Source organism: Mycobacterium sp. 852014-52144_SCH5372336, from assembly GCF_001665615.1.
GTDB classification, from domain to species: Bacteria; Actinomycetota; Actinomycetes; order Mycobacteriales; family Mycobacteriaceae; genus Mycobacterium; species Mycobacterium neumannii_A.
On record NZ_LZSW01000033.1, the window covers coordinates 1 to 56762 of the forward strand.

Sequence of the window (56762 nt, forward strand, 5' to 3'; positions counted from 1 at the left end):
CGTTGGTTGCCGAGGCGTTGTGCATGGCGGTCGGGTTGGGGGTGTAGGTGAACCCGCCGCCTGGGTTGACGGTGACGTTGCCTTTGGTGGTGGTCGTGGACCCGCTGCAGGTCAAGCCGTCGTTGTTGGGGTCGGTGGCGGTGACTGTGCCGGTGACGATGCCGCTGGACTGATTCGGTTGTCCCACACTGACATCGACACCCGTCGGCACATCGTTACGGGGCAGGATCGATACCGTGATCTCGGTGTCGCGTTGACCCCCTTGCCCGTCGGAGATTACGACGGTGAAGGTGTCTCTGTCCGCGCCGGTGGCGGCGGCATTGCTTGCCGACGCGTTGTGCATCGCCTGCGCAGTCGGCGTGTAAACGAAACTTCCGCCCGGGTTGACGACGACGCTGCCCTTGGTGGTGGTCGTGGACCCGCTGTAGGTCAGGGGATCGCGCTCGGGATCGGTGGTGGCCGCCGAGCCGGTCACCACACCATCGCCGTCGGGCTCGCCGACCACCGGATCGGCGACGTTGGGAGGCTCATTGACGTGCCCGGTCGGGGCGATCGCCACCGTCAACCTGGCGGTGGTCCTCTTACCCGCCGCATCGGTCACCGTGATGGTGAAAGTGTCGGTCTTGAGATACGCGCTGGCCCGCGGCTGAGATGCCGCAGCACGCGCCGCCGCGGTCGGGGTATAAGTGAAGCTGCCATCGGCAGCCACCGACAACGTGCCCTTCCTCGACGTGGTGGTCTTGTAGGTGTACACCCCCGCGTTAGCGGTGGTGACTGCGCCGGTCGCCAACCCCGTGTTGGGATTCGTATGGTTGACCGTCGCAGCAACTTTGAGCGGGCTGACCTTCACGGTCACCGCCTGCTCCACGGTGTGGCCCTGACCGTCATCGACTGTGACAGTGAAGGTGTCAACCTTGTCCGCGGCCGTGGCGCCCGTGCGGGCGGCACCGTGACGCGCCGCCAAGGTGGGGGTGTAGGTGAACTTGCCTTTGGCATCGACAACCACGGTGCCGCCCTTGGCGCTCGCCCCGCCCGCGGGACCGGTGAACGTCAACGGATCGCGGTCCTTATCGGTGGCGGTCACGCTGCCCGTGACGACTCCGGTCGTCGCGTTCGGATAACCGGCGAAGTATCTCGTCGTAGGCGGCTGGTTGACCGCCGCAAGAGTGAACGATTCGCTCGTGCTCAACGGCGCGCCGGCGGGCACCGAAGCGACCCGCTGACCGGACGCGGGTTGGCCGAAGCGGCTGCGCGCGACCGCCAACAGCGCCCACATCGCCGGGGAATCCACCGGAGACTGCGGCCCCCCGCCCAACAGAGCCGTCGACACCACGTCCAACACATTCGATACCAAGGTGGTCGAGGACGTCACCGGTGCCGGAGCCGGCTGCGTTACGCGGGTCTTCAACGGTGCCGAGTCCGCGGCCACGGTGGGCGCCCCAGTCACTTGCACTGTTGCCGCGACCGGGGCTGCAGCCGGCCGTTGGGTTCGCACCTGCGAGACCTCAGTGCCGGCGGCACCGCGGGACACGGCCACCGGGCTGGCCGCGCTGGCGGGTGCCGACACCAGACTCGGATTGCGCTTCGGCTTCTCCGTCTGCCTCGACGGCCGCGATGGCGAGCGATTTTCCACGGTCGCGGTCGGTTTCGCCTTCGCGGTCGGCAGCGTCGCTTCATCGTCTGTGGTATCGATCGTGGTGCCGCTGATCGTCACCTTGGGAGCTCCGTCGCCGCCCACCGTGGTGGTGGTATGCCCGTCGGTCACCGTGGTCGTGCTCGCTTGGCTCGGCGCAGTGCTGCCCGTGTCCGCAGCAGCGGTGTCCCTCGAGCCGGTCGTGGGCTCGCTCGAAGCGGTGTCGACACCCTCGGCGGTCTGCGCCTCTGCGGAATCTGCAGTGGTCGTGTCCTCCGCCCACGCCATCCCCGTGGGCTGGGCGATAGCCACACCAACCCCGAGCGTCACAGCAAGCACACCCACCCGGCCGATATACCGTCCAGAACCCATCACTGCCTCCCCTTTCGGCACCGCACGACCCACGGGGCGCGTTAACAGGCAAATTACAGCGACTTTGCGCTGAAGGAATCGGGAGAAACCCTACGATTGGCAAAGCGAGGGTCCGGGGAAGTGCCGACGCCCCGGTGCGGACGCGAACTCTCGGTGCCAGCCTGCGCGCGAGGCAACGACCCCGACCTCTTTGTGGCTGCGGCGAAGGAACGGTGCTGAATTTGCTGTGGGGAACCGCTCTCGGATCCGGGACTGTACAAATTTCTTCGCTGCCGGGGCATCTGAAGTCGCCTTTGGCTGACACACCGCTTCGCCAAGATCAATTCTTCGCGAGGGAAACAAGTTGAAGACGCTCGTTGCTCTAGACGTGTGGCCGCGCCTAGAGTTACTTTTCGGCCAGCAGCTAAGCGCAACGCGTGGGGTGTGCGTCCGCTGGGGATGATGGGGATTTTAGGGTGCAGCACTTCGCGAACCGTTCAGCAGCACGACCAAGGGTGTCGCTGGGACGGTCGGCTGGGTCCGCGAGGTATATCGGACGCGTCGGTGCGTTGGCAGTCGCGTTGGGCATCGGCGCCGCGATGGCGAGCGGGACCGGAATCGCCGCTGCCGATGACTCGACGTCGGACGCTCCGGGAAGCACCAGCGGGGAAGCCCATTCGCCGGCCGGGACGAGTCGCGCCACCGACTCGACCACCGCCGATGCCACCGCCCGCGGCGCCGAGGCGTCCGAATCCGCGACGCAAGGCCGACGCGGGTCGCCGCGGCCACCGCGGATGCGGCAGAGCAATAGTGGCGGTGCCGTCACCAGCGGCTCGCGCACCGGCGTGTCACGCGACGAGACGAAGCCGGGTCCTGCGGCGGCTGCCCCGTCTCGCGCCGTCGACGCTCCTGAAGAAGCAGACGCTGCTGAAGAAGTAGAGAACGGGCATTCTGTCGTGGCGGACAACCTCGCGCGGCTTCGTGAGCGACTGGCTGCATCGACGCGCCTCTCGACCTTCGACAGCACGGGCGGCCATAGGGGCCCCTCGCCCGGCAACCGCCGAACTTCGCCTGCACAGGACACAGTGAGCCGTGCGCCAAACCCACCCGCCAGCGCCGCCACGGTGTCCACCGCGCGGCCCCGCATCGTCGTCGAGGACAAGATCGATGTCGTGCGCCAGGCGGACGGAGTCTCGACCGAAAAGCCGGTCGCGATCGGTGAAGTCACTTCGAATCGGCGCGCTATCCGCCCGGTGAGTGTTGAAACTGCGACCAAACCAGCTGTCGTCACGGCCGCGCCGCCGGTGGTGAGGACGGTCTCGAGATTCCTCGCCGCGGTTGGCGCCATCACGCCCTTCGATGCGCGCACCGACGATATTCCGGCGGCGCCAAACCTGTTGGTGGCGGGCCTGCTGCATGTGATCCGCCGCGAGATCGACAGCAACAACAGGACCCTGTCATCTAGTGGAACTGCCGCCACCGTGGCTCCGCGCAGTCTCGTCGTTGCCCAGGCGTCGGCGGTGTCGGCGCCCGAGGCCATCGCCGCCTCGGCAGCTGAGCCCCAGCCGGGCGACACAACCGCCACCCCCTACGGCAACATCGGCAAGTGGATGTTGAAATCCAATGGCAGCATTGCGAATTGGGGCGGTCAGACATACCAGGGCAAATCGCTACTGGAGCCGGTCAACGTCGTCATCGTCGATCCGACGTCGACCACCCGTGAGGAGTCCATCCAAAAGCTCAACGCGGCCATGCGGGCCTCCGGCTTTCCTGCCCGGTCGCCCCACAGCACCGGCTATTACGGAGTCATCGACGACATCACGTACGGTCAGCAGCCCAGCGGCTTCCTCCAGGCTTACGCCGACAACGTATCTCTGACCGACCACGGTCGGATGTTCGGACCGGCACCCGCGGCGAACGGGCAAGGATATGTGTGGACAGGCGCTTTCAGCACGCAGGGCGCCACCCACGGTTATGTCTCGTTCAACTCGGCCAGCGAAGAACTCGCGCAGCAACTCGTAAACAGCGGTGCGGCAACACGACTCGACAATGTCTATCTGGGCAACGCGGAGAACTCCGCAACCCAGACCACCGGTGACCACACCGGGTACGCCGTGGTTCTCCAGCTCAACGCTTCGGTGCCGAACCAGCCACCAACCGCGGCCCTCACACAGAGTGCGCCGAATTCGGCGACCGGACGTGTCACTGGCAGGGTGACAGCGGTCGACCCCGAAAGGGACAAGCTCACCTATTCCGGGATGTCGACCGACAAAGGCACTGTCACGGTGACATCGACGGGTGCATTCACCTACACCCCGACACCGACCGCGCGTCACGCCGCTGCGGCGGTGAATGCCACAGAAGACATGAAGACGGACACCTTCGTCATCACTGTGAGCGACGATTTCGGCAACACGACCACCGTTCCGGTGACCGTGACGGTGCTCGGGAAGAACGCCGCTCCGACGGCCAGGGCCACCGTCGGTAAGGCCGATCCCCTCAGCGGCACCGTCACCGGCACGATCGCGGTGACCGACGTCGACGGCGACGGCATCACCTACACCCCGATCAACCCGGAATCGGGCGAGGTCACGATCAACCCTGACGGAACGTTCACCTATAACCCCTACGGTGCTGCTCGTGATCTTGCGCGAGCCAAGAACGCTATCGGTACCGACACGTTCAAAGTCACCATCGACGACGGCCACGGAGGAGTCAGGACGATCACCGTGAGAACCACGATCGCGCCGACGGACCAAGCCCCGGTCGCGGGCGCCCTCGACGTCGGCGTGCCCGCCGCGGGAAACGGTTCCGTCAAAGGGTCGTTGACCGCTTCGGATCCGGACGGTGACAGCTTCTCGTTCTCTGGTTCAACCAGGACTGCGAAGGGTTACGTAACCGTGTCGAGCAGGGGCACATTCACCTATGTGCCTACCGCTGCCGCCCGACGCGCGGCGGCTTCTGCCACAGCCACCGACGACGACAAGTTCGATACCTTCACGATCACGGTGAAAGACCGGTTCGGTGCCACCGTCACCGAATCCGTCACGGTCCCTATTCTCGGTTTCTGACGCGCTGGGGGACCGCGGACGTGGCTTCTTAGGAGGATTTCGTGCCGCGGGGGGCGCGACTACTACGGTCGGAAACTTAGGGATTTCCCCGATATCTATCCTGCGGATCCGCGATTAGTTTTTTTCTCGACGCCACCGTCGCAGTCACACGGTGGTGGAACCGGGAGGCGGTCATGGAATCAGCATGGAATTTCGACCGAATACATGCGTGTGGCGTTGTCCCAAGTACGGGAGCGGCGATCCGCCCTCACCGGGTTGCCCAGGTCGCGAGACACCGCAAAGACGCCGCCTCTTCGCGGTTGCTGGAGACGAAACATTCGGCATTCGACAGCCCGGCTCGCGCCTCGGTTCTTCGTACGCGTCTGGTTAGCGGCTCTTTCTTTTGACTGATCAAAGGTAATCAACGTGGCCGATAGCTGACTTCAGATATTCCACGGCACTCTTGAATTATTGTTCAGACAACTTTGCTGCAAAGTCCACACGCCATCATGGAGGGGTCACCATGGGATATGCGCAACACGTAGGTCGGGTCGGTGCTCTCGCATTCGCTTTGGGGGTGGGCGCCGCCGTTGCTGCGGCGCCGGTGGGGGCGACGCCGTCCGGATCGGGCGACTCGGGGTCGTCCTCGTCCTCGTCATCGTCGTCGAGTTCGTCTTCATCCGGCGCCTCCTCAACCTCGCAGTCCGGAGGGGCAGGATCGTCGAATTCGACTACTTCCAGCCAGGATTCGCCGTCATCGAGCAGTAATTCTGCGTCATCGGACAGCGGCTCGACGTCGTCGGGTGGCTCGTCAAGCAGCGGCTCGACGTCGTCGGGTGGCTCGTCCTCCAGCGACTCCGGGGCGACTTCGCGTGTCAAGCCCACCACGAAGCGATCCAACAACCGCTCCAGCAAGCGAGCTTCCGTGACAGCGGACACATCGACAGGCAAGAAGCCATCCACGACGGCGGTGGGCGACTCCGACACCACTTCGGCGACAACGCGATCGACCGCCAGGACAACGAATACGGTCAGAGACACGAAACCTGCTACGAGCGAGCCGAAGACGACCGTCAGTTCGTCACAGGACTCAGTATCTTCGACCGCGGCGCCTGTCACCTCCCCACTGACATCGCAAACCGTTTCGATTTCTCCAGTCCTGTCTCCTTCGCTGGTTGCGCCGGCACCCGAGGCGAGAGCAGCCGCCGAGCCGGCGACCGTCGCAGTCGCAGCGCCCACGGCGGTTACCAAGGTCGCCTTCGGAGTTTTCTCGGCCCTGACGCTCCAAGTGGGTGCGACCGGAATACCCGGTGCACCAATTGAATCGCCGGTGAACTGGATGGCACTCGCGGTCGCCCGCCGTGAACTGGGCACCCTCGAGGCCGCCAAGATCGCCAATCCCCCCGAGTACATGCAAACGACCGAACAACTCGTGCCCGCAGCAGCTATCTCAGCGGCCGCCAATGCCCAGCCGACTGTCGTCAGGACAACTGTGGGGACTCCGGCGTTCTCGACGGGTGTCGTCAAGGGCTCCGTCACGGTGAAAGACCCGGATAATGATCCTCTGACTTACACGGTCGACTCGCTTAGCGCCAAAGGCGGGCAAGTCACGATCGACCAGAAGGGCAAGTTCGTCTACACACCCACCTCTGAAATGCGGCATGCGGCCGCGGTCGTCGGCGCAGACAAAACCGACAGCTTCACCATCACGGTCGACGATGGCCAGGGGAATGACGTCCTCGTGCCCATCACGGTTCAAATCAGGCCTCAGAACGCTAAACCCACTGCCCCCGGCGCTGCGGTCGGCATCGCGAACCCGAACACGGGCGTCATCACCGGCACCGTGTTCGCCTCGGACGCCGATTTCGACAACCTCACGCTGACTGGACCCCTCACCACCAAGAAGGGCACGATCACCTACGACGACCAGACCGACAGCTTCGTCTACACACCGACAGCCGCGGCCTTTGCGGCCGCGAATGCACCGAAGGCAAGCGCTGCTGCCAAGACAGACAAATTCACCGTCATCCTCAACGACGGACATGGCGGCACCGTCACAAAGGTGGTTACCGTCAACCTCGCGAGCGTCAATCAGACGGAGTTCTCCGGCGTCACCATCGGCCCGATGATCACGGACTCCACCGGGACCAAGTATCAGACGATGCTCGCCACGGACAGGTTCGGTCGGAATATCGGCACGAAGGTCGTAATCATCAATGCCGACGGTACATCGACCAGTACAGCGACGATAGCCGGAGTTCCGCAAGGGGAAGAGGCTCTTCTCAGCGTGGCGCCGGACGGCGGGGTGTACCTCGCGACGAGGAGGGGCAACAACGTTCAGGTCTCGGTGATCGGCCCCACCGGCGCTGTCACGAGTTCGAAAGCGGTGGTCGGCGCGATGGGCGGGCCTATCACCGTAGCTGCGGACGGGACGGGGTACGTCACCGTCGGGAAAATGGGGGCGGCACCAGCAGCGCGCCGCTATCCATCATCTCCATGAAGCCCAACGGGGCCATCACCATTCGGCAAGCGAGGGGAACGGCTTTCGGCAATCTGTCGGTCGGCGCTGACGGTAGCGCCTATCAAGCCTTCCAAGAAAGGAAGGTCGCGAAAGTTCTTGTGGTTGCGCCCAATGGATCCGTCCGGACCCTTTCGGCGACCGGAACCGGAGTAGCGGTGGGTGTGACAGCGGGCGCCGGTGGCAGCGCCTACTTGACAACCGCCGACGACGCTGCAGCCACAACCAGCGTTCATGTGATCACATCCGCCGGAATCTCCGATCCATTCGTCATACCGGGTTACGCGAGGGGCGGGGTCGTTGTGGCTCCGAACGGAACCGCTTATCAGCTCAGCGAATATTCAAGCGGGCTCGACGAGAAATCGTACATTTCGACCATCACGCCCACCGGCGTGGTCACTAAGGACTTCGACGGCGAATTCGGATACTTCGGAAGTGGCGACTCACTCCAGGTGGCCGCTGACGGGACGGGTTACGTTGTCATCTTCGATTATCCCTCCGGGCCCGTTCGCTGGGCCGTCGCTCACCCAGACGGTGAGGTCACCCTGGTACCGCAGCCTGCCGGCACCGATGTCTTGGATTACACATTCGAAATAGGGCCTGACAACAAGCTCTACGCCTACAGTTTCTTCGATCCGGCGTACACCGTCTCGCCCGCCGGGGCGACCACGATCTTGCCGAATTCATCTGGCGCGCTGGAACTCGAGTTCGGTCCGACGGGCACACCGTTCATCGCGCAGCTGTCGGGGTCGAGTACGCAGTTCGTGAACATCAGCACCGGTGCTGAGAGTGCGACCATCCCAGGCGGTAATCAGGGTGACTTCGATCGGCTCACGATCGGGTCCGACGGCACGGTGTTCGTCAAGGCTTACGCCGGCACCAATCCGGGTGATACGGCAGAGGTTTCGGTACTCGCAGGCACCGCGGCCGGCGCAACGATCGCTTCATTCACCGACCTCGGAAATACCGCGTACGTGACACCCGCGGGTGGCGGCGTCGGTTACGTCACGGTATACGACATAGCTTCTGATACGACCAAGGTGTGGAAGCTGAGCTCGAATGGAGCAGAACAGCTGGATACGTTCAGTGGCATGGCCGTGGGCGGTGTCGCCTTTGGCGGTAACGGCAAGCTGTACCTGACTACGTCAGCGGACGCCCAGACACAGCTTCACATCCTCGATGCTTGAGCGATCCGGGCCGCGCGCATTCGACGGTATGACCCGCTGACTCTACTCATCTGGTGGTGGCCGCTGGGCCCATTCGATCCCGGCCGCGACGCAGATCAAGCTGTCGCGCCTAGAAGACCGGTTTCGGTAGCGCGCGTACGGTGCTGACGTATTGGCCGGTAGCTTCGTCGATCTCGCTTACGGTTACATACGCCGTGCTGTCGCTCTGCTGTACGGTCACCGCCGTGACCAGGGCGGTGTCGAAATCCATGACTTTCGTCTTCGACTTTCCCTTAATAGCCCAAATCTCGGCCCCGCCAGACGGATTGTCGAGACCAGCCGAAATCGTGACGTAGGCCGTCCCATCCAGAGTCAACACCACGGGCCTGGCTCCGAATGGTCCTGCCAAGTTGTCGACCGCCAGAACTATTTCGCCGGGCGCGGTGATTTTGGCGATCGTCTTGGCGGCCGACGTAAAGGCCAGTACCGTCGTCTCCCGTTCACCGGCAGCGTTCTCAGCGCTGGTGACGAGATACCCGTTGCCCTTGAAGTCGATGGCCCCTGCGACGAGTTCGCCTGGAATCTCCTCGGTGCGCGCACCGGATGACAAGACGATCGCTGAGGTGGAAATGGCACCGGTAGCTTGGTCGATGGTCTGAACCGGCTGGGCTGCAACGCCTCTGATCGTGAAGTAGACGCTGTGTTTGACCGTGGTTCCGACTGGCATGTCTTTGATCGTCGTACCGCCCGTGGGTGTGACGATAGCGACGTGATAGCGGCCGTCGCTGTCGACGTAAGCGACGTATGCCTTCTTGTCGAACCCGACGGTCAGCGCCGCGCCACCGAGATTGTCGATCGCTTGCGCGAAGTTACCGTTGATCGGCACGGTCTTTGTCTTGCCCGCCGCGCTTACGATTCCGAGGTAACTCTGTGGTCCCGGCCAGTTGAGGAGCACGTAGGTGGTGCCATCGCTCGCCACCGCCGGTTGTCCCACGGGGAAACCACCGTTGATGACACTGGTTCGAAGCGTGGTGGCCGTCAGTTTCGTCACGAATGCATGCGGGTTCCCGTCGGCGGTGACCAGGTAAACCGCACCTTTGGCCCCCACGACGGCGGAACCGACCTGCTGCCCGGTGACTTCGCGTTCCGTGTATGCGGTGCCCGTGAACGTCAGGATCTTGGTCGCGGTTACCGAAGATACCGTCACATACGCTTTACCATCGGATGAGATTGTGACGGGAGCAAGGGAACCCGTAGGGAGGCCCGTCCCCACCGGCGTGGTCGTCGAATCACCATTCGGATCGATCGCCAGGACCGAAACCATTCCCGCGCCGTCTTTATATACGACATAAGCACTGCCGTCGGGTGCCAGCTTCACGGGCGGGCCCGATGTTGGTGTCGATCCGTCGATGATGTACGTCTGAGACACATTGGTTTTCGAGATCCGAATCAACTGGTGAGCACTACCGGTGGCGTCCACATCGGTCTGCAGGAACGCCGCGCCGTTCGACGCGATGAAGATCTGACGGCTAGCGGCTCCAGTCAGCGATCCCACCGGCGTAGCGACGCCCGACGTACTCACCGCAGTGACGGTCGTGGTGTTGGTCACCGCGTCGTAGGTCGCCACCAAAAGGCTGCCGTCCGCGCGCTTTATCGGAAGTGCACCGCTCGCCGTGCCGGCGATGTCCTGTGTTGTTGTGATGACCCGGCCGTCTGCGTCCAGGATGCTCACGCGAGTGGAGCCGTTCGGCTGCAATGTCGTTGGGTCAACGTCCGTCATCACCTGGTAGCGCGTACCGAACGCGCCGATGATGACATTGCCGACGGGCGCGCCCGGCGTCGAGACATTGGTGACGGGTAGCACGGTGATTACCCGAAGTCCGGTGTCGGAGGCGTAGTAGAACTCGCGCCCATCTGGAGACAACACGAGGCCGGGGTAGTAACCCACGGTGGTCGCTCCGGTGGGCAAGCTCGCGATCTGAGCATTGGTTGCGGTGTCGAACACCACGACGGAGTTGGTGGTGGTATCCAGACTGAAGAGCAGGCCGCCGTCACGGCTTAGGGTCAGAGTGCCCATCGTTTCCGGCGTGACCGAGATGGTGCCCACCAGCTTGTTGCTCGCGTCGAAAACCCTGATGGTGCCCGCGTCGGCATCATTGACGTAGACGCGGGTGCCCGCCGGGTTGATGGCGACGTCGGTGATGTACGTCCCGGTCGTGACAAGCTTGGCTGTTGTTGCGGACGTGGCGAAGGTGTAGACCGCCGACGTCACGTTCTCGGGATCGTCACTCGCCAGATCGGATACTACGTAGACTTTCTTGCCGTCCGCGGAAAACTCGACGTCGTAGAATACGTCCGAGGAACCGGGTAGCTTCACGGTTCCGCTGACCTTGCCGGTGGCGGTCGCCACCTTGGTTACCACAGGCGTCCACGTGTCGGTTTTCGCGTCATACAAGGCGCCGGTCGCCAGGAGTGTCTTGCCGTCTGGTGAGACAGCGACGGAGAGCGGATAGCGGTTGGGGCCGAAGTCGATCGGGGCCAGCATGGTGTTGTTGGTCGCATCGATGACGTGGATCAGGTTCGTGGTGTCGTCCACGACGTAGACGCGCTTGCCGTCGGCGGTGACCTCTAACGAGACCGGCTGCTGATCGAGTTGGATAGTGGCGACGGTGGTGCGATTGATGGTGTCGATGACGGTGATGGTCTTAGCCGCGGTGTTGGCGACGTACGCGCGTGTATTGGTGACGGCAATGGCATCCGTCGAACCACCTGTCGGGACTGATCCGGCGTCAACCAAAGGAGCCGGATTGATCGCCACATTGACCGTGACGGTCTGAATGTTGGCCTTCGCGCCATCGGATACGGACACAGTGAACTGCGCGTAATCGGTATCGGGAGTCAAGCCCGCCACGACTCGCTGCGAAGCAGTCGGCGTATAGGTGAAGGCGCCGGTCCGCTTGTCGAATACCAATTTGCCCTCGGATGGGCCAGAAGTGAGTGCGTACGAGAGCTTCTTTCCCTCTGGATCTTTGGCGACGATTTGTCCCGCTGTGGCACCCGTTCTCGGATCCGGCGTTCCGAAGGCCGGCTCCTCGATGATCGGTGGCTGGTTCACGACCGCGGCTGCGGTCACTGGGGCGCTCGTCACGCTGTTCAACGTCTGAACCGTCGCCATCTGAGCGGCCGGCTGGACGGCGGCGTCTGCATCCGCCTCGGCGCTGAAGCGGCGGGCGGCGGCGAGCACCACCCATGACAACGGCGACTCCGCAGGTGCGTCAGGTCCGGATCCCAGGAGCGCACTCGCCAACGCTTCGGTCACTGTGGGCGTAGCGCTGACGGGCACTGTGATGGTCGCCGCGCTGGCGAGAGGAGGTGCGCTTATCGGCGTAGAGACCACGGCCGAGCTCTCGCTTGCGACACGAGGAGTCTGCACGGTCGACGCCACTGCAGCGGACGTCTGCGGCGGGGTTGGCGTGGGCGCGCTCTGACGGTCTCGAGATGGTGCTCGAACCGCAGTTGTGTTTGAAGACTTCGGAGAAATGGGTTTCGAGGGGGGCTCGACTACCGCCGATGCCCTCTTCTTCGTTGACTCCCGAGAGTCATGACGATTGGTCGAGGTGTGCGCCCCTCCCGAGCTGGAGACCACCACTCCGGGAGCGACCTCTACAGTCGTTCCAGAAGGCGATGAACCCACTTGGCCACTTCCAGTGGAACTGGAATCGGTTGCGTCGTCGCCGGATTCGTCGTCCTCCTCGGACGAGGCGGACGAGTCGGCCTGTCCCGTTCCCCCCGTCTGCCCCGTTGTTCCCCCGGTCTGGCCGGCTTGGCCCGGCTGGCCGGCTCCGTTCGTATTGTCCGTGCTTGTTTGACCGGCATCCCCGGAAGGAGTGCCATTTGCTTCCGAACCTGTTTCGGCGCAGGCCACACCCGATCCGTCCGCGAGGGCGAAGCCGATGCCCAACGCAACCGCAAGAGCGCCCACACGTCCCACGTGGCTGTTGCACCCCATGCGATCCCCCTACTCTCGTTCGCTCAGCAGCGAACTTCGCCGATGGTGCAAGCTAACACCAATTCGACGGAAATGAGCTGAATTGACGCTGGTGTCACGAACGAATGCGAACAGCGCATACGCCTCGATGCGGGCAACGTGGGCCGGCGTTGTCAGCACTGCAAGTAGGAGCCGCGGTATCCATGAACAGCGCCGGCGACAATGCCCGCCGGGACCCCTCGATGAGACGGCCCCGAGGTCGCTGCTCGAATTCCCCGACAGCAACCGCATGGTTCGTGCTCAGCGAATCTTCAAACAGCTCCTGCAGCTACCCCACGCTGACTAACACGCCGGAATTGCTGACGTTCGCTGATGCCGGCCCAAACGAGGGGGTTTCCGGCGCTTTTCGCTCCGCGACGGTCGTCTCGAAGTCATCGGTCTGCCAGGCCTTCATGAAGACGCCAAGGGGAACCTTCATGTTCTTGCCCTCCTCGGCGAACCCGCTGTCGTTCATGTAGACGATGTTCTTGACGCGGTCGACGCCGAGAATGACCACCTGATGGTTTGCCGTGTTGATGCCCTCGGGCAGCGGCTTGCCCTCGACGGCGTTCCAGACGGTTTCGCCGTGGACGCCGACCATCACCGCTTTGTTCTCGGCCAGCGCCATCGTCAGGGCGTCCAGAGCCTTCATGCCGTCCGCCCTGTCATATTCCGTGACGGTGGCCGTGATGCCGTGGCGGTCGAGCAGAGCGACTGCATCCTTGATGTCGACGCCGTTATCGCTCGTCGGACCCAGGTACATCATTCGGCCTGGGTTGGCGACGCTCTCAGTCTCCTGTGCCTCCTTGACGATGTCTTCCTCGCTCGGCATGGTGCCGTTGAGTTGACCGATGATCATCGTGGTCGCCATCAGAACGCAGTTGTTGCCGTGCGACTGCGCTTGCCAATACTGCGAGTTCTTCTCAGGATCGCCATACAGGCCTCCCGGGCCGGCTCCACCACCGCCGCCTACCGGGGGAGCGACGCGATCGGCCAATGCATGGAAGCGCTCGACTGCCGCAAACCGCGCGACGAAGATGCGTTCCACGACGTCGAATCCCGCGCTCTGCAGGCGTTCGGCCACCGCGAGCAGCCGGGTACGGACGCGTTCCGCCGTCGGGGAGTCCGGGTACCTGTCGGATATTCTTTCCGCGATTGCCGATATCCGCTCGACTTGCTTGTCGTAGTGCGCCGCGGTCCGCTCAGCGATTCTGTCGTAAAGCGTTGCAGTCCGCTCGGCTTGCTTGACGAAGAGCGCCGCAAGGCGTTCGTTGGGCGTGGGCACGACCTTCGGGACCTCCGGTGCCGCGGATTCCGATGTCGTCCCTACAGTGACCGGAAGCCACTCCTCCGAAGTGGTTTGGGTGGTCAGCATGTTGGCGACCTGCTGCGGGTCGACGGTCAATCGATCGTCGTTCATCCGCTCCAGATCGCGGCGCACCAAGTCCAGCGAGCCAAGCAGTATCACGCCTGAAGGCGGCGCCACCGGGCCGTCCACTGTGGACCACGGTGAGCCGACACCGACCGCCGACAGCAGGCCCGACACCACATCGATCGGCGCTGTCGACGGGGCGGGACTGGGCGCTTGGGCCACGACAGTGCTGTGGTTGTCAGCACCCGAGCTTGCCGATACCGGCGGCGCCTCGATCACCAGCGTGCCCGCTTCGGTGGCGGCCTCGACACCGGTGGTTTCGGCTGATGCTGTGACATCGGCTGGGCCGGAGTCGGTTACGTGTGCCAGGGATCGAGCGCTGAGGTCGCTGTCGGGCCGGCTCACGTCCGTCGCCCCCACAGCGGTCGCGGTGGTCCTCTGCGGGGCCACCGAGGACTCGGTCGGCACGCGGTCGGATCGATTCTTCTTCTGCTCCCGCTCGATCGGGGCCTCGGAAACGACCGGCTCGGCCGGCGGGACCGAAGTATCCACCAGCACAGGCGAACTGGTGTCGGCCTCGCCGACAGTGCTCGTAGCCGGCGTCGACGCGGCCTCAGCTGCGTCCGACTCTTTGGCCGACTCTGTCGCCGACTGCTTCGCCGATGAGTCCGCGGACTGCCGCTCGGCTGTCGACCTCTTCGTGGAGCGTGTCTCGGATGCATCTGCGTCGGGCTTTGTCGTCGAGCGCCCCGAACCCACAGATGTCCTGGACTTTGTCCCCGAGACCGTCGACGCCGAGGAACTGCCCGTCGACTTCGAAGCTCCGTCCTTTGTCGACGAGGAAGACTCCGATGTACCCGTCGACCCCGATGACGTGCTGCCCGTCGATCCGGATGACGAGCTCGCCGACCCCGCCGATGAACTCGAAGACGACTGTCCTCCATCGTCGGCGATCGCCGTCCCCATGCCGCAGGTGCCGACCAACCCCGCAACGCCGAGCGAGAAGGCAACGGCCCCGACCCGTAACGCCACCCTTGCCGAATTCACGAGCGGTCCGACACCTCCGTCGGACCGCTGACGTGATGGGTCATCAGCTGCTCAGCCAGACGTACCAGAGGCCGTCGCCGCCCTGGCGGCAATCCCAATGCCCGTAATTGGCGTCGCCCTGGGCGATCTCGACATTGGGGCCGTCTACATTGCAGGCATCCAGCGTCGAGTAGCCGCCCTCCACCTGAACCTCATCGGCATGCGCCATACCTACGCCGAGGGTGAACAACCCGCCCAGCGCCAGCGCCCCCGCGGCGATCATTTTCTTCATGCTTGTGCCCTCCATAGCTGCTGCTTCGACCCCCGCGATTTGTTTGCCGGCGTACGCCGCGTGCGGATTGAGAATTATTAACGGAACCGTTATGGAGCTGGCGGCAAAAAGTTACTAATTCATCTGTTCAGACGACGACCGGCCGGACTCACAGATCGTCGACGCTGAGGATCTCGTCCTGGATGGCTCGAGCAACAAGAGCCGCCTTGGTCGGCGCAGGCCGGCCGACCGCCGCATACTTCGCCCTGACCCTTTGCAGGTGGGTCGCGACCGTGGAGGGCTCGATGTACAACCGTTCGGCGACCGCATTCTTGTTCTCCGTCTGAAACCAGGCGATGAGCACCTGCTGCTCTCGGTGGGTCAGCTCCGGTCGTGCCTTCTGCCGCCCGCTGTGCAAGGTCGGAGCCGCTCTCGTGACCACGTGCGGCCGATCGGTGTGGGCTGCATCGATGGCCGCTGCCAGTACGTGTTCGGGTTCATGTTTGGCGATGCAGCTGACCGCCCCCGCATCGAGAGTGGCGGAGACGACGTCGTCGTTGACCGAACAGGTGTAGACGACGACACGGTGGCCTGCGCTGCAGACCTGGCGTAGCGCATCGAGGTCCGGACCGCCGCCGTCGCAGGGCAGGTCGAACAACACCACCAGCCCGGGCGCGGCGGTCTGGTATGCCGCGGTGAACTCCGCTGGACTGGTGAAATGGCCGATGATCTCGGTGCGTGGGTGGCTGCGCCTCAACCACGACTCGATGCCTGCGTATACGACTCGCTGATTGCCGACCACCACGACCGATATCGAACGCTCCTCGTCGTCCGGCGGTGGCATGCCGCAGACCCCCTATGTCGTACAGTCGGCGCTGCAGTTGTTTGCTTATGAAAGCATTGCTACGCCGCCCCCGACTTCGGTTTGCGCTAAATCGAACTCATGGAACGGTGAGCGTCTGTGCGTCAGGCGGATGGTTGCCCATAACTGTACTGATTGAAACCCGCCAAGGCCCCGGGCGGCAAGGCCCGGTACAGCAGGCACCGTCTGGTACGCCGAGACGTCTCAGCAGAACTGGTATTCGACGTCCCAGAAGCCGGGCGAAGGGATCCAGCGGGCCGAGAACTGTCCGCCGAGGGCGGGATTGGCGTCGTGGATCATTCCTGTTCCGCCGACAGCCGGGACGAAGCCCGGCGGATCCCAGGAGATCGAGACCGGGTCACCCGGCGTATCCGGGGTGCAGCCGATCTGCTTGACGAGATAGCCGTCGGTGATCGTCCACTCCGCGCTGGCCTGATCCGGGCTCGGGGGAGGAGGGGAAGCGTACGCGACAGCCGACGCCCCGATGGTGGCCGCAGTCACCACGCCCGCCACCGAGACTATGAAACGCTGATTGCGCATCCGACACCTCCTTGCACCCACGATGTCTGTGACGTTAGACCGTTCGCGATCGGGTGGTTTCGTTTCGGCTAGTTCGGGATCGAACCGCCTCCGCGTCTGGACGTCAACGGTTTCGAACCTGACGGCAACATCGACGCAACACCGCGTGGGTAGCTTCGGGCGACCGACAACCCGGGAGTCATCCAAATGAATGAGCCGTTCGCCGAAACCGCTGCCGAAACCCTCGCCAGGGGGAATCGGGCGTCGCGATTTCGTTCGCGCGGTGGCAGCGGTGGGCGCCGGGACGGGCATCGGCGCCGTCGCGGCCGCCTGTGCCACGGGTGACACTCCCGCGGCGACCGGCGCCACGACCGGACGCTTCGAGATCCTCCAACCCGACCACGGTGACATCGCCGGCGACCACTATCTGCGTTCGACACCCGACCAGGTGCTGTGGGGTTATGTGCCGACAGTGCATGCCACGCCGGTGATTCGGATGCGTTCCGAGCAGACGATCACCGTGGACACCGTCTACCCACGAGGGCATCCTCGAGGATCAGGGCCGCAATCCGGTCGAGTACTTCGGCGGTAAGGGCGTCAGCGAATCCGACGTCCTGCAGGACGCCATTGCCGTCGCATCCGAATACGACCGCACACCGCGCAACTTCGACAAGGACGGCCCGCATGTGGTGACCGGCCCGGTATTCGTCGAAGGTGCTCAGCCCGGCGATGTCCTGAAAATCGAGACGCTACAGGCTATTCCGCGGGTACCCTATGGTGTCGTCTCGAGCCGGCACGGTAAAGGCGGGCTCGCTCGCAAGGCGGACGGATCCGCCCCGGACGGCATCAGTATCGAGGAAGTGATGCCGCCCGTGGCCACCGATCGCAGGCCCAACGCGAACCCCGTCGAGTACGGCAATGTCTCCACTTTCACCGCCGTGGAGGACGGCCACGGCGTCATGTCCTACGGTGACGCGCGCGTGCGGTTCCCGCTATCACCCTTCATGGGCCTGATGGGTGTTGCCTTCTCCCAGGACCGGGATATCACTGCGCCGACCGCGAATTCGATTCCCCCAACCGTCGGGGGCGGCAATATCGACATCCGACTGCTGGGCGAGGGCTCCACGCTGTACCTACCTGTTTTCGCGGAGGGAGCCCTGTTCTACGCCGGTGATCCCCACATGGCCATGGGGGACGGTGAAGTGGCGCTCACCGCGATGGAGGGCTCTCTGCGCGGCACCTACCGCTTGACGGTCTGTAAGCCGGGATCAGGAGATGCGCCGTCGGTCGCATATCACTATCCGTTCGCCGAAACCGAATCCGCCTGGGTGCCAATAGGGCTGTCCGATCCCGACGGGGCAATCGGAGGCAGCAGCAGCGATCTGAACATCGCGATGCGCCGGGCGGTGGTCAACGCCCTGGACTTCCTGCAGACCGACCAGGGAATGGACCGCGCCACCGCCTACGCCTACCTCTCGGCTGCATCCGATTTCGTTGTCTCCCAGGTGGTCGACCGAACCGTTGGCGTGCATGGCCGGATCTACAAGTCGCACTTCGCAGTGTGAGACGGACGCCGTGGTGGTGCCGTCACCCTCGTGACAGGTACTTGTCGAGCTTGTCCAGCTGAGCCTTGTAACCCCACTTCATGCCGAATGCGGCCATCTTGGCCTTCGCGCCGATATTGGTGATAGTGACGTTCAACGCGACGGTCGTCATCCCGTCCTTCTCGCTGAGGATGACGTCGTTGACGTGCTCGATCGTTGACCCCTCTTCCTCGCCCTCGGTCCACGATCGCGCGTCATACGTCAGGCGCGCCCGTTCCTCAATACGGGTGAAGGTGCCGCTCATCGGCCAGCGTGTGCCCTGGTACTTACCCATCGCCTCGCCCGCTTCCATGACGATGTAGATCTTTCCGCCGACCACAAGGTCGATCTCACATTCCGGCACGAACGTCTTCTCCGGACCCCACCACTCCCGCACCATGTTGGGGTCCGTCCAAGCCTGCCAAACGGTTTCGATAGGAGCGCGGTACGCGCGTTCGAGGTTCAGCTTCTTGGTCTTCTTGAACATCTGCATCAGCATGGCGAATCCTCCTTGTGTCGATCGGCGGTCAAGCGGTGCAGCGGTCAGTCGTCATCGGCCCGATCCTCAGTGCCTTCAGCGATGGACTCGAGATATCTGCCCAACGAGTCGAGGCGGGTCTCCCAGAGCTGCGCGAACGATTCGGCCCAGCTGCCGATCGCCTCGAACGGTGCGGCCTCCAGGTGGTAGATCCGCCGCCGAGCCACGGGTTGGCCGGCGACGATCCCCGAATCACCCAACACCCGAAGGTGCTTACTGACCTGCGGCTGGCGAATTTCGAGTGCCTCGGCGATCTCGCCGACCGAAAGCGGCCCAGCACGCAACAATTCGACGATTTTCAGGCGGCTTGGCTCGGCAAGAGCTCCGAAGACCGTCGACTGCACGGGTTCGACGCTAGGGCCCATGACGTATTCCTGTCAAGGAATATGTTCGAGGGGCTACCGTGGAGGTATGGCTCGCATCTTGATCTTCGGTGGCCACGGCAAGGTGGCCCTGCACCTGTCCCGGATCCTCAGTGAGCGAGGAGACGAAGTGACCTCGGTGTTTCGCAACCCGGATCATTCGGAAGAGGTGATGGTGACCGGGGCCCAGCCACTGGTGGGCGATATCGAGGCGCTGGACGTCGACGCCCTCACCGAAATCGTCGAGGGACATGACGCCGTAGTGTTTACCGCCGGCGCCGGTGGCGGCAACCCGACTCGCACCTATGCGGTGGATCGCGATGCCGCCATCCGCATCATCGATGCCGCCGAACGTGCGGGGGTGGCCCGGTTCATCATGGTGTCGTACTTCGGCGCAAGCCTCGATCACGGTGTGCCGAAAGACAATTCGTTCTTTCACTATGCCGAGGCCAAGGCCGCTGCCGATGCGCATCTTCGGTCCAGCGGTCTGCGTTGGACGATACTGGGTCCGGGCCGCCTCACCCTGGAGCCATCCACCGGCCGGATCGTCGTCGGTGCCGACGCGGTCGGCGGCGAAGTTTCCCGCGAAGACGTTGCGCTGGTCGTCGCTGCATGCCTGGCAGATGAGGCCACCATTGGGCGCACGGTCGAGTTCAACAACGGGGACATCCCGATCGCCGAGGCACTGTCGCGTCACGCGTGAGCACCTCTTAGCCATAAGGCTGCAAATTCGGTCGCCGAGTCAACTGCGCGACGGAAAGTCCACCGGAGCCGACACCGCTGTGGTCGTCTGGCCCCCATTCCCGGCGCTGCAGTCATACGATCGGCGCAACCGTCGCACGCCGAGCGGCCACCGGGAAGGACACCGCGCTTGACCACACACGAACCAGCACGAGAGCCTGTGCGCTGGGCGACGCCGTCACGAGTTTTGGCTCTCGTTGCCGCGGGAGTGTTGGCGGCGGGATGCGGAAGCTCGGGAGGAGAGGCGGCGGACACCCACGACGCGGCGAAATCGCCTACCTCCCAGGGGTCCCCGGCTGCGCAGAACCCAGACCCACCACCGGACCCGAGCGCGCCTGCCGACGGCGAGATGGTCGTCTTCTATGACATGGCCACCACCCCCGAAGCGACGAATGGGCGCAACATCATGCAGGACGATCAACTGCTCGAAGCCCTCGCAAATGACATCAACGAGACGCTCAAGTTGCCCCACAACATTTCGTTGCGCGGCTCGCAGTGCGACGAGCCCAACGCCTATTGGAGCGCCGACGACAACACCATCACCCTCTGCTATGAGGATGTGGACTGGGCGCAGCGAGTCTTCACCGAAGCCGGTGACCCCGATCCGAAGGCGTCGGCGCTCAATTCCGAGTACGCGACGTTCTACCACGAGGTCGGGCACATGGCGATCAGCATCTACGACCTTCCCGTGACCGGGCGCGAGGAGGACGTGGCCGATCAGCTCGCTGCCTTCGTGCTGTTGGCGCCCGGCGAACACGGTCACGCCGACCCCGAATCGGTACAGGCGGTCAAGGATTTCGCGCGGGCGTTCGGCGCCTCCGGTGCGCAGGCCACGGAGCTGACCGCAGACGACTTCGCCGACGAGCACTCGCTGGATGAGACCCGGATGTACAACCTGGAGTGCTGGATCTACGGCTCTGATCCCAAGGCCAACGCCGACCTCGTCTCAAGCGGTCAGCTCCCTGAGGAGCGGGCGTCGGGATGCCCAGCGGAGTGGGAACAACTCGATCAAGCCTGGTCGACGTTGCTCGATCCCTATTTCAAGTAGCGGTCACTCCTCGGTGGGGCACAACAGCGAGTGCACGAGACCTGGTTCCTCGTAACGGAATTCGTGCGCGGGATGTCGCACGGGCTCGACGGTGGCGTCGTGGTGCACGATGACCCCACCACCGGCGGGGATGCCGATCCCGGTTGCGGCTCCCTGCAGCGAATGGATTGTTCCTGACAGCCGCGCCCAGCCGGAGCGCTCGTCGTGCGTATCGATGATCGCGGGAACGAACTTGAACACGTTGAGCAGTTCTGTGGCCGCCGACTCGGATGTCTCGACGATTCCGTAGCGGCCGAGCTGGATCGCACCGGCGGAGATGCCGACCAGGACAGCGCCATGCGCGTACCGAGCCCGGATCACGTCCGCCATGCCGGTGCTCTCGAAGACGTTCCAGCCGATCCGCACATCGCCGCCGGCGAGGACGACCACGCTGGCCCGCTCGAGGAACGCGCGATCGTCCGCGCCGAACGACGAGTCGACCATGCGGAGGTCGGCGATTCCGACGTCGTCCATGGCCGCTTCGAAGATGTCGTAGAACTCCGGACGATCACCGTTGGACGCGCCGATGTAGGCGGCACTCAGGGGCGCGTGTCGAGCCAACTCGTCGACCGCGGGCTCGAGCAGCAGCCGCTCCTGTCGTTTCCAGAACAGCAGCTGACTGTCTGCCAGTAGGAAGAGCGGTCGAAGGTGGCCCTGGGGAGCCGACGTCAACTGGCGTCCCGGGACCGGGACCGACCCAGGCGCCACTTGTTCTTCTTGGGTGTCTGGTACGCATCGTGAGTCCAGGCGTCCCACATGGCCTCGGATTCCTCCTGGACCGGACTGTTGGTGACCTGCCATCCGAGGTTGCCGATTTCGGTTGTGCACCAACGGATCAGCGATCCGTCGGCGCCGATCTCCTGGGCGAGTTGGACTCGCTCGTCGGTGCTGAGCTCGTCGCTGAACGCCTGCATGGTGGTTTTCAACCGCCAGTAGGGCACGACACCGTCGCACTGGCGGCAGAGTGCCAAGAGCTCCACTCGCGCGCGTCCGAGCAGGGACGTCGGATCTTCGTCGGCCGCGGGGCTGTCAGTTGTCTGCGCGCTTTCCGCACTGGGTTCGTGCGCTTCCTCAACCTGCCCGCTCAGTCGGCGATACTTGATGCGGAGCTCGTCGAGCTCGGCCTCGACGGTCAGGGCTCGTTCGCGCCACCATGCGGCGTGGTACTGCGCCAACTTCGCCTCGCAGTCCGCGCAGACCGCCCCTTCGCCCGCGACATCGTCGAGCGTCGTGACCTTGGTGAGCACGAGACCGCAGAGCGCCTTGTGGGCATCGCGGTTGATGTAGTCCCCGTGGTGCACCACCGACGCTGATGTGTCCCGAACGTAGCTGTGGGGTGGTTCCACATCAGCCAAAGTAATTGAGCGGGAGCGACGTTTCCGTTGGTTCAGTGAAAACGGTCGACAGCCCCGGTGCTGTTGCCCCGGGGCTGTCGAATGAGTGAAGTACTACTTGTTGTTGTCCGAACCGTCGTCCCCACCTTCGCCGGCGCCGTTGTCACCGGTTTTGGTGCCGGGTTCGCTGTCGTGCGTGGTGCCGGTCTGCGTGGCAACCGTCGTTTGCTTCTTCTTCGAAACGTCGACGTCCCCGACCTCTTTCGCGCCTTCACCCGTCGGGGCCTGCGTTCCTGCGTTAGCGCCCGGAGAGAAGTTCGCCGACTGCCTCAGCACATCGCGGGTCAGCTTTTGCGTATTGGCCAGCAGGTCGCGGAGACGCTTAGGCTCTTGCTTCGGGGGCTTCGGCTGTTCGGAGGGCTGTTCGGAGCCTTGTTCCGCACTGAGTTCGGTCTTCTTCACAATCGGGCGCTCATCCTGCGGCGATACCTTCGGCGCCTCTGCCGCAACGCCGGCTACCCCCTGGCTGTCCGTCGTCAGGGGGGCCTCCTCCTGCTCTGCCGGGGTCTCGTCCCGTACGACGATGTCGCGGATCGAGCCGTTGATCCGCTCGGTCGCGCTCCACAATCCGTTGCGGAAATTTTCGACCAGATTGCCCGGGCCGCCGATCGGGGCCGGCAGGGCATCGCGAAGTCCGTAGAGCGCCGGGTCGGCCACCCACAGCGGACCGTCGACGATGTTCTCCACCGCGGCGAGGGCTGCTTCAGTGTCACCCTGGGCGACGGCGGCGACCGCCTGCACGATGCCCACCGGACCGAGCACGGCTGCTGCGGCCAGCCGCAGGGTCGACGCGATCGCACCCTCGGTGACGCGCGAGAGCCCTTCGATCGGTCCATCGACCCCGTCGTACGCGACGGGGCCGGGCTGCTCGAACGCCTGGATCGTCCCGTCGACGAAGCGCTGGACCAGCGCGCCCGGGTCCTGCAGCCCCTCATTGATCTCGAGGGTGAGCCTGTAGAGCTGATCGCGGATGGTCATAACGAGCCCGCCGGGTCCTCCCAGCGGCGCCGGCAATGCGTCACGCAACGCGAACAGCGCGGGGTCGATCGTCCACAGCGGTGCGTCGACGATGTTCTTCACGAATGCTCCGAAGCTCGCGGAGCCGTTGCCGTCGCTGATGGCTTGCGCGAGTTCGATCAGGCGAAGAGGCGCGAGCGCGGTGGTCCCGAGCCGAAGTCCGGAAGCTGCGAAGCCTTGGCCGATGCGGCCCAACCCCTCGACGACGCCGGTTGTCGGGTCGGGGTTGTTGACGGCCTCCCCGCCGGGCCGGTTGAACGCGGCGAGGGTGCCCTCGATGAAGTCCTCCAGCGCGGCACCGGGTGCGAACATCTCCAGCAAAGCCTGTTGCGCTTCGAATTGACGTTGGATCTCGCTGGTGTTCGCGGCCATCAGAGCCACGTTGTGCGATCGACTTTCTGCGACGGTGTTCGCTGGTGCCTGTGCGATCGGACCAGCGGCGATGACGCCTGCCCCCACAAGTGCCACACCGGTCGTCACATATTTCTTGGCGCTGGCCTTCATCAAGCCCCTCCCCTTGTTTGCGCGCTTGCTACGAGTAGCAACCTACGCCTGTGTCGATACCGATGGCAAGTTACCCTGAAATCGTCGACGGAAGGAATTGCTGCGATCGATCATGCCTGATCGTCCATGACCGAAAAGACACTTCTGAACAGCTCAGACACTCTCGAAACGTACCGGATCGATCGTGAGCGCTGCGAAACGACTTCGCTGATGTCTCGAGCACCTGCACGTCCGCAGGGGAGCGGCGAGAGCTGTGGCAAATAGAAGCGGCATGCGTCGACGGGTAGCTGACACCTTCTCAGAGTCCATGGCGGGCAAAGCAGGCGCCGCCTCGGGCAGGAGGCCGCTAGGCAGCGTCGGCTCACTGTCCAGTTTGCGAAGGTCGGCAGGGCTGCAAGCGTCAAGCCCGGGTCATTACGCGACCGGCTGGTAGGGGCCAAGGCGGCAAGGCGGAACGAAAGCAAACGCGATGGACGTCGAGTTCGTTGCCCGCATTCGTGGCGTGGACCGCCCCGTATAGGGCGGCCACGGCGACGTCTACTGCACCAGTGACGGGGTGCTGAAAGGTTGGCTGTCCCTGGCCGCCAGGTATTCGGGCCTCGGAGTCTCGGCTCGGTAGGGCGCCACGAGCTGGTTCTCGACGGAGTTGAAGACCAGGAAGACGTTCGAGCGCGGCAACGGCGTGATGTTCGAACCCGAACCGTGCATCACGTTCGAGTCGAACCACAGCGCGGTACCGGCAGGCCCGGTGATCTGGTCGATGCCGTAGCGGGCGGCGGCCTCGCTAAGCGTGGCCTGGCTCGGAACGCCGATCTCCTGTTTCACCAACGAGGAGGTGTGGTTGTTGCGCGGAGTGGCGCCGACGCACGGGTAGAACGTCTTGTGCGAACCCGGCATCACCATCAGCGAGCCGTTGTAGGGGTAGTTGTCGGTCAGCGAGATCGAACACGACACGGCCCGCATGGCGGGCATGCCGTCCTCGGCGTGCCATGTCTCGAAATCGGAATGCCAGTAGAACCCGGTCCCGGTGAATCCCGGCATCAGGTTGATCCGCGCCTGGTGCAGGTAGACGTCACTGCCCAGCAATTGACGGGCCACGGGCAAGACCGTGTCGAGGGTGACCACCTCGGCGATGACATCGCTGAACAGATGGGGTTGAAACACCGACCGGATGCTGCCGCCGGGCTCACGAATGATCCGCGGGTCCTCCGGGTCGGCCTTGGCGCCGATGTTGTTCAACTCGCCGCGCAGCGTCGTCAGCCAGTTGTCATCCACCGCCGACCGCTGCACCAGGTATCCGTTGGCGTCGATCGACTGCAGGTCGGTCTCGAACAGCGGACCGTCCGACTCCTGGCCCCACACCGTGGGCTCCGCGCGTGGAATAGGATCGCTCGGTTCCGACAGCCGCGTGGGATATCGGTCCCTGGTGTCGGTAAATATGTTGTCGCTCAACTCGCTTGCACCGCCGGGGGAGGGTAGGTACCAGTCTCGTCGTGAACCTCTTGTCCGGTCACGGGAGGATTGAATACACACAGCATCCGCAGCTGAGTATGGCATGTGACGCGGTGGCGTTCATGCCCGTCGAGCAGATACATCGTGCCGGGCCGGAGCGGGTGTTCCTCACCGGTCTCGTGGTTGGTCAGCGTCCCCGTGCCCTCGACCACCCAGACCGCCTCGACGTGATGGCGGTAGTGGAAATCGCTGACCGAATTCGCGTTGATAGTGGTCTCGTGGAAGGAGAATCCGACTCCGTCACCCGCCAGGATGATGCGCTTGGATCTCCAGTCCTTGGCCGACACGTCGCGTTCGGTGCCGGTGATCTCGTCAGTGGTGCGCACGATCACGTCGTGCTCCTTTCGGCGTGATGTGGTCAAGAAAGCGTTGCGGCGACCGAGTCGGCGAGGATGTCGATGCCCGCATCCAGATCCGACTCGGAAGTGGTCAGCGGGGGAAGCAGCTTGACGACCTCGTCCGAGGGGCCGCTGGTCTCCATGAGTACCCCGCGATCGAACGCCGCGCGGCACACGGCCGACGCCATCGGCGCATCCTCGAACTTGAGCCCCTGCGCCATCCCGCGCCCGCGCGCGGAGACGCCGGGATACTTGTCGGCGATGGTTTCCAGCCGGTCTCGGACCTGCCGGCCCTTGGCGATCGTGTCGTCACTGAATGTCTCCGTCTGCCAATAGATCTCGAGCGCCTTGCTCGCGGTGACGAACGCCGGATTGTGGCCCCGGAAGGTGCCGTTGTGCTCGCCGGGGGTCCACACGTCCAGGTCCCTGCGGAACAAGGTCAGTGCCATCGGAAGGCCGTATCCACTGATCGACTTGGACAACGTGACGATGTCGGGGACGATGCCTGCCTCTTCGAAGCTGAAGAACCGGCCGGTGCGTCCGCAACCCATCTGCACGTCGTCGACGATCAACAGGATCTCGCGGCGGCTGCACAGCTCGGCGAGCGCCTGCAACCACTCCATCCTCGCGACGTTGAGACCGCCCTCGCCCTGCACGGTTTCGACGATCACCGCGGCCGGGTGGTTGAGCCCGCCGCCCGAGTCGTCGAGAACGCGCTCGAACCAGTGGAAGTCCTCGGTGGCGCCGCCGAAGTAGTTGTCATACGGCATCGGTGTGGCGTGCACCAGCGGGATACCGGCACCGGCGCGCTTCATCGAATTGCCGGTGACCGACAGCGCGCCGAGGGTCATGCCGTGAAATGCGTTGGTGAAGTTGATGATCGATTCGCGACCGGTCACCTTGCGGGCCAGCTTGAGCGCTGACTCGACGGCGTTCGCCCCGGTCGGCCCCGGAAACTGCACCTTGTAGTCGAGGTCGCGAGGCTTGAGGATCAGCTGCTCGAAGTTCTGCAGGAACTCCGTCTTGGCGGCGGTCGCCATGTCGAGCGAGTGCACGATGTTGTCGTTGGCCAGGTACTCGATCAACGGCCGTTTCAGCTCGGGGTTGTTGTGGCCGTAGTTCAGCGCGCCGGCTCCGGCGAAGAAGTCGAGGTAGCGCCGCCCGGAGGTATCGGTCATCCACGAGCCCTGCGCGACGGCCATGGTGGTCGGCCATCCACGGCAGTAGCTGCGTACTTCCGATTCGACCGAGTTATAGACCTCGGGAAGGTCGGATTCGTCGGGACGGGGGAGTGTTGCTGGCGTAGACATGTGTCCTTTCTGAGGGGTCAGTCGGCCAAAGGTGTCGTGATGGGTCCGATGCGGACAGTCGGCTCGTCCTCGTGGGACTGATCGGCCGCCAGGTGTGCGGCGGTGAAGCGGGGTTCCTCGATCAGTGGCACCCCGTGACGCCGAGCAAACGCGCCGAAGAACGCGCGCGAAGCCGAGTTACTCGGTGCCACCGTGGCCTCCACCGTGACCGGATGGCCTCGGCGGTTGGCGCGAACACGGTGGACGAGGCCGTCGAGCATGGCGCTGGCCAACCCGGTTCCACGCGCAGCCGCCGAAACGGCCACCTGCCAGACGAAGAGGACTTCGGGGCGTGCCGGCGGATGGTAGCCAGTGATCAGTCCACAGATGCCGCCGTCTTTCTCCGCGACGATGGACGTGCTGGCAAAGTCCGTGGCCATCAACAGGTACGTGTAGGTGGAGTTCAGATCGAGCACTTCAGTCTCGGCCACCAGACGATGCATTGCGATGGCATCGCCCTCATTCGGCGAGCGGAGATGATTCGTCCACGAATCTGGCTGCACTGCTGGCGCTTTCAAACCAGCCGTCCGCTCCTCCGGGACTGGGTCCCGGTCGCGAATGGTCACTTGCGTTGTCACCACCGAACAAAATCATCGAATCACATCAGTTACGTCATCGGCGTTATGACGGTATGCCAGCAAAAAATGACAGGCAAGTTTCCACAGCTCACGCGCACGCGCCGGGCGGCGCCCGGGTACGGGGGTTACCTGCGCGGATGGTGAAGTGTGAGACGGCGGTCACTTGATCAAGCCGTTATCGAAACGTTACCTATCGACGGCGGAAATGATTCGTTCCCCTAACAACGGGTACGTTATGACGCGCCCGTCAGTGTGGATGGCGTGTCGTCAGGGCACGCGGGTGTCGGGGTTTCGCGCTTTGGCGCTCGGCCGGGTTCCTGGTGCGCCGCGGACATCAATGACCAACCAAGCGGAGGGGTTCTTGTGCGACGCATCTTCGGACTATTCATCGGTGCTACCGCCACAGCAGTCGCATTCGCCGCGCCGGCAGCGGCCGATCAGGCGGAGTTTGTGCGCAAGCTTCAGGAGACGTATGTCTTTCTGTCGGCGGACCAATTGATCGCCGCGGGCAACAAGGTCTGCGCCAACGCGGCGCGTGGCGTGCCTGCCGCCGAATCGATGCTGATGGTGCGCGAGGACCTGGGCGTTTCGGTTACCGCCGCAGCTGACATCGTCAGCATCGCGACCAACGAACTCGGTTGTTGATCCGCGGCCGCTGAATCGGCGGCGGAGGTTTGGTCACAAGCTGGTCAAGCGCTGCGTGGCACGCTGAGCATGCCGCCGCCGAATTGCTAGCTTGCCCGCGTGAAATCGTCTCTGGGCCGACTCTGGGCTGCGCTGATCGCGATGCTGCTCGTCTGCGTTGGGATCCCGACGCCAACGGCCGCTGCGTATTCACGTGACGGGTTGCCGGTGGAGACGCTCGAGGTGCCGTCCCCGTCGATGGGGCGAAACATCCGCGTGCAGTTCCAGGGTGGCGGTCCGCATTCGGTGTACCTGCTCGACGGCCTGCGCGCGCAGGAGGATGCCAACGGTTGGGACATCAACACCGGTGCGTTCGAGTGGTTCTACGAGTCCGGTATCTCGGTCGTGATGCCCGTGGGCGGGCAGGCCAGCTTCTACACCGACTGGTATCAGCCTGCGGTGGGAAGCGCAGGCACCGTGACCTACAAGTGGGAGACGTTCCTGACTCAGGAACTGCCCGCGTGGTTGGCGGCCAACCGGGGGCAGGCGCCGACCGGCAACGCGGTCGTGGGTCTTTCGATGTCGGGCAGCGCGGCGCTGACCCTCGCCGTATGGCATCCGCGCCAGTTCATCTTCGCCGGTTCGCTTTCGGGCTACCTCAACCCGTCGAGCGGTCTATGGCCCACCCTGATCGGCTTCTCGATGAAGGACGCGGGCGGCTACAGCGCGACCCATATGTGGGGGCCGACGTCGGATCCGGCATGGCGGCGCAACGATCCGATGGTCAACGTCAACACGCTGGTCGCCAACAACACCGCGCTGTGGGTCTACTGCGGAAACGGCGCGACCTCCGAACTCGACGACGGCGCGAACTTCGGTGCGCAGTACAGCGCGCAGTTCCTCGAGAACATCACGCTGTCGACGAACAAGGAGTTTCAGCAGAAATACCTCGCGGCGGGCGGACGGAATGCGGTGTTCAACTTCCCGACCGACGGGACGCACACCTGGGCGTACTGGGGTTCACAGCTACAGGCGATGAAGCCTGACCTGGTGCGCATCCTCGGAGGCGCGCGCCCCTGACAGGGTTCGGTCATACGATGGCCGGGAACCGATCGTATGGGGTGAGATATGACGGATCTGCGCGGCGGCGCTCTCCACGAAGAGATCGCCCGCTTGGCACGAAGCCTGCACAGCCAGAAGAGCGCCGACATGGACGTCGACAACCTCGTCGACGAGGTGACCGCGACGGCGGTGCGCATCCTGCCCGATGTGCACCACGCCGGAATTTCGCTGGTGGAACCCAAGAGCCGGCGGGTGCGCTCGGTCGCAGCCACGGGTCCGGTGCCCAAGGACCTCGACACCTTGCAGGTGGAGCTTCACCAGGGACCCTGCGTCGACGCGATCCACGAACGCGTGACGGTGCGCATCGACGACTTCGAGACCGAGGACCGATGGCCCGAGTTCATCGGACGCGCCCTGGAAATCACCCCGGTGCTGTCCAGCTTGTCCATCCAGCTCTACACCCACGATTCGGAGATCGGTGCGCTGAACCTCTACTCGGAGCGGGCCCGTACCTTCACACCCCACCTCGAGGACCTGGCGCTGGCGGTGGCGGCGCACGCAGCGATCGGTTTGGCGACCGCGCGCCGTGACGACCAGTTCCAAACCGCTCTGGCATCACGCGACATCATCGGTCAGGCCAAAGGCATGATCATGGAGCGCTTCGCCGTCGACGCGCCCGCTGCGTTCAACCTCCTGGTGAAGCTCTCCCAGGAGAAGAACACGCCGTTGCAGCTGATCGCGGTGCAACTGGTGGACACAGCGCACCGGCCAACGTAGTAGCCAAAGCCGAGTTATTGCGGCCTGACCGGCGCGGATGGGTCCCCGTTTAGGTATCGGTACCGTGAAGCCGCTACCCTATTGCGCGGGTTAAGACTGCAGCCTCGCGCGATCGGCCATGACCGCTACGGTGGTTGCCAAACAAGAGGTGAGGCTTGGACGGACAACTTTGTACCGAGAACTGGGTGGGACGCGTCGCTGTCGTCGCCGCCTCCGGTGACCTCGACATGCTCACGGCACCGCAGCTGCGCGATGCTGTGCAGGCGGCGTTGGGCAAGGATCCGGTGGGCTTGATCGTCGATCTGACGAGCGTTGAGTTCCTGGGGTCCGCGGGCATGCAGGTGCTGATGGAGACCCACAACCAGACCGACGGCACCGCGACCAGGTTCGCCGTCGTCGCAGACGGATCCGCCACCAGCCGGCCGTTGAAGATCACGGGGATCGCCGACCTGATCGACCTGTTTTCCTCGCTGGACGCCGCGCTCGACAACATCACAGCGTGAACTCGGGCCGGACGGGGTAAACACAGAGCACCATGAACGCTCCGACGGAACTCGGCTTCTCCAGCAACGGCCCCGCAGACGCGCAAACCGTTGCCGAGTTCCGCAATGCCTTTGCGCAATGGCTCCGGACGAATTTCGCGCTCGACGCCGACCGGCTCAGCGACATATTGCTGGCGGTGAACGAAGCGCTGACCAATTCCGCTGAATTCGCCTATGTCCAGGCTGGACAGGCCGGAAGCATGTCGGTGACGGCCCGGTACGACGCCGAGGATCGGCGCCTGGTCGCGACCATCTCCGACCAGGGAGCCTGGCTGGAGAAGGAGCCCGACGGCAAGCCGAACACCCGCGGTCGCGGCATCCAGCTCATGCGCGCTCTGTCCGATCGGGCCACGATCGACGCCTCGGCGTTCGGCACCCGCGTACAGCTCGAGTTCGACGATTGCCGGCTCGCCTCCGAGGAGCCTTTCGCAACTTCTGCGTGATTGCGTTTGGCGGGCGGCCGGCGCGGGTAAAGGCGCATCGCTGACTTCCATCGCAGAAAGCGAGCGCAGGCATGGGCGAAATCTTCCCGGGCGTCGACAGTGCCCCACTCGATATCTGCGCCGAGCGCGGAATCAGGCAGCGGTAACCCGGACGCGGTCGGGAACCGGAAATGTCCGTCGCGGCGATCGAACGCCCGTCATCGCAGCCCAGGCGCGCGCTGTCCGTCGCCTCCGGCACCGGTGCAATCGGTGGGCCCGGCCACGTCGTCGTGACGGTGACCGGTGAGGTCGATGCCGCGAACGCCAAGGAGTTCGCGGCTCTTGTCGTTGAAACGATCGCGGACGCACTACACGTCACCCTTGATCTGTCCGGTCTGGGCTTCTTCGCCTTCGACGGGGTCACCGCCCTTCACGCCCTCAACGCCCGGCTCCTTCGGGCCGGTGTGCCGTGGCGCGTGCTGCCCGGTGCCGCCGTGTCCAGGGTTCTCGCACTGTGTGATCCCGAGGAGCTGATTCCGGTGATCCGCGTGAACCCGCCGACGCCGCCTCGCAGGCCCCGACTGCGGCTGGTGGGCTAGTTCGCACCGCGTCCTGTGACGGTCGTGGCGCCTGTTGTTGATTTGCTGTCGTGTCGCCTGTGATTTAGCGCTCACTTTGTCGTCGAAAGGTAAGAAACCTTTATAAATGCCGTCGGCCACATTATTCGGAAAGTCTTGCGACAGCGGTATTTACACAGGTCATGGACTGTCTTGGAGTTGCCGAAATTTGGTAACAATCGGGTAACGCACGTTTTTCTAAGCGGTGTCTGAGAGGTTTACAGGTCGTCTCCGGTGCCGCTTTTCGCACCCAAGTGGGATGTCGGATTTCGTCGCTAGAATCAGTTCAGACCGCGCCGATTTGGCGCGTTACGACTTGAAATCTAGGCCGGTTGCACGCGATGCCGGTGGAGGTACCGATTTTCGATGGTTGACTTTTTGATGCCTGAACATGCGCCTACGGCGATGGGTGCGGTGAAGCTGAGCCGAGGACCGATCGGCGATATCGCCGCAACCGGCACCGGTGCAACCGTGGTGACGCACCCGGGCGACGACAGTGTCGCGGTGCTCAATCCCCGCACCCTCGCCGCTGAGGCCATCGTCGCGGTCCACGGTGAGCCCTTCGCGGTGGCAGTCCACGACGACCGCGCTTACATCAGCACGTCGTCCTGGACCCACAAGGACGAGGTGACGGTCCTGGACACCGCGACCAAGTCGGTGATCGCTTCGTACCCACTGGCGGACAACGTCACGGCACTGGTCGTGAGCCCCGACGGCAAGCGCGTCTACGCCGGTCGAACCGGTGACGGGCGCATCGACGTCGCGGTGATCGACATCCCCGCCGACCGCGTGGGCACCATCGACATCGCGACCGGCGCGGGCATCGGCATCGATGCCCTCGCGATCGACCCGACCGGAACGCGACTGTACGTCGCGACCACCGACGCGCGGGGCAGCGCGGTCCTCACCGTCGAACTCGAGACCGGCCGGGTCGGCGGTGCGGTGCGTATCGGTGCGCCGATTCGCGATATCGCGCTCGCCGACGGCGCGGCGTTCGTCCTGAGCTCGGACCGGACCCGCGGTGGCGTGGTCCACGTGATCGAGTTGTCCTCGGGACGCATCACCGATGTCATCGAGGTCGGCGGCGCCCCAACGCAGCTCGCGATGGGCGAGGACAAGAGTAGGGCCTACATCGTCGACTATGACCACGTCGCGGTGCTGTGCACGCTGACCCTTCAGATCGTCGACACGATCACCGTCGACGGCCGGCCGTCCTGCGTGGCAGTCGATTCGCACGGTGGCCGGCTCTACGTGGCCGACTACTCGGGCGGGGTGGCGATGTTCGCCGTCAACGCGTCGATGCCGCTGCTGTACTCGGAGTTCGTCGCGACGGACCCGATCGTCGCCCCCAAGGTGCGCGAGCTGGAGCCGGTCACCGCTTAGGGAGCGCAGCAAGGGTCACGACATTCGCAGCTCGTCGCCCGCAGTCATATCGTCCTTCCACCAAATTGCGTTGAACCTTCACCGCGGCTGTCCCGTCGTACCACCTGAAAGGCCACCGGGGCCTTCGGGTCACGAAGGGAGCGCGGTATGCGCGCAATACTGTTGACAATGGTCGGGCTGGCCGCGGTGGCATGCGGTGTGATTCTCACGCCGGCGGCCATCGCGTCGGCGGCCGATTCGGCGGAGCTGACCATCGCCACACTCGAGGCCCAAGGCTTCGACGTCAAGGTCAATCGGATCGGAAGTGCGCCCCTCGACGAGTGCGTCGTCACCGATATCCGAAATGCCCGTGAGCGAACCGAATTGGTGCGACGAGGCGACGATCTGGTGCAGGTGGTGGCCCAGCGCACGATCACCGTCACCGCGGATTGCTCACGCTGATGCGGCGGCTTCGGTGTAGTTGGTCGCGCTTGCCGCAACCAACCACACCGAAGTCGCTAGCGACCGCTGCAGTCCAGCGACACCGAGATCGGCTTGCTGATGGTCGCGGGGAACAGCACCCCGTCCTGATTTCCGCCGAGCAGCGGCACCAGCTGGGTGAACTCCTGGGGATTGCGCACGCTGGTGACCACGCAGTCGGACAGCGGGGCCGTGCCGATCTTGTCGATGGTCACGTTGTACCCCTGATCCTGCAGCTTGCTGATGACCTCCTGGGCCGAGTCCTGATCGTCGGCCGATGCGACGCCCGCGGGCAGCATGACAGCCGCACACACGACGGTGGCGACTCCGGCGAGGATCCGTGTGGTCCGCATGCGGTCCATGATCCCCTATCAGCGCTCGGCGCGCTGGTAAGCGGTCACAACCGCGGCGCCCCCGAGCCCGATGTTGTGCTGCAGCGCGGCGGTGACGCCCTCGACCTGTCGCTTGTCGGCCGCACCGCGCAACTGCCACGTCAGCTCCGCACACTGCGCGAGACCCGTCGCACCGAGCGGGTGTCCCTTGGAGATCAGCCCGCCGGAGGGGTTGACAACCCACCGCCCGCCGTAGGTGGTGTCGTTGTTGTCGATGAGCTTGGGCGCCTCACCCTCGGCGCACAGGCCCAGCGCCTCGTAGAGCAGTAGCTCGTTGGCCGAGAAGCAGTCGTGCAGCTCGATCACCTGAAAGTCGGCCGGTCCCAGCCCCGACTGGTCGTAAACCTGCTGCGCGGCTTTGACATTCATGTCGTAGCCAATGAGGTTCTTGGCGCTGCCGTCGAAGCTGGACCCGAAGTCGGTGGTCATCGCCTGACCGACGATCTCCACCGCCTGGTCTGCCAGGCCGTGCCTGTCGACGAAGTCCTCGCTTGCCACGATCGCCGCACCGGAGCCGTCCGACGTGGGCGAGCACTGCAGTTTGGTCAGCGGGTCGGAGATCATTTTCGCGGCCAGGATGTCGTCGAGCGTGTACTCCTCCTGGAACTGCGCATACGGATTGTTCACCGAATGCTTGTGGTTCTTGTACCCGATCTTCGCGAAATGCTCTGCGGTGCTTCCATGTTGGCGCATGTGCTCGCGACCCGCGGCGCCGAACATCCACGGTGCGACGGGGAATCCGAACTCGTCGATCTCGGCCATCGCCGCGACGTGCTTAGCCATCGGAGATTCCCGATCGTCGTGGCCGCCTTGGAGTGACCCCGGCTGCATCTTCTCGAAACCAAGAGCGATGACGCAGTCGGCGAGCCCGCCGCGAATCGTCTGCGCGGCAAGGAACAGCGCCGTCGAACCGGTCGAGCAGTTGTTGTTGACGTTGGCGATCGGAATCCCCGTCAAGCCGAGTTCGTAGAGCGCCCGGTTGCCCGAGGTCGAGTCACCGGCGACGTAGCCGACGAATCCCTGCTGGACTTCGGAGTAGTCGATGCCGGCGTCGTCGAGTGCCTTGGTGCCCGACTCCTTGGCCATCTGAGGGTAGTCCCACCCTTCACGGCGGCCCGGCTTCTCGAACTTCGTCATTCCGACACCGACGACGAAGACCCTGTTTTTGGCGGTCGACATTGATGATCCTTTCGCTGCGCTGCGATCGACAGAAACATACAGCGCGCCACCTGTCTAGCGGCCGAGGAAAGCGTCCAGAAACTGCCCCGGGAGCCCCGGGGCGCCGAGCCCGATCTTGGTTACGGCCTTCGCAGCCATTGTGGCCCGCGCGGGACGGGTTGTGGTGTAGACCTGCAAGAGTAGAACGTGTTCTAGTTTTCGCGTGAGGAGTCGGTTATGGGCCTACGGGTGGTGCAGTGGGCGACCGGTGGCGTCGGCGTCGCAGCGATCAAGGGTGTGCTCGAACATCCCGACCTCGAACTCGTCGGATGCTGGGTGCACTCGCCGGCGAAGGCAGGCAAGGACGTCGGCGAGATCGTCGGCATCGGGCCGGTGGGCGTGACCGCGACCAACAGCCTCAACGACATCCTCGCCCTCGACGCCGACGCGGTGATCTACTCACCGCTGTTGCCCAATCCGGACGAGGTGGCCGCATTGTTGCGGTCGGGTAAGAACGTCGTCACCCCGGTCGGATGGGTGTATCCCAGCGCCCGGCAGGGCACGCCTTTGCAAGAGGCGGCGCTCGCGGGAAATGCCACGCTGCACGGCACCGGCATTGCGCCAGGCGGGATCAGCGAGAAGTTTCCGCTCTTGTTCTCCGCGTTCTCGACCGGCGTGACATTCGTTCGGGCCGAAGAGTATTCCGACCTTCGCACCTACGAGGCACCCGACGTCGTACGGCACGTGATGGGCTTCGGTGAGGTTCCGGAGAAGGCGCTCAGCGGACCGATGCAGAAGCTGCTCGACGGCGGCTTCATCCAGGCGGTGAAGATGATCGTCGACAAGGTGGGTTTCCGTGCCGATCCAAAAGTCCGCTCCGCGCAGGAGATCGCGGTCGCCACTGCACCGATCGAATCACCGATCGGTGTCATCGAACCGGGACAGGTCGCGGGCCGCAAATTCCACTGGGAGGCCCTCGTCGACGAGGAACCGGTGGTGCGAGTCACCGTGAACTGGCTGATGGGTGAGGAAAACCTCGACCCCGCCTGGACATTCGGCCCCGAAGGCCAGCGTTACGAGATGGAGGTCCGCGGCAACCCGGATGTCAACATCGTCGTCAAGGGCTTTCAGTCGGCGGTCGGCGGAGAGGGCCCGGAGTACGGCATCGTCGGCACCGCGGCGCACTGTGTGAACTCGGTGCCCGCGGTGTGCGCCGCAGAACCCGGCATCGCAACGTATCTCGATCTACCGTTGATCAGCGGCAGGGCGGCGCAGGGCCTCGCGTAGTGTTGGGGGCCGCGCGGGCGACGCCGCTCACCTGGCACACTCACGGGCTGTGACGAGACGTGCTTTGGTACTGGCCGGGGGCGGCGTGGCGGGTATCGCGTGGGAGACCGGCATCCTGACCGGCATCGCCGACGAGTCGCCCGCGACCGCCGATGCGTTGTTGGCCTCCGACGTTCTGGTCGGCACATCGGCGGGTTCGACGGTCGCCGCACAACTCGGGAGCGGCCTCGGCCTGCCCGCGTTGTTCGACCGGCAGACCTCGGCGACATCGTCGGAGATCAACCCCGGCGCGGGGATCGAGACGATCACCCAGATGTTCCTCGACGCGATGACCGCTCCCGGCTCGAAAACCGAGAAACTGCAGCGGATCGGTGCGATCGCGCTCGCTGCGGGCACCGTCGCCGAAGACGTGCGGCGAAGGGTGATCGAGCAGCGGCTGCCGTCGCACGACTGGCCCGACCGCGATCTGCGCATCACCGCCATCGACACCGAGACCGGGGAACTGGTGGCGTTCGACCGCACCTCGGGCGTCTCGCTGGTCGACGCGGTCGCGGCCAGTTGCGCGGTGCCCGGTGTGTGGCCGCCGGTCACCATCGGGTCGCGCCGCTTCATGGACGGCGGCGTCGGTAGCACCGTCAACCTGGCCGTGGCCGACGATTGCGATGTCGTGGTCGCCCTGATCCCACAGGGCCTGTCGTCGCCGTCACCGTTCGGGACGGGCGCCAGGGACGAGGTCACCACGCGCAACACTTTCGGCGTGTTCGCCGACGACGAGTCGCTGGCGGCGTTCGGCGCCAACCCGCTCGACCCCGCGTGCCGGACACCGTCTGCGCATGCGGGACGCAGACAGGGCCGCGGCGTCGCCGCTCAGATCGCCGAGCACCTCGGCCTCTAATCTTCGGTCACGCTAGGCGATTCGGGCTTGGTGTCGAACGCGTCCAGTGCGGCGGCCGCCAACTCGATACCGATGTCGATCACCTCGGCGGCGCGGTGAAATTCCAGGCTCCGACAAGCCGAACGGGGTACCTCGATGAGCATGTCGGGCGGATAACCGGCGAGCTGGTGCCTGGCGAGCGCCGCCTGCGCGATGTCGATCGTGCGGTTCATCACCTCGAAGCTCCCGAGCTTGGGCACCACGGACGCTTCCTTCGTCGCGTCGACGAGCTCCTCCTCGCTGTCCCCGCCCGCCGGATCGTCCTCCGGTCCCGATCCCGTGCGGTTCAGCATCGCATTCGACTCGAACAGTGACGCGGTGCTGCGCCACACCCTGGCCAGCCACTCGGTGGTGGCGCGTTGACCCTGTCCCGCTGGTTCTACAGGTTCTTCGCCGCCGCCGGCCTCGCTGCCGGCCAAGGACACCGCGATGGTGAGGTCGGCGTTGACGGCTGCGATCGGCGCCATGGGCAGCGGTTCGAGGATGCCGCCGTCGGCGAGCAGACGCCCGTCGAGCACATGCGGTGCGATGACGCCGGGGATCGCGATCGACGCGCGGATCGCGGCGTCCACCGGGCCCCTCTGCAGCCATACCGACTTGCCGGCGATGAGATCGGTCGAGACCGCCGTGTAGGGGATCGGCAGGTCCTCGATGCGCACCTCGCCCAGGATGTCGCGAACAGCGTCGAGGATCTTGGTCGCGCGCAGCACGCCCGCCGCGGTGATCGAGGGATCGAGCAGACGCAGCACGGCGCCCTGGGTGAGCGACTTCGCCCAGTCGGAGAACTCGTCGAGCTTGCCCGCCGCGTGCAGCCCACCGACGAGAGCCCCCATGGACGATCCTGCGATGCCGACGATCTCGTAGCCGCGGTCCTGAAGTTCCTCGATCACCCCGATGTGGGCGTAGCCGCGGGCGCCGCCGCTGCCCAGCGCCAGCGCGACCCGCTTGCCAGCCATGCCGCCATTGTCGCCTGCCGGCGCCGATTCTGGCCGCCGGTTTCAGGCGCAGAGGCCGTCGGCCGCCGCCTGCACGGCGACGATGACCGCGGCCTGACGCGGCGGCGGCAACTGCGTCCACGGTGTGCCGTACGTTCCAGGCCCCGCCGAATCCGTTGATTGCACCATGCCGAGGTAGGGCTCGATCTGTGACTTCGGGTCACCACCCTGTTCGTCCATCCACTGCCGCGCCGTGGCGCAGGCCTTGAAGTACTCCTCCTCGGTCGAGTCGGCGGGAGCGCCGACCGCGGTGGTGACACCGTCGGGGGAGACGGCGACCGAACCCGGTGCCGCGGTGGGTGTTTCCGAGCTGGTGGCCGTGGGCGTCGAGTCGGCCGACGGCTCGGAGGTGTCTTCGGTACCCGACGAACATCCCGCGACGACACCCACCATCACTGCGGCCGCCGCGACACCGTGACGCATGCGCATGCCCGTCAATCTAGGCAACGGCTCGCCCGCGACCGACACCGGCTGCACCGATCGCCGAGGTTGCGCTCACGGTGAATCTATCCGCCGATCCCGCAAACACGCGTCTGGCCTGCGACGACAGGCTCCGAGCGTGCGGGACCGTCGCCTCCGGCCGGGTTGGAATGGCACGCCCATGCCAGGCTTGCTCTCATGACGACCGGACGCCAGGAGTGTTGTCGGCCCTAGCGCCGCCCCTGCCCGATTCCGGTTCTCTTGGAGCTTTCATGGCCTCCCCTGCAGCCCTGCCCACTGCCGTACCCGCGGTGTCCGCACCGACGCGGCTGCGGCTGCCCGATCTGTTGCTCGCTTCCGACCGCTGCGCCGACGATGTGCTCACCGGTCGCTACGACCACCTGCTGCCTGCTGGCGGACCGCCTGGCGACGAACGCTGGTTCACCCGCCTCCATGGTGATGACGAGCTCGACATCTGGCTGATCAGCTGGGTGCCCGACCGGTCGACCGAGATGCACGACCACGGCGGCTCCCTTGGGGCCCTGACGGTGATCTCGGGCGCGTTGCGCGAGACCCGCTGGGACGGTGGAGCATTGCGGCGACGCAGGCTGCACGCCGGGGATCAGGCCGCCTTCCCGCTGGGATGGGTACACGACGTAGTGTGGGCACCCGATCGTGACACCTCGGCCCCGGTCACCCCCACGCTGAGCGTGCACGCGTATTCGCCGCCGTTGACCGCGATGTCGTATTACGAGGTGACGGCACGGAACATGTTGCGCCGCAATCGGACCAAGCTGACCGGCGGACCGGAGGGCTGATCGTGGCAAGTCGCATCGACCGGATCCTGGACGACGCCCGCGCCCGCCTGCACAGGTTGCCGGCGGCCGAGGTGCCCGCGGCGTTGGACCGCGGCGCGATCCTCGTCGACATCCGCCCGCAAGCCCAACGCGCACGCGAGGGGGAGGTGGCAGAAGCGTTGGTGATCGAACGCAACGTACTCGAATGGCGTTGCGACCCGACCAGCGAGGCGCGGCTGCCGCAGGCCGTCGACGATGACGTCGAGTGGGTGGTGCTGTGCTCGGAGGGCTACACCTCCAGCCTGGCCGCGGCGGCGCTGCTCGATCTGGGCCTGCACCGCGCGACCGATGTCATCGGCGGATATCACGCGTTGAAAGGCGTTCTGGCCTAATCCTTTTCGCTAATCCTTCTCGTCGCTGCTCAGCAGCGGCCGCAGGCGTTCGGTCTTCTCCGGTGTCCAGCCCGGCGGCTGCAGGATCGCCGCCCACGCGTTGGCCACATCCTTGACGTAGACGTGGCCGTGCCCGTCGGGCACATCCACGGCCACGGCCATGTCCGCCGACACCTGGAGGAACGTCACCACGGGTATCCACTGCATCCGGCCGGAGACGTCGTAACCTCGTGGCTCCTTTAGCCAGTCCGGTTCGGCGAACAGCAGATCCGGGTTGAACCACGCGATCGGGTCCGACGCGTGCTGCAGGTACACCACCCGCGGATCCCCCCAGGGGCCGTCCGGCCGGCTCAAATCCTGGGCGCTGGCGGCGAAGTGGACGTTCTCGCCGTCGTCGTAGATCGGCAGCCACATCGGGGAGCCGGGGTCGCGGTCACGGGTCAGCTGCGTCCAGATCGTGTTGTTGAACGTGGGGCCGCTGAACAGTGCACCGTCCGTGCGGGCGATGAGGTTGTTGAGCGCGAGGAAAGGCGCTTCACCGCCGAACGATCCGAGGCTCTCCCCGAACACGACCAGGCGCGGTCGCTGCGCCTCGGGGATCTCCCGGATCAGCGCGTCGACGGCCTCGAACAACGCCTGACCCGCCTGCCGCGCGTTCTCCTTGTCCACGAGGAACGACAGCCAACTCGGCAGAAACGAGTACTGCATCGACACGATCGCGGTGTCGCCGTTGTACATGTATTCCAGCGCAGAGGCTTCGGCTTCGTTGATCCAGCCGGTGCCGGTGGTGGTGGCCACGGCGACGACGTCGCGGTCCAGCCCGCCGGTGCGCTGCAGTTCGCGGGCCGCCAGCGCGGCGGTTGCCTTGATTCCGTCCGCGGAATGCAGACCGGCGTAGACGCGGATCGGTTCGACGGCAGGCCGGCCGTTGAAATCCGTCAACTGCTCGACCGTCGGCCCCGCCGCCACGAATATCCGGCCCTGGTGGCCAAGGGATTCCCAGCTGGCCAGCGACTGGGGACCGCCGGACCGCAACGGTGATGTGGGCGCCGTGAAATCAGGGTCGGTCTCGTCGTTGACTGCCGCGAACGTGTTGTTGATCGTGCTCATCGCGAAGCGCACCACGATGCCGTTCAGTAGCGCGATGGTGAGCGCGATCAGCAGCACCACCACCACAACCGCCGAAACCCTCGGCGGTGCAACGCGTTCGAGTTGCCGGACCAGGAAGCGCACGAGCCTGCCGATCAGCTGCCCGATCTCGACGAGCACGAACAGCGTCACGATGGACAGCACGGCGGTCAGGGGATGATCCCAGAAGCCCATGCGCGGAACACCGTTGAGATCGCGGACCTCGTCCTGCCAGATGTGGAAGTAGACGATCATCAGGATCTGGCCGATGACGCCGATGACCACCAGGGCGATCCAGGCCTGTCGCGGGGCGGGCGGGCTGCTGTCCTTGGACCGCATGTAGCGCACCAGCCACACCACGAACACGCCGAGGGCATAACCGAAAGCGCCTGCGCCTCCGCTGACCAGCCCCTGGAACAACGGACCTCGCGGGAGCAGCGACGGCGTCATCGACAGCCACAGGAACACCAGGCCCAGCGCGGTGCCGGTGAAGGTGTAGTTGCGCACCCACCAAGGCGTGTCCTTGGACGTCTTGACCGGCTTCTCCCGCGGTTCTTCGACCGTGGTGTCGGTGTCGTCGCGGGTGTCGGTCACCACCGCAGATTAACGGTGGCGGAAGGCCGGTGGGCGCTTCTCGGTGAACGCGTTCATGCCCTCGGTCTGGTCGTCGGTCGCGAACGCCGAGTGGAACAGCCTGCGCTCGTACAGAAGGCCCTCGGCCAGAGTCGATTCGAAGGCACGGTTGACGGCCTCCTTCGCCATCCGCGACGCCGACAGCGACATTCCGGCGATGGTCTTGGCGACCGCGTTGGCCTCGTCGAGCAGTGTGTCGGCGGGCACCACCCGCGACACCAGGCCCGCGCGTTCGGCCTCCTCGGCGCCCATGTTGCGCCCGGTGAGGATCAGGTCCATGGCCTTGGCCTTGCCGATGGCGCGGGTCAGCCGCTGCGAGCCGCCCATGCCGGGCAGCACACCGAGCTTGATCTCGGGCTGGCCGAATTTCGCGGTGTCGGCGGCGATCAGCAGATCGCACATCATCGCCAACTCGCAGCCACCGCCGAGCGCATAGCCGGCGACGGCCGCGATCGTGGGGGTGCGGGTGGCGGCGAACGAACCCCAGGCTGCGAAGAAGTCGCTGGCGAAGACGTCCGCGAACGACAGGCTCGCCATCTCCTTGATGTCGGCTCCCGCGGCGAACGCCTTCTCGTTGCCGGTGATGATGATGGCGCCGATCGCCGGATCGTTGTCCAATTCGGCTGCCGCGGAGGTGACTTCGTCCATCACCTGGCTGTTGAGCGCGTTGAGTGCCTTCGGCCGGTTCAGCGTGATGGTCGCGACACGGTCGTCACGCGTGACAATAATGGTGTCGTAGTCGGTCATGAGAACTCCAGTTCGCGATCGGCCGGCGCGAAGTAATCCTCCACGTCGGCTGTGGTGACCGCCGCCAACGAGGCGGGCGACCATTTCGGATTGCGGTCCTTGTCGACAACCTGGGCGCGGATACCCTCGACGAAGTCGTGGGAGCGCAGCGCCCCGCACGAGGTCCGGTACTCCTGGCGCAGCACGTCTTCGAGTGTGTCGAGTTTCGCGGCGCGGCGCAGCGCTTCGAGCGCGACGGAAACCGAGACGGGCGAGCGGCTCTCGATGAGATCGCCCGCCTCGCCGGCAGCCGCGTCGTCGTGACCGCGCAGCGCGGCGACGATGTCGAGGACGGTCTCACCGGCATAGCACCGGTCGATCCATTCGCGTTGCCGCAGAAGGTTACTCGGCGGTGGCTCGACGGCATGGGCGGCCAGTGCGTCATTGATCCCGTCCGCGAGGACCGCGGCCTTGAAGTCGGCGAGCTTATCGTGGGGTACGAAGTGGTCGGCGAATCCCATCGCGATCGCGTCGGCGCCGTCGAAGTTCGCGCCCGTGAGCGCGGCGTGGTAGCCGAGCAGCCCGGGTGCGTGCGACAGGATGAGCGTGCCGCCGACGTCGGGGACGAAGCCGATGCCGACCTCCGGCATCGCCATCTTGGTGGTGTCGGTGACGACGCGCACGCTGCCGTGGGCGCTGACCCCGACGCCGCCGCCCATCACGATGCCGTCCATCAGGGCGACATACGGTTTGGTGAACCGGCCGATCTGGGCGTTGAGCAGGTATTCGTCGTACCAGAACAGGCGCGCTTCACGTCCTTTGTCAGGTCCCTCGGCCCTGGCGCTGTGATAGAGCGCGACGATGTCGCCGCCCGCGCACAGGCCGCGTTCGCCGGCGCCGTCGACGATGACGGCGGTGACGGCATCGTCGTGGGCCCATTCGGCCAGCACACGCGACATCGCGGTGACCATGGAGTGGTTCAGCGAATTGATGGCCTTGGGCCGGTTGAGGGTGATCAGGCCGACGCCGCGGTCAACGGTTACTAGGACATCCTCGTTTTCGCCCACGAGTATGCAATGTAGAACGTTGCCCGACCTGCGAACGCTTTGGGTAGGGTTTCTTGTGAACCAGCTGGGAAAGTGATCGGCACGGCCGGGAACCGACCAGGGACATGATTCGTTGACGGTGTGTTCGCCGATTGACGATCGACATCATCAGGAGAGGAACCCACGGTGCGGGAATCCAGCAACCCCGTATTTCGATCCCTGCCAAAGTCGCAGGGCGGATATGCGCAGTTCGGTACCGGGGCCGCCGGCTACGGTACGCAGGCGGTTCACGCCGACCCCTATGTGACGCAGTACCCGGAGCAGCGCCAGGCCGGCGTTGCCCGCCCGATGACCATCGACGATGTCGTCACCAAGACCGGCGTCACGCTGGCGGTGTTGGCGGCCGTCGCAGTCGTCACCTACTTCCTGGCGGCGGTGAACCCGGCTGTTGCCCTTCCGCTGGCGATGGTCGGCGCGATCGGCGGCCTGGTGTTGGTCCTGGTGGCCACCTTCGGTCGCAAGCAGGACAACCCCGCGATCGTCTTGAGCTACGCGGGCCTGGAGGGCCTTTTCCTGGGCGCCATCTCGTGGGTGTTCGGTAGGAGCGTCGAGATCGCGGGCGGCAGCGCGGGCGCGCTGATCACCCAGGCGGTGCTCGCCACGTTCGGCGTGTTCTTCGGCATGCTCGTCGTCTACAAGACCGGCGCCATCCGCGTCACCCCGAAGTTCACCCGCATGATCGTCGCCGGCCTATTCGGTGTCCTGGTGCTCATGCTCGGCAACCTGGTGCTGGCGATGTTCGGTGTCGGCGGCGGCGAGGGCATGGGCCTGCGCGCCGGTGGTCCGATCGCGATCATCTTCTCGCTGGTCTGCATCGGCCTGGCCGCGTTCAGCTTCCTGATCGACTTCGATTCGGCCGATCAGATGATCCGCGCCGGTGCACCGGAGAAGGCGGCGTGGGGCGTTGCGCTCGGCCTGACCGTCACGCTGGTCTGGCTGTACATCGAGATCCTGCGACTGCTGTCGTACTTCCAAAGCGATTAGCAGCTTGACGAGAAGGCCCGGCACGAAATGTGCCGGGCCTTTTCGTTTTCGCGGGCTCTTCGCGGGCTAGGACAGCCGCTCGATCACCATCGCCATGCCCTGGCCGCCGCCGACACACATCGTCTCGAGGCCGAACGTCTTGTCGTGGGTCGTCAGGTTGTTCAGCAGTGTCGCGGTGATCCGCGCGCCGGTCATGCCGAACGGATGGCCCAGTGCGATCGCACCACCCGAGACGTTGAGCTTGTCCTCGTCCATGCCCAGTTCGCGCGCCGAGCCGAGCACCTGCACCGCGAAGGCCTCATTGATCTCGTAGAGGTCGATATCGCCGATCGACATGCCGGCGTTGGCCAGCGCCTTCTTCGTCGCCTCGATCGGGCCGAGACCCATGATCTCCGGCGACAGCCCGCTCACTCCCGTCGACACGACACGCGCCAGCGGCGTCAGACCCAGCTCGCGAGCCTTGGTGTCCGACATGACGATCAACGCGGCGGCGCCGTCGTTGAGTGGGCAGGCGTTGCCGGCGGTCACGGTGCCGTTCGGCCGGAACACCGGCTTGAGTTGGCTGATCTTCTCGTAGGTGGTCCCGGCCCGAGGACCATCATCGGTGGAGACGACGGTTCCGTCGGGCAGAGTCACCGGGACGATCTCGCGCTCGAAGAAGCCGTTCTTGATGGCCTCCTCGGCGCGGTTCTGCGACCGAACACCCCAGTGGTCCTGGTCCTCGCGGCTGATGCCCGTGTACAGCGCGACGTTTTCGGCGGTCTGGCCCATCGCGATGTAGACGTCCGGCAGCAAGCCGTCCTCGCGCGGGTCGTGCCACTCCTCGGCACCGGCGGCCGCCTGATCCGAGCGGCTCATCGCGTCGGCGAACAACGGGTTCTTGCTGTCGGGCCAACCGTCCGCCGTACCCTTCGGGAACCGCGAAACCGTCTCCACGCCAGCCGAAATGAACGCATGTCCCTCGCCGGCCTTGATCGCGTGGAACGCCATGCGCGTGGTCTGCAGCGACGACGAGCAGTAGCGGTTCACCGTCGTGCCCGGCAGGAAGTCGTAGCCGAGCTGCACGGCCACCGCCCTGCCGACGTTGAATCCGGCCTCGCCTGCGGGCTGGCCGCAGCCCATGATCAGGTCGTCGATTTCCCGCGGATCCAGTGCGGGCACCTTGTCCAGCGCCGCGCGCACCATCTGCGCGGCCAGGTCGTCGGGACGGATGTCGACCAGTGAACCCTTGGCGGCGCGGCCGATCGGCGACCGCGCGGTCGCGACAATGACGGCTTCAGGCATGGTGTCTCCTCGCATTGACGGCTATGAGGAGAACCTAGCTCGCGGACGCCACGATGGGTGCGGGGACCCCGGTCGACCGCCGCCACAGCCTGCTGAATCCGCCCACCCGGGCCAGCAGCGCGAAGCCCTCACCCGAGCGCGTCCGCCACGGTAACTCCGGCGCCGCGCCACCGAGCCAGTCGCTCAACGCATTACACAGCGCGGGCAGCAGTTGGTTGGCTGCCAGCGCATAACCCGCGCCCGACGGGTGGAACATGTCGGGGGAGAACAGCACGTCGGGGGTGGACCGAAAGTGCGGCGCCAGCAGGTCGGCCAGCGGCACGGGAACCCCGCCCTCGGCTCGCACCGCAGCCGTCTGAACCCGGGCCAGCTGAAGGCCGCGGCTGCGTGTCACCGCGCGCAGGGGCTGCGGTATCGCGGTGATGACGCCGAAATCAGGGCAGGTGCCCACCACCACGACGGCGCCCGCGGCCCGCAACCGACGCACCGCCTTTCCCAGTCGGCGCGCCGACGGTCGGATGCCGTTCGGCCGGGTGATGTCGTTGGCGCCGATCATGATCACCGCGGCGTCGGGCGGTGGGCCCGCGACGAACATCGCGTCGATCTGGCCCGACAGTCCCTTCGACGTCGCCCCGACGATCGCCTTGGTGCTCAGCCGGATCCGCTTACCGGAGACCTCGGCCAGACCCCTCGCGAGCAGGACTCCGGGCACCTCCTCGGCGGAGGTGGCGCCGTAACCGGTTGCGGTGGAGTCGCCGAAGACCATCAGGTGCAGGTCGAACGGCACGTCACGGCGCCAGCGCTCGACGGGACCGCCGCCAGGTGCGTAGACGCCGTCGGCGCGGGGCGGGATGTCCCACGCGTGCGGAATGACGCGACGAGCCTGATCGGCCTGCCCGATCAGCAGGTTGCGCGCCCCGATATAGGCCGAACCGACCGAGCCGAGCGTGGCCGCGGCTGCAAAGGCGATGGTGCTCGTCCGTCGTGGTGTGCCCACGTCGGCAAGTTTAAGAGGCTTTTCCGGGGCTATCCGCGTGGCGAGAAGCGTTAAGGGGTCACATTGCGGTATCAACTCCGGTATCGAATATGACTCGCTGATTGTTGAAACGAACATAAGGTGTCAAGCTAAGATGCGAGTCACGTCCAGAAAATTAGGCGTGCTCGACACCACGGCGGCTTGAAACGTCGGAGGGGGTGGTTGTAATGACCGCACCAAGCAAGGTTGGCCATGTTCGCCGGCCAGGAGTATCGCCTGTTCACGCGCGTAAACCGCGCAAGTTTCCAGTCAGCGACGGAGCGCCGGTAGAGGTCGTCGAAGACGGCCCGAGCCTCGGCGGTCGGCTTGCATCGCTCGCGGCCCTGCTAACTGTTCGGCCCACGCTAGCTATCGGCAGCTATGCGCCGAAGCTGCCGTGGCCGTGGGGTCTTGTCGACTTTGTCTCGCGCATCGCGCGGCCTGCGCCTGGCACCGTGCGGGCCACGATCTCTTTGCCGAAATGCACTGCGCAACTCGTCAGGGCGCCTGGTGTGCTGCCCGCGGACGGCAAACGCGGCGTCATCCTCTACTTGCACGGCGGCGCATTCCTGACCTGCGGTGTCAACTCGCACGGCCGCCTGGTGCAGGCGCTGTCGGGCTACGCCGATTGTCCGGTGCTGGTCGTCAACTACCGGATGATCCCGAAACACTCCGTCGGCATGGCGATCGACGACTGCTACGACGCCTACCAGTGGCTGCGCCTGCACGGCTATGAGCCCGACCAGATCGTTCTGGCCGGCGACTCCGCGGGCGGCTACTTGGCGCTGGCCCTGGCCGAACGCCTGCAGCGCGAAGGCCTCGAGGGTGAGGTGCCTGCCGCGATGGTGACGATGTCGCCCCTTTTCGAGATCGACAACGAGGCGCGGGCCAACCACCCGAACATCCGTACCGACGCGATGTTCCCGCCGCGGGCATTCCACGCGCTCGTCGACCTGATCGAGGATGCGGCGCGGCATGGGCGCAAGGATGGCAAGCCCGAAGAGGTCTACGAGCCGCTCGACCACATCGAACCCGGCCTGCCCCGCACGCTGATCCACGTCTCGGGCTCCGAGGTACTGGTGAGCGATGCGCGCAAGGCCGCGCGGCGCCTGGCTGCGGCCGGTGTGCCGGTCGAAGTCCGCGTCTGGCCAGGGCAGATGCACGTGTTCCAGATCGCGGCGCCGATCGTGCCCGAGGCGAAACGCTCGTTGCGCCAGATCGGCGAATACATCCGCGAGGCCACCTGGTAGCCGACCTGGTGACGGCGGGAGTCGCCTGACACGATGGAGTCATGCGGATCGCCCGGCACGTCAGTGAGCTCATCGGCAATACCCCCCTGGTGCAGCTGAACTCTGTTGTACCGCCGGGGGCGGGCATGGTCGCGGCCAAGATCGAGTACCTCAACCCCGGCGGCAGCTCGAAGGACCGCATCGCGATCAAGATGATCGACGCTGCCGAGGCCAGCGGGGAGCTCAAGCCCGGCGGCACGATCGTCGAACCGACGTCGGGGAACACGGGGGTGGGGCTGGCGCTGATCGCCCAGCAGCGGGGTTACAAGTGCATCTTCGTCTGCCCTGACAAGGTCGGCGAGGACAAGCGCAACGTGCTGCGCGCATACGGCGCCGACGTGGTGGTGTGTCCGACCGCGGTGCCACCCGATCATCCCGACAGCTACTACAGCGTCTCCGACCGGCTGGTCGGAGAGATCGACGGCGCGTGGAAGCCGGACCAGTACTCCAACCCGATGGGGCCCGAGTCGCATTACGAGACCACCGGACCGGAGATCTGGGCCGACACCGACGGCAAGGTCACGCATTTTGTGGCGGGTGTGGGCACCGGGGGCACCATCACCGGCGCCGGTCGCTACCTGAAGGAAGTGTCCGACGGCAAGGTGCGGGTCATCGGCGCCGATCCGGAGGGTTCGGTGTACTCCGGTGGCTCGGGACGGCCGTATCTGGTGGAGGGCGTGGGCGAGGACTTCTGGCCCAAGGCCTACGACCCCGCGGTGCCCGACGAGATCATCGCGGTTTCGGATGCCGATTCGTTCGAGATGACGCGCAGGCTTGCGCGCGAAGAGGCGCTGCTCGTCGGCGGGTCATGCGGTATGGCAGTGGTGGCCGCCAACAAGGTGGCCGAACAGGCCGGCCCCGACGCGCTGGTCGTCGTGCTGTTGCCCGACGGCGGAAGAGGTTATCTCGCAAAGGTTTTCAACGACGACTGGATGTCGTCGTACGGCTTTTTGCGTAGCCGGATGGACGGGTCGGTGGAGGAGTCCACGGTCGGCGAAGTGCTGCGCGGCAAGTCGGGGGCGTTGCCCGACCTCGTGCATACGCACCCGTCGGAGACCGTCCGCGACGCCATCGGGATCCTGCGCGAATACGGCGTCTCACAGATGCCCGTCGTCGGCGCCGAACCGCCGGTGATGGCCGGGGAGGTCGCGGGCAGCGTGTCCGAACGCGAACTGCTCTCCGCCGTGTTCGAGGGACGGGCCAAGCTCGCCGATGCGGTGGCCGAGCACATGAGCCCGCCGATGCCGCTGATCGGCGCCGGCGAACTTGTCAGCGCCGCAGCGAAAGAACTTCGCGAGTGCGACGCTGTGATGGTGGTCGAGGAGGGTAAGCCCGTCGGCGTGCTGACCCGCCACGACCTGCTCGGTTTCCTGTCCGACGGAAGCAAGCGCCGGGTTCGCTAGCGTCTCACCGTCATCGGGCCGTCGACGCCTGGCAAACAGCCCGACAGGGTCTGGCGAAGCGGTGTCTGCCGCAGAGTTGCTGACTTTTGGTAGCGGCGGTGTGTTTCGCACAGAAAACCCTGCACAAAGCCGCTTCTCGGGTAGATTAGGCACGCTTGAACCCAGCTAAGCCATTGACTGGAGCCGTCCATGAACGATGAACCGCCGCCTCCGGCACGCGGTCCGTCTTCACCCGACGGTTCGCAGGGCGACGGCACTCCGCCACCGCAAATGGCGACCAGGTATCCACCTCCAGCGCAACCGGTTCAAGCACTACCGAGAGAGGCTTACACGCCCTGGTTCACCCGCGTGTTGGCCTGGCTGATCGATAACATTCCCACGTTCCTCATCCTCGGCATCGGCTGGGCCGTGTTACTCGCAACGCAGGAAACCACCTGTGTGACAGAGTATTCAGACGCCGACATGCGTGAGATCTGCGTGATGGAGCCGTCGATGCTGGGACAGGCGTCGGCTTCCTTCATCGCTCCGATTCTCGTTCTGGCATACGTGATCTGGAATTACGGCTACCGACAGGGCACCACCGGCTCCAGCATCGGCAAGTCGCTGCAGAACTTCAAGGTGGTCAGTGAAAAGACCGGGCAGCCAATCGGTTTCGGTATGTCTGTCCTGCGGCAACTGGCGCATACCATCGACGCCGCGATCTGTTATATCGGTTATCTGTTCCCGCTGTGGGACGCCAAACGGCAGACCATTGCGGATAAACTCATCAGCACCGTCTGCTTACCATTGTCGTCAACCGGGAAGGTCACATGACTGATCAACCGCCTCCTCCGCCGGGAAACAACCCTCCGCCACCTCCCGGTGGTTATCCGCCACCGGGGCAGGGCGGTTACCCGCCTGCAGGTGGCTATCCGCCACCGGGCGGGCCGGGATACCCTGGCGCTCAGCGGTATAGCGTCGGAGAGGCGTTCTCGTGGGCGTGGGGCAAATTCACCTCCAACGCCGCCGCGTTGATCGTTCCGACGCTGGTATACGGGATCATCGTCTTCGCGGTGCAAGCCTTGTTCAGCGCGCTATCGGCCGTGGTGGACCCGGAGTCGACGAGCTACTCGTCGGACGGCGACGGATTCTCCTTCTCCTACAGCGTCTCCGGGCCCGCCAGTATCGCGATCACCATCCTCGGCTGGATTGTGGCGCTGGTCGTCGGCGGAATCATCCAATCTGCCTACTACAACGGCATGTTGGCCATCGCCGACGGTCAGCCGGTGACGATCGGTTCGTTCTTCAAGCCGCGTAACGTCGGCGCGGTCATCATCGCGGGCGTGATCGTCGGGCTGTTGACCTCGATCGGCTTTGCGCTGTGCGTCCTCCCAGGATTCATCGTGGCCATCTTCACGATGTTCACCGTGATCGCCCTGCTGGACCGCAACCTCTCGCCGATCGACGCGATCAAGACGAGCTTCGACATCGCGAAGAACAACTTCGGTCAGGTGCTGCTGACATTGCTGGCTGTCTTCGCCATCACGGTCGTTGGGGCGTTGCTCTGCGGCGTGGGTCTGCTCGTCGCGCTTCCGCTGGTCGCGCTCATCGAGGTGTACGCCTATCGCAAGCTCAGCGGGGGTCAGGTCGCCGACCTCAACCCGCAGCCATTACCGCCCGGTCCGCCGCCTCAGGTCACTCCGCAGCAGTAACCGATCATCGGAAGGCGCTGACGCCGGTCAGCGCCTCACCGATGACCAACTGATGCACCTCCGAGGTGCCCTCGTACGTCAGCACCGACTCCAGGTTGTTGGCGTGCCGGATGACCGGATACTCCAGGGTGATCCCGTTGGCGCCCAACAGGGTTCGACACTGACGGGCGATCTGGATGGCCTCGCGGACATTGTTCAGCTTGCCGAGGCTGACCTGCTCGGGCTTGATCTTGCCCTCGTCCTTGAGCTTGCCGAGGTGAAGGGCGAGAAGTTGAGCTTTGCCGAGTTCGACTGCCATATCAGCGATTTTGGCTTGAGTCAGCTGGTAGCCCGCCAGCGGTTTGTCGAACACCTCCCGTGTGCCGACGTAGTCCAGCGCGCTCTGCAGGCAGTCCCTGGCGGCGCCGACACTGCCGAACACAATGCCGAACCGGGCCTCCGACAGGCAGCTGAGCGGCCCGGACAGTCCCCGGGCGTCGGGAAGCTTCGCGTCGGCCGGCAACCGGACGTCGTCGAGGTGTAATTCCGAGGTGACCGAGGCCCGCAGCGACAGCTTGTGTGTCATGTCGGTCGCGGAGAATCCCGGCGTTCCGGCGGGCACCAGAAATCCGGCTATCCCGTCGTCGGTTCGGGCCCACACGACCGCCACATCGGCAACCGACCCGTTGGTGATCCACATCTTCGAACCGCGCAGGATCCAATCCGATCCGTCCCGCTTGGCGGTCGTGCGCATCCCGCCCGGATTGGAGCCGAAGTCGGGTTCGGTCAGCCCGAAACACCCGATGGCCTCACCGGTGGCCATCGCGGGCAGCCAACGATTGCGCTGCTCCTCGCTGCCCCAGCGGTGGATCGCGAACATCGCCAGCGAGCCCTGCACCGAGACCAGGCTGCGCAGCCCGCTGTCCACCGCCTCGAGTTCCTGGCACACCAGGCCGTAGGCCGTCGCGGTCGATCCGCCGCAGCCGTAACCCTTGAGGTGCATGCCCAGAAGCCCGAGCTTGCCGAACTCGGCGGCCAGTTCGCGAACCGGCACCTGACCGGTTTCGAACCACTCGGCGATGAACGGCCGCAGCCGCTGTTCGCCGAACCGGCGCACGGTCTGGCGCAGCTCGATGTCCTCGGGTGAGAGCAGGGAATCCAGCTCGAGCATGTCGTCGAGGCGGGTCGCAGAATTCATGGGACATGTCTACCCGGTCGGCATGCGGCACAGTCGTGGCTAGGCTGAGCGGTGATGTCGAAGAACGAAACGCAGGGCCTTTCTACTCAGGGTCTTTCCACGAAGGCCATCCACGCCGTCCGACCCGATCTGACAACGGGTGCCGTCAACGCGCCGATCTACGCCAGCTCGACGTTCGCGCAGGACGGCGTCGGCGGGCTGCGCGGAGGCTACGAATACGCCAGAACCGGCAACCCCACCCGGGCGGCGCTGGAGGTCTCCCTCGCCGCGGTGGAGGCCGCGGCCTACGGGCGGGCGTTCTCCTCGGGTATGGCGGCGACGGATTGCGCGTTGCGGGCGGTTCTGCGGCCCGGTGACCACGTGGTGATGCCCGACGACGCTTACGGCGGGACATTCCGGCTGATCGACAAGGTATTCACCAAGTGGGGCATCGACTACACCGCCGTTGCGCTCGCCGATCTGGACGCGGTGCGCGCGGCGATCACGCCGAACACCCGGTTGATCCTGGTCGAGACGCCGACCAACCCGCTGCTGTCGATCGCCGACATCAGCGCGATCGCGCAGATCGCGGCGACGTCGAATGTGAAAGTGTTGGTGGACAACACCTTCGCCTCACCCGCGCTGCAGCAGCCGCTGCTGCTGGGCGCCGACATCGTGTTGCACTCGACCACCAAGTACATCGGGGGGCACTCCGACGTGGTGGGCGGCGCGCTGCTGACCAACGACGAGGAACTCGACGCCGCGTTCGCCTTCCTGCAGAACGGTGCGGGCGGGGTGCCCGGCCCCTTCGACGCCTACCTCACCCTTCGCGGCCTGAAGACACTGGTGATCCGCATGCAGCGGCACAGTGACAACGCGGCCGTCATCGCCGAGTTCCTCGAGGGACATCCCGCGATCGAGACCGTGCTCTACCCGGGGCTGCCCACGCATCCGGGCCACGAGGTCGCGGCAAGGCAGATGACCGGCTTCGGGGGCATGATCTCCGTGCGACTGCGCGGGGGAGCGGAGGCCGCACGCAAACTGTGTTCCCGCACAGAGGTTTTCATTCTCGCCGAGTCGTTGGGCGGCGTCGAATCGCTGATCGAGCACCCCGGCGCCATGACCCACGCGTCGACCGCCGGTTCCCAACTGGAGGTCCCCGATGACCTGGTGCGGCTGTCGGTCGGTATCGAGGACGTCGCGGATCTGCTGGCCGACCTCGAGCAGGCGTTGAGCTAGCGGCTAGGTCAGCGCCGAGCGCAGCGCCGAGGCCGTGACCGCGAGGTTCATCTCGGGCAGCGCCGTCGGTGACTCTTCGACCCAGCTGCCCAGCGCGATCTCGCCGGCACGGGCATGCACCCACCGCCAGCCCCGGTCATTGAGGCTGAGCAGCGCGCCCAGACCGTCGATCGCGTGCAGCAGCGTGATGATCGCGGCTGTGGTCGGGCCCGGCGGCCTGCGATCGAACAGCGCCGACAACAGCGCCGAGCGCGCGTGGCCGACGCGGTTGCGGTTGGTCAGCGGCCATGCGAACTCGTGTCCGAACCGCCTGTCCGGCAGAGGGATACGTCGGATCTGACCGGTTCGCTCCAGATGGCCGACGACGTTGCTTTCGGTGTGCTTGGCCAGCCGCTTGACCGCCGATCGGGGCCGCAACGGGCGGCGCTGCAACAGCGAAAGCGCCGGTTCTGCGACCGGGTCCGTCGTGCCGGCCACCGACAACGCGATCAGGCGGCCCGGTTCGACCGGGTCACCGTCGACCGAGGGGCGGATTCGGCAGGCCAGGGCCAGGTCGAGCAGCACCGCGGCGGCCAACACCCGCTCCCGGCGCGGACGGTCGAGAACCGGTTGCGCCGAAGCGTTGTCGAGCAGCAGCAGGAAAAGGTCCTCGGCGATCTGCGCCATGAGCGGATGCTAAACCGCATCCGGTCCGCGACTCGAATTCGGCTGGGGGTGGGCCGGGCCGTCAGGCGTGATACGGCTCGGCCTCGAGCAGCTTCACCTTGACCGTGCTGCCGCTGGGCACCGTGTAGGTGCGCACGTCGCCGACCTTCGCGTCGAGGAGCGCCTCGCCCAGCGGAGACTTCGGCGAGTACACCTCGAGCTTGCCGTCGCTGATGCCCTCTTGGCGGGTGGCGATCAGGAAGGTCTCGGTGTCGCTCTCGTCGTCGCCGTACTGCACCTTGACCACCGAGCCGGGCAGCGCGACGCCGGACTGCTTGGGCGCCTCGCCGACCTTGGCGCTGTTGAGCAGTTCCTGCAGCTGACGGATCCGGGCCTCCTGCTGGCCCTGCTCCTCGCGGGCGGCGTGGTAGCCGCCGTTCTCGCGGAGGTCACCCTCTTCGCGGCGGTCATTGATCTCGGCGGCGATGACGGGCCGGTTGGCGATCAGCTGGTCGAGCTCCGCCTTCAACCGGTCGAATGCCTCCTGGGTAAGCCAGGTGACCTGCGTATCGGTCATATCGTCGCGCTCCTGTCCTTCTGGGTCTTGCGGCGTGCTCGCGCTTTTCTCGCGTAAGACGTCTCGTGGTACGGCGCCGGGGCTTGACGTGTATTGCCGCGGTTCACGTGCTCAAGCACAGCACCAAATGCAGCAATACACGGCTCCAGCAGGAACCGTGTACCCGACCATGGTAGCACCGACGGGCCAACCGGATTTCACGAATTCGCAGTTCGCCGTTTGCCGGACCGACGAATCAGCGTGATTTCAAGGGGCCACCAGATACGACGGCACGTCGGTTCCGCACCCGTAAATATCGCCGATCACGGGCTGGCGTGTCGCTTTGACCGGTGCGGTCACTTGCACCGTCTGTTGCGAGGCCGGCGGGACCAGCACCTCCCGACGGCCCGTCTCGGCGCCGTCGATGGAGCGGGCGCGCACGATGCAGACGACCGGCTGGGACGGGTCCTCGCGGGTGACGCTGATCGTGACCGACACCGTCTCGTCGTCGACCAGTTCGTAGGCGCCCAGCTCGCCCGTCACGGGCTCGCTCTCGAACCGTCCGAACGCCACCACGGCGACCGTCACCCCCACCGCCAGCGCGAGCAACGTGAACGCGACCGCGACCCAACGGCGGCGGTTACCGGGCAGCCGCTCGCGGCCGTAGCGTGCGGCGGGGCGCTCGATCATCTGGTTTTCTATGCCCGTCGGTCGGATAGATCTACAGAACTGGAACTATAGGGACTATTGAGACGTCTCGGCGGGTTGATATCGCCGGAGACGACAGCGCGATGATAAGGCAGAGCAGGTTGAGTGAACTGCGGTTGATGGCGGTGCACGCCCACCCGGACGACGAGTCCAGCAAGGGTGCCGCCACCATGGCTCGGTACGTGGACGAGGGTGTGCGCGTGCTTGTGGTCACGCTCACCGGCGGCGAGCGCGGCGACATCCTCAACCCGGCCATGGACCTGCCCGAGGTGCACGGCCGGATGGCCGAGATCCGCCGCGACGAGATGGCCAAGGCCGCCGAGATCCTCGGCGTCGAGCACCGCTGGCTCGGCTTCGTCGACTCCGGCCTGCCCGAAGGCGACCCGCTTCCGCCGCTGCCGGAAGGCTGCCTCGGCGTGGTGCCGCTCGAGCAACCGGTGGAGGCGCTGGTGCGCGTCGTGCGCGAGTTCCGGCCACACGTGATGACCACCTACGACGAGAACGGCGGCTATCCGCATCCGGACCACATCAGGTGCCACCAGGTGTCGATGGGTGCCTACGACGCCGCCGGTGACCACCTCCTGTTCCCCGACGCCGGCGAGCCGTGGGGTGTCCAGAAGCTGTACTACACGCACGGCTTCGTGCGACAGCGGATGCAGCTGCTGCAGGACGAGTTCGCCAAACACGGTGAGGTCGGCCCGTTCGAGAAGTGGCTCAAGCACTGGGATCCCGAGCACGACATCTTCGCCAAGCGGGTGACCACCCGCGTCGAGTGCGCCAAGTACTTCGCGCTGCGCGACGACGCGTTGCGCGCGCACGCCACCCAGATCGACCCCAACGGGGACTTCTTCCGCGCGCCGATCGAATGGCAGCAACGGCTTTGGCCCACCGAGGAGTTCGAGTTGGCCCGCTCGCGCGTGCCCGTATCGCTTCCTGAGGACGACCTCTTCGCCGGGATCGAGGGCCGATGAACCTCCTGCTCGCCGTCGACCTGCTGGCCCAGCAGGAACCACCCAGGGACACCGGACCGGACTTCGGCAAGGCCAGTCCGTTGGGCCTGCTGATCGTGGTGCTGCTGCTGGTCGGCACGTTCCTGCTGGTCCGGTCGATGAACCGGCAGCTGCGCAAGGTGCCGGAATC

At 65.3% G+C, this 56762-nt stretch carries 55 protein-coding genes and 1 pseudogene (1 of these 56 running past the window's edge); 27 read left to right on the plus strand and 29 right to left on the minus strand.

All coding sequences use genetic code 11. The annotated features are described in order from the left end of the window. The coding region (locus tag A5759_RS06245) for an Ig-like domain-containing protein (protein ID WP_197505974.1) at nt 1-2005 on the minus strand (2005 nt) is incomplete at its 3' end. A 1064-nt stretch (nt 2006-3069) separates the two neighbouring features. Here A5759_RS06245 and A5759_RS06250 point away from each other — a divergent pair. Continuing rightward, nucleotides 3070-5055: an Ig-like domain-containing protein gene (locus A5759_RS06250; protein ID WP_197505975.1), complete on the plus strand. Its 1986-nt coding sequence runs from the start codon at nt 3070-3072 to the stop codon at nt 5053-5055. Between the two features lie 486 nt (nt 5056-5541). Here the strand turns inward: A5759_RS06250 and A5759_RS25870 are convergent, their stop codons facing one another. Next, the gene (locus A5759_RS25870; RefSeq protein WP_197505976.1) at nt 5542-6075 is read right to left on the minus strand and encodes a hypothetical protein; all 534 of its coding nucleotides are present in this window, start codon (nt 6073-6075) and stop codon (nt 5542-5544) included. 298 nt (nt 6076-6373) lie between these two features. Between A5759_RS25870 and A5759_RS25875 the strand changes: the two genes are divergently transcribed. Beyond that, a complete protein-coding gene (locus tag A5759_RS25875; RefSeq protein ID WP_156616835.1) occupies nt 6374-7534 on the plus strand; it encodes an Ig-like domain-containing protein in 1161 nt (386 codons plus the stop codon). Further along, nucleotides 7531-8739, plus strand: a complete 1209-nt coding sequence (locus A5759_RS06265; protein WP_156616836.1) for a hypothetical protein — start codon at nt 7531-7533, stop codon at nt 8737-8739. Before A5759_RS25875 ends, A5759_RS06265 begins: the two co-directional genes overlap by 4 nt. Nucleotides 8740-8848: 109 nt before the next feature. Here A5759_RS06265 and A5759_RS06270 read toward each other — a convergent pair whose 3' ends face one another. Together A5759_RS06270 and A5759_RS06275 are read right to left on the minus strand one after the other, a co-directional pair. Next, on the minus strand, nt 8849-12037 hold the full coding sequence (locus A5759_RS06270; RefSeq protein WP_068195271.1) for a YncE family protein: 3189 nt from the start codon (nt 12035-12037) through the stop codon (nt 8849-8851). 997 nt (nt 12038-13034) lie between these two features. Further along, nucleotides 13035-14243, minus strand: a complete 1209-nt coding sequence (locus A5759_RS06275; RefSeq protein ID WP_156616837.1) for a C39 family peptidase — start codon at nt 14241-14243, stop codon at nt 13035-13037. A gap of 1 nt (nt 14244) precedes the next feature. Between A5759_RS06275 and A5759_RS25880 the strand changes: the two genes are divergently transcribed. Next, on the plus strand, nt 14245-15195 hold the full coding sequence (locus A5759_RS25880; protein WP_156616838.1) for a hypothetical protein: 951 nt from the start codon (nt 14245-14247) through the stop codon (nt 15193-15195). Between the two features lie 12 nt (nt 15196-15207). Here the strand turns inward: A5759_RS25880 and A5759_RS06285 are convergent, their stop codons facing one another. The 3 genes from A5759_RS06285 to A5759_RS06295 all read right to left on the minus strand — a co-directional run bounded on the left by A5759_RS06285 (nt 15208) and on the right by A5759_RS06295 (nt 16816). Further along, nucleotides 15208-15450, minus strand: a complete 243-nt coding sequence (locus A5759_RS06285) for a hypothetical protein (protein ID WP_231984567.1) — start codon at nt 15448-15450, stop codon at nt 15208-15210. Between the two features lie 133 nt (nt 15451-15583). Then, nucleotides 15584-16258, minus strand: coding sequence for a LuxR C-terminal-related transcriptional regulator (locus A5759_RS06290; protein WP_068195280.1), 675 nt, complete (start codon nt 16256-16258; stop codon nt 15584-15586). A gap of 222 nt (nt 16259-16480) precedes the next feature. Next, nucleotides 16481-16816 carry a hypothetical protein gene (locus A5759_RS06295; RefSeq protein ID WP_068195283.1) on the minus strand — a complete coding sequence of 112 codons (336 nt, stop codon included), beginning with the start codon at nt 16814-16816 and terminating at the stop codon, nt 16481-16483. A 186-nt stretch (nt 16817-17002) separates the two neighbouring features. Between A5759_RS06295 and A5759_RS06300 the strand changes: the two are divergent. Next, nucleotides 17003-18360 (plus strand): annotated as a pseudogene (locus A5759_RS06300) (acetamidase/formamidase family protein). Between the two features lie 22 nt (nt 18361-18382). On the opposite strand, the gene A5759_RS06305 reads toward A5759_RS06300, so the two are convergent. Together A5759_RS06305 and A5759_RS06310 are read right to left on the minus strand one after the other, a co-directional pair. Then, nucleotides 18383-18877, minus strand: a complete 495-nt coding sequence (locus tag A5759_RS06305) for an SRPBCC domain-containing protein (RefSeq protein ID WP_068195285.1) — start codon at nt 18875-18877, stop codon at nt 18383-18385. 44 nt (nt 18878-18921) lie between these two features. After that, complete coding sequence (locus tag A5759_RS06310) at nt 18922-19281, minus strand: metalloregulator ArsR/SmtB family transcription factor (protein WP_068195288.1); 360 nt, start codon at nt 19279-19281, stop codon at nt 18922-18924. 46 nt (nt 19282-19327) lie between these two features. On the opposite strand from A5759_RS06310, the gene A5759_RS06315 reads away from it, so the two are divergent. Both A5759_RS06315 and A5759_RS06320 read left to right on the plus strand, forming a co-directional pair. Beyond that, nucleotides 19328-19981 carry an SDR family oxidoreductase gene (locus A5759_RS06315; RefSeq protein ID WP_068195290.1) on the plus strand — a complete coding sequence of 218 codons (654 nt, stop codon included), beginning with the start codon at nt 19328-19330 and terminating at the stop codon, nt 19979-19981. 198 nt (nt 19982-20179) lie between these two features. Further along, nucleotides 20180-21067, plus strand: a complete 888-nt coding sequence (locus A5759_RS06320; protein ID WP_082962016.1) for a DUF4344 domain-containing metallopeptidase — start codon at nt 20180-20182, stop codon at nt 21065-21067. A gap of 3 nt (nt 21068-21070) precedes the next feature. On the opposite strand, the gene A5759_RS06325 is transcribed toward A5759_RS06320, so the two are convergent. From A5759_RS06325 to ectA, 7 genes are all read right to left on the minus strand, one after another. Beyond that, on the minus strand, nt 21071-21778 hold the full coding sequence (locus tag A5759_RS06325; RefSeq protein WP_068195296.1) for a Type 1 glutamine amidotransferase-like domain-containing protein: 708 nt from the start codon (nt 21776-21778) through the stop codon (nt 21071-21073). Continuing rightward, nucleotides 21775-22452: a hypothetical protein gene (locus tag A5759_RS06330; RefSeq protein ID WP_231984568.1), complete on the minus strand. Its 678-nt coding sequence runs from the start codon at nt 22450-22452 to the stop codon at nt 21775-21777. Before A5759_RS06330 ends, A5759_RS06325 begins: the two co-directional genes overlap by 4 nt. A gap of 102 nt (nt 22453-22554) precedes the next feature. Next, nucleotides 22555-24021 (minus strand): hypothetical protein, encoded by a 1467-nt coding sequence (locus A5759_RS06335; RefSeq protein ID WP_068195298.1) that lies wholly within the window; start codon nt 24019-24021, stop codon nt 22555-22557. Nucleotides 24022-24558: 537 nt separating this feature from the next. After that, the gene (gene thpD / locus A5759_RS06340; protein ID WP_068195300.1) at nt 24559-25473 is read right to left on the minus strand and encodes an ectoine hydroxylase; all 915 of its coding nucleotides are present in this window, start codon (nt 25471-25473) and stop codon (nt 24559-24561) included. Then, the gene (locus tag A5759_RS06345) at nt 25470-25865 is read right to left on the minus strand and encodes an ectoine synthase (protein ID WP_066845783.1); all 396 of its coding nucleotides are present in this window, start codon (nt 25863-25865) and stop codon (nt 25470-25472) included. The genes thpD and A5759_RS06345 overlap by 4 nt, the downstream gene beginning before the upstream one ends. Nucleotides 25866-25891: 26 nt before the next feature. Further along, a complete protein-coding gene (ectB, locus tag A5759_RS06350; protein WP_068195303.1) occupies nt 25892-27181 on the minus strand; it encodes a diaminobutyrate--2-oxoglutarate transaminase in 1290 nt (429 codons plus the stop codon). A gap of 17 nt (nt 27182-27198) precedes the next feature. Further along, a complete protein-coding gene (gene ectA, locus A5759_RS06355; protein ID WP_068195629.1) occupies nt 27199-27738 on the minus strand; it encodes a diaminobutyrate acetyltransferase in 540 nt (179 codons plus the stop codon). Between the two features lie 312 nt (nt 27739-28050). On the opposite strand from ectA, the gene A5759_RS06360 reads away from it, so the two are divergent. The 8 genes from A5759_RS06360 to A5759_RS06395 all read left to right on the plus strand — a co-directional run bounded on the left by A5759_RS06360 (nt 28051) and on the right by A5759_RS06395 (nt 33666). Next, a complete protein-coding gene (locus A5759_RS06360; protein ID WP_231984570.1) occupies nt 28051-28443 on the plus strand; it encodes a DUF732 domain-containing protein in 393 nt (130 codons plus the stop codon). 141 nt (nt 28444-28584) lie between these two features. Beyond that, complete coding sequence (locus tag A5759_RS06365) at nt 28585-29502, plus strand: esterase family protein (protein WP_068195635.1); 918 nt, start codon at nt 28585-28587, stop codon at nt 29500-29502. Nucleotides 29503-29550: 48 nt separating this feature from the next. Beyond that, nucleotides 29551-30261 (plus strand): GAF and ANTAR domain-containing protein, encoded by a 711-nt coding sequence (locus tag A5759_RS06370; protein ID WP_068195305.1) that lies wholly within the window; start codon nt 29551-29553, stop codon nt 30259-30261. Between the two features lie 155 nt (nt 30262-30416). After that, entirely contained in the window at nt 30417-30764 is a 348-nt protein-coding gene (locus A5759_RS06375; protein ID WP_068195307.1) for an STAS domain-containing protein, read from the plus strand. A 32-nt stretch (nt 30765-30796) separates the two neighbouring features. Next, on the plus strand, nt 30797-31246 hold the full coding sequence (locus A5759_RS06380) for an ATP-binding protein (RefSeq protein ID WP_068195309.1): 450 nt from the start codon (nt 30797-30799) through the stop codon (nt 31244-31246). Nucleotides 31247-31416: 170 nt separating this feature from the next. After that, complete coding sequence (locus A5759_RS06385; protein ID WP_068195312.1) at nt 31417-31824, plus strand: STAS domain-containing protein; 408 nt, start codon at nt 31417-31419, stop codon at nt 31822-31824. Nucleotides 31825-32208: 384 nt separating this feature from the next. After that, nucleotides 32209-33225 (plus strand): YncE family protein, encoded by a 1017-nt coding sequence (locus tag A5759_RS06390; RefSeq protein ID WP_068195316.1) that lies wholly within the window; start codon nt 32209-32211, stop codon nt 33223-33225. A 147-nt stretch (nt 33226-33372) separates the two neighbouring features. Continuing rightward, nucleotides 33373-33666 (plus strand): hypothetical protein, encoded by a 294-nt coding sequence (locus tag A5759_RS06395; protein WP_066843262.1) that lies wholly within the window; start codon nt 33373-33375, stop codon nt 33664-33666. 56 nt (nt 33667-33722) lie between these two features. Here the strand turns inward: A5759_RS06395 and A5759_RS06400 are convergent, their stop codons facing one another. Both A5759_RS06400 and A5759_RS06405 read right to left on the minus strand, forming a co-directional pair. Beyond that, a complete protein-coding gene (locus A5759_RS06400) occupies nt 33723-34037 on the minus strand; it encodes a hypothetical protein (RefSeq protein WP_068195638.1) in 315 nt (104 codons plus the stop codon). 18 nt (nt 34038-34055) lie between these two features. After that, nucleotides 34056-35255, minus strand: coding sequence for a lipid-transfer protein (locus tag A5759_RS06405; protein WP_068195318.1), 1200 nt, complete (start codon nt 35253-35255; stop codon nt 34056-34058). 216 nt (nt 35256-35471) lie between these two features. Here A5759_RS06405 and A5759_RS06410 point away from each other — a divergent pair, with 216 nt between their 5' ends. Next, nucleotides 35472-36521: a dihydrodipicolinate reductase gene (locus A5759_RS06410; RefSeq protein ID WP_068195321.1), complete on the plus strand. Its 1050-nt coding sequence runs from the start codon at nt 35472-35474 to the stop codon at nt 36519-36521. Nucleotides 36522-36570: 49 nt separating this feature from the next. Next, nucleotides 36571-37416, plus strand: coding sequence for a patatin-like phospholipase family protein (locus tag A5759_RS06415; protein ID WP_064394939.1), 846 nt, complete (start codon nt 36571-36573; stop codon nt 37414-37416). Here the strand turns inward: A5759_RS06415 and A5759_RS06420 are convergent. Together A5759_RS06420 and A5759_RS06425 are read right to left on the minus strand one after the other, a co-directional pair. Then, nucleotides 37413-38411, minus strand: a complete 999-nt coding sequence (locus A5759_RS06420) for a patatin-like phospholipase family protein (protein ID WP_068195323.1) — start codon at nt 38409-38411, stop codon at nt 37413-37415. The two genes, A5759_RS06415 and A5759_RS06420, sit on opposite strands and share 4 nt — an antisense overlap. Nucleotides 38412-38453: 42 nt before the next feature. After that, nucleotides 38454-38879: a lipoprotein LpqV gene (locus A5759_RS06425; RefSeq protein WP_094289266.1), complete on the minus strand. Its 426-nt coding sequence runs from the start codon at nt 38877-38879 to the stop codon at nt 38454-38456. 263 nt (nt 38880-39142) lie between these two features. On the opposite strand from A5759_RS06425, the gene A5759_RS06430 reads away from it, so the two are divergent. Together A5759_RS06430 and A5759_RS06435 are read left to right on the plus strand one after the other, a co-directional pair. Beyond that, nucleotides 39143-39688, plus strand: a complete 546-nt coding sequence (locus A5759_RS06430; RefSeq protein ID WP_068195324.1) for a cysteine dioxygenase family protein — start codon at nt 39143-39145, stop codon at nt 39686-39688. A gap of 2 nt (nt 39689-39690) precedes the next feature. After that, on the plus strand, nt 39691-40059 hold the full coding sequence (locus A5759_RS06435) for a rhodanese-like domain-containing protein (protein WP_068195326.1): 369 nt from the start codon (nt 39691-39693) through the stop codon (nt 40057-40059). Between the two features lie 9 nt (nt 40060-40068). On the opposite strand, the gene A5759_RS06440 is transcribed toward A5759_RS06435, so the two are convergent. From A5759_RS06440 to A5759_RS06450, 3 genes are read right to left on the minus strand one after another with little or no spacing between them, the layout of a single operon-like run. Further along, nucleotides 40069-41781, minus strand: coding sequence for an alpha/beta-hydrolase family protein (locus tag A5759_RS06440; RefSeq protein WP_068195641.1), 1713 nt, complete (start codon nt 41779-41781; stop codon nt 40069-40071). Nucleotides 41782-41790: 9 nt separating this feature from the next. Continuing rightward, the gene (locus A5759_RS06445; RefSeq protein ID WP_064394942.1) at nt 41791-42567 is read right to left on the minus strand and encodes an enoyl-CoA hydratase; all 777 of its coding nucleotides are present in this window, start codon (nt 42565-42567) and stop codon (nt 41791-41793) included. Then, nucleotides 42564-43613, minus strand: a complete 1050-nt coding sequence (locus A5759_RS06450) for an enoyl-CoA hydratase/isomerase family protein (RefSeq protein WP_068195328.1) — start codon at nt 43611-43613, stop codon at nt 42564-42566. The genes A5759_RS06445 and A5759_RS06450 overlap by 4 nt, the downstream gene beginning before the upstream one ends. Nucleotides 43614-43778: 165 nt before the next feature. On the opposite strand from A5759_RS06450, the gene A5759_RS06455 reads away from it, so the two are divergent. Then, a complete protein-coding gene (locus A5759_RS06455; RefSeq protein ID WP_064394944.1) occupies nt 43779-44636 on the plus strand; it encodes a Bax inhibitor-1/YccA family protein in 858 nt (285 codons plus the stop codon). 66 nt (nt 44637-44702) lie between these two features. Here A5759_RS06455 and A5759_RS06460 read toward each other — a convergent pair whose 3' ends face one another. Continuing rightward, a complete protein-coding gene (locus A5759_RS06460) occupies nt 44703-45920 on the minus strand; it encodes an acetyl-CoA C-acetyltransferase (protein WP_064394998.1) in 1218 nt (405 codons plus the stop codon). 34 nt (nt 45921-45954) lie between these two features. Continuing rightward, nucleotides 45955-46917: an SGNH/GDSL hydrolase family protein gene (locus A5759_RS06465; RefSeq protein WP_064420102.1), complete on the minus strand. Its 963-nt coding sequence runs from the start codon at nt 46915-46917 to the stop codon at nt 45955-45957. Nucleotides 46918-47123: 206 nt separating this feature from the next. Between A5759_RS06465 and A5759_RS06470 the strand changes: the two genes are divergently transcribed. The 4 genes from A5759_RS06470 (at nt 47124) to A5759_RS06485 (ending at nt 51318) form a co-directional block, all read left to right on the plus strand. Further along, nucleotides 47124-48185: an alpha/beta hydrolase gene (locus A5759_RS06470; RefSeq protein WP_064420103.1), complete on the plus strand. Its 1062-nt coding sequence runs from the start codon at nt 47124-47126 to the stop codon at nt 48183-48185. 41 nt (nt 48186-48226) lie between these two features. Beyond that, nucleotides 48227-49627, plus strand: coding sequence for a cystathionine beta-synthase (locus tag A5759_RS06475; protein ID WP_064394947.1), 1401 nt, complete (start codon nt 48227-48229; stop codon nt 49625-49627). A 189-nt stretch (nt 49628-49816) separates the two neighbouring features. Then, entirely contained in the window at nt 49817-50440 is a 624-nt protein-coding gene (locus tag A5759_RS06480) for an RDD family protein (RefSeq protein WP_064394948.1), read from the plus strand. Next, complete coding sequence (locus tag A5759_RS06485) at nt 50437-51318, plus strand: hypothetical protein (protein WP_064426793.1); 882 nt, start codon at nt 50437-50439, stop codon at nt 51316-51318. Before A5759_RS06480 ends, A5759_RS06485 begins: the two co-directional genes overlap by 4 nt. Nucleotides 51319-51322: 4 nt before the next feature. On the opposite strand, the gene A5759_RS06490 is transcribed toward A5759_RS06485, so the two are convergent. After that, complete coding sequence (locus tag A5759_RS06490; protein ID WP_120275463.1) at nt 51323-52495, minus strand: acyl-CoA dehydrogenase family protein; 1173 nt, start codon at nt 52493-52495, stop codon at nt 51323-51325. Between the two features lie 54 nt (nt 52496-52549). Between A5759_RS06490 and A5759_RS06495 the strand changes: the two genes are divergently transcribed. Then, nucleotides 52550-53713, plus strand: a complete 1164-nt coding sequence (locus A5759_RS06495; RefSeq protein ID WP_068195331.1) for a cystathionine gamma-synthase — start codon at nt 52550-52552, stop codon at nt 53711-53713. A 3-nt stretch (nt 53714-53716) separates the two neighbouring features. On the opposite strand, the gene A5759_RS06500 is transcribed toward A5759_RS06495, so the two are convergent. From A5759_RS06500 to A5759_RS06510, 3 genes are all read right to left on the minus strand, one after another. Further along, complete coding sequence (locus tag A5759_RS06500) at nt 53717-54379, minus strand: GPP34 family phosphoprotein (RefSeq protein WP_068195334.1); 663 nt, start codon at nt 54377-54379, stop codon at nt 53717-53719. A gap of 61 nt (nt 54380-54440) precedes the next feature. Beyond that, the gene (greA, locus tag A5759_RS06505) at nt 54441-54935 is read right to left on the minus strand and encodes a transcription elongation factor GreA (protein ID WP_064394952.1); all 495 of its coding nucleotides are present in this window, start codon (nt 54933-54935) and stop codon (nt 54441-54443) included. Nucleotides 54936-55181: 246 nt separating this feature from the next. Then, nucleotides 55182-55604, minus strand: a complete 423-nt coding sequence (locus A5759_RS06510) for a DUF4307 domain-containing protein (protein WP_068195335.1) — start codon at nt 55602-55604, stop codon at nt 55182-55184. Nucleotides 55605-55723: 119 nt separating this feature from the next. Between A5759_RS06510 and mca the strand changes: the two genes are divergently transcribed. Together mca and A5759_RS06520 are read left to right on the plus strand one after the other, a co-directional pair. Continuing rightward, a complete protein-coding gene (mca, locus tag A5759_RS06515; protein ID WP_068195644.1) occupies nt 55724-56593 on the plus strand; it encodes a mycothiol conjugate amidase Mca in 870 nt (289 codons plus the stop codon). Further along, on the plus strand, nt 56590-56762 hold the 5' portion of the coding sequence (locus A5759_RS06520) for a hypothetical protein (protein ID WP_068195338.1). The gene runs 115 nt beyond the window's last position; only the first 173 of its 288 coding nucleotides appear in the window; it begins with the start codon at nt 56590-56592; its stop codon lies off the right edge, out of view. The genes mca and A5759_RS06520 overlap by 4 nt, the downstream gene beginning before the upstream one ends.

What these genes read in the sequence shown, in the direction of transcription:
- A5759_RS06310 (WP_068195288.1), bottom strand. Translation starts at nt 19,281, where the DNA reads ATGGGCCCTAGCGTCGAACCCGTGCAGTCGACGGTCTTCGGAGCTCTT.
- A5759_RS06480 (WP_064394948.1), top strand. Translation starts at nt 49,817, where the DNA reads ATGAACGATGAACCGCCGCCTCCGGCACGCGGTCCGTCTTCACCCGAC.
- greA (WP_064394952.1), bottom strand. Translation starts at nt 54,935, where the DNA reads ATGACCGATACGCAGGTCACCTGGCTTACCCAGGAGGCATTCGACCGG.
- A5759_RS06445 (WP_064394942.1), bottom strand. Translation starts at nt 42,567, where the DNA reads ATGACCGACTACGACACCATTATTGTCACGCGTGACGACCGTGTCGCG.
- A5759_RS06460 (WP_064394998.1), bottom strand. Translation starts at nt 45,920, where the DNA reads ATGCCTGAAGCCGTCATTGTCGCGACCGCGCGGTCGCCGATCGGCCGC.
- A5759_RS06430 (WP_068195324.1), top strand. Translation starts at nt 39,143, where the DNA reads ATGGCCTCCCCTGCAGCCCTGCCCACTGCCGTACCCGCGGTGTCCGCA.
- A5759_RS06490 (WP_120275463.1), bottom strand. Translation starts at nt 52,495, where the DNA reads ATGAATTCTGCGACCCGCCTCGACGACATGCTCGAGCTGGATTCCCTG.
- A5759_RS06315 (WP_068195290.1), top strand. Translation starts at nt 19,328, where the DNA reads ATGGCTCGCATCTTGATCTTCGGTGGCCACGGCAAGGTGGCCCTGCAC.
- A5759_RS06365 (WP_068195635.1), top strand. Translation starts at nt 28,585, where the DNA reads ATGCTGCTCGTCTGCGTTGGGATCCCGACGCCAACGGCCGCTGCGTAT.
- A5759_RS06290 (WP_068195280.1), bottom strand. Translation starts at nt 16,258, where the DNA reads ATGCCACCGCCGGACGACGAGGAGCGTTCGATATCGGTCGTGGTGGTC.
- A5759_RS06420 (WP_068195323.1), bottom strand. Translation starts at nt 38,411, where the DNA reads ATGGCTGGCAAGCGGGTCGCGCTGGCGCTGGGCAGCGGCGGCGCCCGC.
- A5759_RS06285 (WP_231984567.1), bottom strand. Translation starts at nt 15,450, where the DNA reads ATGGAGGGCACAAGCATGAAGAAAATGATCGCCGCGGGGGCGCTGGCG.
- A5759_RS06400 (WP_068195638.1), bottom strand. Translation starts at nt 34,037, where the DNA reads ATGCGGACCACACGGATCCTCGCCGGAGTCGCCACCGTCGTGTGTGCG.
- A5759_RS06380 (WP_068195309.1), top strand. Translation starts at nt 30,797, where the DNA reads ATGAACGCTCCGACGGAACTCGGCTTCTCCAGCAACGGCCCCGCAGAC.
- A5759_RS06485 (WP_064426793.1), top strand. Translation starts at nt 50,437, where the DNA reads ATGACTGATCAACCGCCTCCTCCGCCGGGAAACAACCCTCCGCCACCT.
- A5759_RS06495 (WP_068195331.1), top strand. Translation starts at nt 52,550, where the DNA reads ATGTCGAAGAACGAAACGCAGGGCCTTTCTACTCAGGGTCTTTCCACG.
- A5759_RS06395 (WP_066843262.1), top strand. Translation starts at nt 33,373, where the DNA reads ATGCGCGCAATACTGTTGACAATGGTCGGGCTGGCCGCGGTGGCATGC.
- A5759_RS06335 (WP_068195298.1), bottom strand. Translation starts at nt 24,021, where the DNA reads ATGAAGGCCAGCGCCAAGAAATATGTGACGACCGGTGTGGCACTTGTG.
- ectB (WP_068195303.1), bottom strand. Translation starts at nt 27,181, where the DNA reads ATGTCTACGCCAGCAACACTCCCCCGTCCCGACGAATCCGACCTTCCC.
- A5759_RS06385 (WP_068195312.1), top strand. Translation starts at nt 31,417, where the DNA reads ATGTCCGTCGCGGCGATCGAACGCCCGTCATCGCAGCCCAGGCGCGCG.
- A5759_RS06305 (WP_068195285.1), bottom strand. Translation starts at nt 18,877, where the DNA reads ATGCTGATGCAGATGTTCAAGAAGACCAAGAAGCTGAACCTCGAACGC.
- A5759_RS06405 (WP_068195318.1), bottom strand. Translation starts at nt 35,255, where the DNA reads ATGTCGACCGCCAAAAACAGGGTCTTCGTCGTCGGTGTCGGAATGACG.
- A5759_RS25875 (WP_156616835.1), top strand. Translation starts at nt 6,374, where the DNA reads ATGGCACTCGCGGTCGCCCGCCGTGAACTGGGCACCCTCGAGGCCGCC.
- A5759_RS06500 (WP_068195334.1), bottom strand. Translation starts at nt 54,379, where the DNA reads ATGGCGCAGATCGCCGAGGACCTTTTCCTGCTGCTGCTCGACAACGCT.
- A5759_RS06370 (WP_068195305.1), top strand. Translation starts at nt 29,551, where the DNA reads ATGACGGATCTGCGCGGCGGCGCTCTCCACGAAGAGATCGCCCGCTTG.
- A5759_RS06265 (WP_156616836.1), top strand. Translation starts at nt 7,531, where the DNA reads ATGAAGCCCAACGGGGCCATCACCATTCGGCAAGCGAGGGGAACGGCT.
- A5759_RS06510 (WP_068195335.1), bottom strand. Translation starts at nt 55,604, where the DNA reads ATGATCGAGCGCCCCGCCGCACGCTACGGCCGCGAGCGGCTGCCCGGT.
- A5759_RS06410 (WP_068195321.1), top strand. Translation starts at nt 35,472, where the DNA reads ATGGGCCTACGGGTGGTGCAGTGGGCGACCGGTGGCGTCGGCGTCGCA.
- A5759_RS06295 (WP_068195283.1), bottom strand. Translation starts at nt 16,816, where the DNA reads ATGCGCAATCAGCGTTTCATAGTCTCGGTGGCGGGCGTGGTGACTGCG.
- A5759_RS06425 (WP_094289266.1), bottom strand. Translation starts at nt 38,879, where the DNA reads ATGCGCATGCGTCACGGTGTCGCGGCGGCCGCAGTGATGGTGGGTGTC.
- A5759_RS06470 (WP_064420103.1), top strand. Translation starts at nt 47,124, where the DNA reads ATGACCGCACCAAGCAAGGTTGGCCATGTTCGCCGGCCAGGAGTATCG.
- A5759_RS06475 (WP_064394947.1), top strand. Translation starts at nt 48,227, where the DNA reads ATGCGGATCGCCCGGCACGTCAGTGAGCTCATCGGCAATACCCCCCTG.
- A5759_RS06390 (WP_068195316.1), top strand. Translation starts at nt 32,209, where the DNA reads ATGGTTGACTTTTTGATGCCTGAACATGCGCCTACGGCGATGGGTGCG.